Source organism: uncultured Methylophaga sp. (assembly GCF_947259025.1).
Taxonomy (GTDB): domain Bacteria; phylum Pseudomonadota; class Gammaproteobacteria; order Nitrosococcales; family Methylophagaceae; genus Methylophaga.
The window spans coordinates 115,344-173,014 of sequence record NZ_CAMYKO010000005.1; the positions used below are offsets into that span (position 1 = coordinate 115,344).

51 protein-coding genes and 1 riboswitch (2 of these 52 cut by a window edge) are annotated in these 57,671 nt (G+C 52.2%); of the genes, 30 read left to right on the forward strand and 21 right to left on the reverse strand.

The genetic code is table 11. The features are described 5' to 3' along the window. The 5 genes from purL to Q0X64_RS06535 all read left to right on the forward strand — a co-directional run. Positions 1 to 3,089: the 3' portion of a phosphoribosylformylglycinamidine synthase gene (purL, locus tag Q0X64_RS06515; RefSeq protein ID WP_297810200.1), read on the forward strand. 796 nt of this gene lie to the left of the window's left edge; only the last 3,089 of its 3,885 coding nucleotides appear in the window; its start codon lies off the left edge, out of view; its stop codon occupies positions 3,087 to 3,089. Beyond that, a complete protein-coding gene (locus Q0X64_RS06520; protein WP_297810203.1) occupies positions 3,047 to 5,218 on the forward strand; it encodes a GGDEF domain-containing protein in 2,172 nt (723 codons plus the stop codon). Before purL ends, Q0X64_RS06520 begins: the two co-directional genes overlap by 43 nt. Before the next feature lie 115 nt (positions 5,219 to 5,333). Further along, positions 5,334 to 5,759 carry a plastocyanin/azurin family copper-binding protein gene (locus Q0X64_RS06525; protein ID WP_297810206.1) on the forward strand — a complete coding sequence of 142 codons (426 nt, stop codon included), beginning with the start codon at positions 5,334 to 5,336 and terminating at the stop codon, positions 5,757 to 5,759. Between the two features lie 167 nt (positions 5,760 to 5,926). Beyond that, a complete protein-coding gene (locus Q0X64_RS06530; RefSeq protein WP_297810209.1) occupies positions 5,927 to 7,021 on the forward strand; it encodes an AI-2E family transporter in 1,095 nt (364 codons plus the stop codon). A 25-nt stretch (positions 7,022 to 7,046) separates the two neighbouring features. Then, the gene (locus tag Q0X64_RS06535; protein WP_297810212.1) at positions 7,047 to 7,517 is read left to right on the forward strand and encodes a hypothetical protein; all 471 of its coding nucleotides are present in this window, start codon (positions 7,047 to 7,049) and stop codon (positions 7,515 to 7,517) included. Positions 7,518 to 7,530: 13 nt separating this feature from the next. Here Q0X64_RS06535 and Q0X64_RS06540 read toward each other — a convergent pair whose 3' ends face one another. The 11 genes from Q0X64_RS06540 to Q0X64_RS06590 form a co-directional block, all read right to left on the reverse strand. Then, positions 7,531 to 8,613, reverse strand: a complete 1,083-nt coding sequence (locus Q0X64_RS06540; protein WP_297810215.1) for an endonuclease/exonuclease/phosphatase family protein — start codon at positions 8,611 to 8,613, stop codon at positions 7,531 to 7,533. A 115-nt stretch (positions 8,614 to 8,728) separates the two neighbouring features. Next, the gene (locus Q0X64_RS06545; protein WP_297810218.1) at positions 8,729 to 11,110 is read right to left on the reverse strand and encodes a hypothetical protein; all 2,382 of its coding nucleotides are present in this window, start codon (positions 11,108 to 11,110) and stop codon (positions 8,729 to 8,731) included. A gap of 203 nt (positions 11,111 to 11,313) precedes the next feature. Then, positions 11,314 to 11,829, reverse strand: coding sequence for a superoxide dismutase family protein (locus Q0X64_RS06550; protein WP_297810221.1), 516 nt, complete (start codon positions 11,827 to 11,829; stop codon positions 11,314 to 11,316). 96 nt (positions 11,830 to 11,925) lie between these two features. Continuing rightward, a complete protein-coding gene (locus tag Q0X64_RS06555; RefSeq protein ID WP_297810224.1) occupies positions 11,926 to 12,354 on the reverse strand; it encodes a DUF4174 domain-containing protein in 429 nt (142 codons plus the stop codon). Between the two features lie 99 nt (positions 12,355 to 12,453). After that, positions 12,454 to 12,909, reverse strand: a complete 456-nt coding sequence (locus Q0X64_RS06560) for a hypothetical protein (protein WP_297810227.1) — start codon at positions 12,907 to 12,909, stop codon at positions 12,454 to 12,456. 238 nt (positions 12,910 to 13,147) lie between these two features. Next, positions 13,148 to 13,726: a hypothetical protein gene (locus tag Q0X64_RS06565; protein ID WP_297810230.1), complete on the reverse strand. Its 579-nt coding sequence runs from the start codon at positions 13,724 to 13,726 to the stop codon at positions 13,148 to 13,150. A 114-nt stretch (positions 13,727 to 13,840) separates the two neighbouring features. After that, the gene (locus Q0X64_RS06570) at positions 13,841 to 14,449 is read right to left on the reverse strand and encodes a hypothetical protein (RefSeq protein ID WP_297810233.1); all 609 of its coding nucleotides are present in this window, start codon (positions 14,447 to 14,449) and stop codon (positions 13,841 to 13,843) included. A 251-nt stretch (positions 14,450 to 14,700) separates the two neighbouring features. Continuing rightward, entirely contained in the window at positions 14,701 to 15,144 is a 444-nt protein-coding gene (locus Q0X64_RS06575; protein ID WP_297810236.1) for a hypothetical protein, read from the reverse strand. 128 nt (positions 15,145 to 15,272) lie between these two features. After that, positions 15,273 to 16,328 (reverse strand): hypothetical protein, encoded by a 1,056-nt coding sequence (locus tag Q0X64_RS06580; protein WP_297810238.1) that lies wholly within the window; start codon positions 16,326 to 16,328, stop codon positions 15,273 to 15,275. Between the two features lie 121 nt (positions 16,329 to 16,449). Beyond that, the gene (locus tag Q0X64_RS06585) at positions 16,450 to 16,755 is read right to left on the reverse strand and encodes a hypothetical protein (RefSeq protein ID WP_297810241.1); all 306 of its coding nucleotides are present in this window, start codon (positions 16,753 to 16,755) and stop codon (positions 16,450 to 16,452) included. Positions 16,756 to 17,026: 271 nt separating this feature from the next. Beyond that, positions 17,027 to 17,581, reverse strand: coding sequence for a Smr/MutS family protein (locus Q0X64_RS06590; protein WP_297810244.1), 555 nt, complete (start codon positions 17,579 to 17,581; stop codon positions 17,027 to 17,029). 92 nt (positions 17,582 to 17,673) lie between these two features. Then, a riboswitch (TPP riboswitch) is annotated at positions 17,674 to 17,779 on the forward strand. Positions 17,780 to 17,906: 127 nt separating this feature from the next. On the opposite strand from Q0X64_RS06590, the gene thiC reads away from it, so the two are divergent. From thiC to thiE, 5 genes are all read left to right on the forward strand, one after another. Further along, positions 17,907 to 19,700, forward strand: coding sequence for a phosphomethylpyrimidine synthase ThiC (gene thiC / locus Q0X64_RS06595; protein ID WP_366517509.1), 1,794 nt, complete (start codon positions 17,907 to 17,909; stop codon positions 19,698 to 19,700). A 132-nt stretch (positions 19,701 to 19,832) separates the two neighbouring features. Next, positions 19,833 to 20,912 carry an FAD-dependent oxidoreductase gene (locus Q0X64_RS06600; protein ID WP_297810249.1) on the forward strand — a complete coding sequence of 360 codons (1,080 nt, stop codon included), beginning with the start codon at positions 19,833 to 19,835 and terminating at the stop codon, positions 20,910 to 20,912. Continuing rightward, positions 20,902 to 21,111, forward strand: a complete 210-nt coding sequence (gene thiS, locus Q0X64_RS06605; RefSeq protein WP_297810252.1) for a sulfur carrier protein ThiS — start codon at positions 20,902 to 20,904, stop codon at positions 21,109 to 21,111. The genes Q0X64_RS06600 and thiS overlap by 11 nt, the downstream gene beginning before the upstream one ends. 1 nt (position 21,112) lies before the next feature. Then, entirely contained in the window at positions 21,113 to 21,910 is a 798-nt protein-coding gene (locus tag Q0X64_RS06610) for a thiazole synthase (RefSeq protein ID WP_297810255.1), read from the forward strand. A 430-nt stretch (positions 21,911 to 22,340) separates the two neighbouring features. Further along, complete coding sequence (gene thiE, locus Q0X64_RS06615) at positions 22,341 to 23,795, forward strand: thiamine phosphate synthase (protein WP_297810259.1); 1,455 nt, start codon at positions 22,341 to 22,343, stop codon at positions 23,793 to 23,795. Positions 23,796 to 23,811: 16 nt separating this feature from the next. Here thiE and Q0X64_RS06620 read toward each other — a convergent pair whose 3' ends face one another. The 4 genes from Q0X64_RS06620 to Q0X64_RS06635 all read right to left on the reverse strand — a co-directional run bounded on the left by Q0X64_RS06620 (position 23,812) and on the right by Q0X64_RS06635 (position 27,837). Then, a complete protein-coding gene (locus Q0X64_RS06620; RefSeq protein ID WP_297810262.1) occupies positions 23,812 to 24,462 on the reverse strand; it encodes a hypothetical protein in 651 nt (216 codons plus the stop codon). A 61-nt stretch (positions 24,463 to 24,523) separates the two neighbouring features. Beyond that, complete coding sequence (locus Q0X64_RS06625) at positions 24,524 to 26,401, reverse strand: sodium:proton antiporter (protein WP_297810265.1); 1,878 nt, start codon at positions 26,399 to 26,401, stop codon at positions 24,524 to 24,526. Positions 26,402 to 26,473: 72 nt separating this feature from the next. Continuing rightward, complete coding sequence (locus Q0X64_RS06630; RefSeq protein WP_297810268.1) at positions 26,474 to 27,322, reverse strand: OmpA family protein; 849 nt, start codon at positions 27,320 to 27,322, stop codon at positions 26,474 to 26,476. Next, positions 27,322 to 27,837, reverse strand: coding sequence for an adenine phosphoribosyltransferase (locus Q0X64_RS06635; protein WP_297810271.1), 516 nt, complete (start codon positions 27,835 to 27,837; stop codon positions 27,322 to 27,324). The genes Q0X64_RS06630 and Q0X64_RS06635 overlap by 1 nt, the downstream gene beginning before the upstream one ends. Positions 27,838 to 27,973: 136 nt before the next feature. On the opposite strand from Q0X64_RS06635, the gene Q0X64_RS06640 reads away from it, so the two are divergent. The 8 genes from Q0X64_RS06640 to Q0X64_RS06675 all read left to right on the forward strand — a co-directional run bounded on the left by Q0X64_RS06640 (position 27,974) and on the right by Q0X64_RS06675 (position 38,077). After that, complete coding sequence (locus tag Q0X64_RS06640) at positions 27,974 to 28,576, forward strand: ABC-type transport auxiliary lipoprotein family protein (RefSeq protein ID WP_297810274.1); 603 nt, start codon at positions 27,974 to 27,976, stop codon at positions 28,574 to 28,576. A gap of 95 nt (positions 28,577 to 28,671) precedes the next feature. Further along, positions 28,672 to 31,257 carry a DNA gyrase subunit A gene (gyrA, locus tag Q0X64_RS06645; protein ID WP_297810276.1) on the forward strand — a complete coding sequence of 862 codons (2,586 nt, stop codon included), beginning with the start codon at positions 28,672 to 28,674 and terminating at the stop codon, positions 31,255 to 31,257. Beyond that, a complete protein-coding gene (gene serC, locus Q0X64_RS06650) occupies positions 31,257 to 32,339 on the forward strand; it encodes a 3-phosphoserine/phosphohydroxythreonine transaminase (protein ID WP_297812134.1) in 1,083 nt (360 codons plus the stop codon). Before gyrA ends, serC begins: the two co-directional genes overlap by 1 nt. Positions 32,340 to 32,348: 9 nt before the next feature. Continuing rightward, positions 32,349 to 33,443 carry a prephenate dehydratase gene (pheA, locus tag Q0X64_RS06655; protein ID WP_297810278.1) on the forward strand — a complete coding sequence of 365 codons (1,095 nt, stop codon included), beginning with the start codon at positions 32,349 to 32,351 and terminating at the stop codon, positions 33,441 to 33,443. Further along, the gene (ispH, locus tag Q0X64_RS06660) at positions 33,440 to 34,399 is read left to right on the forward strand and encodes a 4-hydroxy-3-methylbut-2-enyl diphosphate reductase (RefSeq protein ID WP_297810281.1); all 960 of its coding nucleotides are present in this window, start codon (positions 33,440 to 33,442) and stop codon (positions 34,397 to 34,399) included. The genes pheA and ispH overlap by 4 nt, the downstream gene beginning before the upstream one ends. 15 nt (positions 34,400 to 34,414) lie before the next feature. Continuing rightward, positions 34,415 to 35,827 (forward strand): ABC transporter permease, encoded by a 1,413-nt coding sequence (locus Q0X64_RS06665; protein ID WP_297810284.1) that lies wholly within the window; start codon positions 34,415 to 34,417, stop codon positions 35,825 to 35,827. Beyond that, a complete protein-coding gene (locus tag Q0X64_RS06670; protein ID WP_297810287.1) occupies positions 35,824 to 37,854 on the forward strand; it encodes an ABC transporter ATP-binding protein in 2,031 nt (676 codons plus the stop codon). The genes Q0X64_RS06665 and Q0X64_RS06670 overlap by 4 nt, the downstream gene beginning before the upstream one ends. Further along, positions 37,832 to 38,077: a DUF1244 domain-containing protein gene (locus Q0X64_RS06675; protein WP_297810289.1), complete on the forward strand. Its 246-nt coding sequence runs from the start codon at positions 37,832 to 37,834 to the stop codon at positions 38,075 to 38,077. Before Q0X64_RS06670 ends, Q0X64_RS06675 begins: the two co-directional genes overlap by 23 nt. A 248-nt stretch (positions 38,078 to 38,325) precedes the next feature. Here the strand turns inward: Q0X64_RS06675 and Q0X64_RS06680 are convergent, their stop codons facing one another. Both Q0X64_RS06680 and Q0X64_RS06685 read right to left on the reverse strand, forming a co-directional pair. Next, entirely contained in the window at positions 38,326 to 38,565 is a 240-nt protein-coding gene (locus Q0X64_RS06680) for a hypothetical protein (protein WP_297810292.1), read from the reverse strand. 4 nt (positions 38,566 to 38,569) lie between these two features. Then, a complete protein-coding gene (locus Q0X64_RS06685) occupies positions 38,570 to 39,181 on the reverse strand; it encodes a sigma-70 family RNA polymerase sigma factor (RefSeq protein WP_297810295.1) in 612 nt (203 codons plus the stop codon). Between the two features lie 96 nt (positions 39,182 to 39,277). Here Q0X64_RS06685 and Q0X64_RS06690 point away from each other — a divergent pair, with 96 nt between their 5' ends. From Q0X64_RS06690 to Q0X64_RS06735, 10 genes are all read left to right on the forward strand, one after another. Then, positions 39,278 to 39,601 (forward strand): low-complexity protein, encoded by a 324-nt coding sequence (locus tag Q0X64_RS06690; RefSeq protein WP_297810298.1) that lies wholly within the window; start codon positions 39,278 to 39,280, stop codon positions 39,599 to 39,601. Positions 39,602 to 39,672: 71 nt separating this feature from the next. Next, positions 39,673 to 40,314, forward strand: coding sequence for a DoxX family protein (locus tag Q0X64_RS06695; protein ID WP_297810300.1), 642 nt, complete (start codon positions 39,673 to 39,675; stop codon positions 40,312 to 40,314). Beyond that, on the forward strand, positions 40,304 to 41,266 hold the full coding sequence (gene msrP, locus Q0X64_RS06700) for a protein-methionine-sulfoxide reductase catalytic subunit MsrP (RefSeq protein ID WP_297810303.1): 963 nt from the start codon (positions 40,304 to 40,306) through the stop codon (positions 41,264 to 41,266). Before Q0X64_RS06695 ends, msrP begins: the two co-directional genes overlap by 11 nt. Before the next feature lie 40 nt (positions 41,267 to 41,306). After that, complete coding sequence (locus Q0X64_RS06705) at positions 41,307 to 41,882, forward strand: protein-methionine-sulfoxide reductase heme-binding subunit MsrQ (protein ID WP_366517487.1); 576 nt, start codon at positions 41,307 to 41,309, stop codon at positions 41,880 to 41,882. Positions 41,883 to 42,154: 272 nt separating this feature from the next. After that, on the forward strand, positions 42,155 to 44,809 hold the full coding sequence (gene aceE / locus Q0X64_RS06710) for a pyruvate dehydrogenase (acetyl-transferring), homodimeric type (RefSeq protein WP_297810306.1): 2,655 nt from the start codon (positions 42,155 to 42,157) through the stop codon (positions 44,807 to 44,809). Positions 44,810 to 44,812: 3 nt separating this feature from the next. Then, complete coding sequence (gene aceF, locus Q0X64_RS06715; RefSeq protein WP_297810309.1) at positions 44,813 to 46,153, forward strand: dihydrolipoyllysine-residue acetyltransferase; 1,341 nt, start codon at positions 44,813 to 44,815, stop codon at positions 46,151 to 46,153. After that, the gene (lpdA, locus tag Q0X64_RS06720) at positions 46,150 to 47,919 is read left to right on the forward strand and encodes a dihydrolipoyl dehydrogenase (RefSeq protein ID WP_297810311.1); all 1,770 of its coding nucleotides are present in this window, start codon (positions 46,150 to 46,152) and stop codon (positions 47,917 to 47,919) included. Before aceF ends, lpdA begins: the two co-directional genes overlap by 4 nt. A gap of 74 nt (positions 47,920 to 47,993) precedes the next feature. Then, positions 47,994 to 48,794: a Dam family site-specific DNA-(adenine-N6)-methyltransferase gene (locus tag Q0X64_RS06725; protein ID WP_297810314.1), complete on the forward strand. Its 801-nt coding sequence runs from the start codon at positions 47,994 to 47,996 to the stop codon at positions 48,792 to 48,794. Between the two features lie 108 nt (positions 48,795 to 48,902). Beyond that, positions 48,903 to 50,114, forward strand: coding sequence for an argininosuccinate synthase (locus Q0X64_RS06730; RefSeq protein WP_297810317.1), 1,212 nt, complete (start codon positions 48,903 to 48,905; stop codon positions 50,112 to 50,114). 22 nt (positions 50,115 to 50,136) lie between these two features. Beyond that, a complete protein-coding gene (locus tag Q0X64_RS06735) occupies positions 50,137 to 51,174 on the forward strand; it encodes a GGDEF domain-containing protein (RefSeq protein WP_297810320.1) in 1,038 nt (345 codons plus the stop codon). A gap of 44 nt (positions 51,175 to 51,218) precedes the next feature. On the opposite strand, the gene Q0X64_RS06740 is transcribed toward Q0X64_RS06735, so the two are convergent. Genes Q0X64_RS06740 through purB form a run of 4 tightly spaced genes read right to left on the reverse strand, consistent with a single transcriptional unit; the run spans position 51,219 to position 54,513 of the window. Beyond that, on the reverse strand, positions 51,219 to 51,845 hold the full coding sequence (locus Q0X64_RS06740; protein ID WP_297810323.1) for a nitroreductase family protein: 627 nt from the start codon (positions 51,843 to 51,845) through the stop codon (positions 51,219 to 51,221). A 12-nt stretch (positions 51,846 to 51,857) separates the two neighbouring features. Then, positions 51,858 to 52,646 carry a secretin N-terminal domain-containing protein gene (locus Q0X64_RS06745; protein WP_297810326.1) on the reverse strand — a complete coding sequence of 263 codons (789 nt, stop codon included), beginning with the start codon at positions 52,644 to 52,646 and terminating at the stop codon, positions 51,858 to 51,860. After that, positions 52,643 to 53,143: a hypothetical protein gene (locus tag Q0X64_RS06750; protein ID WP_297810329.1), complete on the reverse strand. Its 501-nt coding sequence runs from the start codon at positions 53,141 to 53,143 to the stop codon at positions 52,643 to 52,645. Before Q0X64_RS06750 ends, Q0X64_RS06745 begins: the two co-directional genes overlap by 4 nt. A 2-nt stretch (positions 53,144 to 53,145) precedes the next feature. After that, a complete protein-coding gene (purB, locus tag Q0X64_RS06755; protein WP_297810332.1) occupies positions 53,146 to 54,513 on the reverse strand; it encodes an adenylosuccinate lyase in 1,368 nt (455 codons plus the stop codon). Positions 54,514 to 54,632: 119 nt separating this feature from the next. On the opposite strand from purB, the gene acnB reads away from it, so the two are divergent. Beyond that, positions 54,633 to 57,164, forward strand: coding sequence for a bifunctional aconitate hydratase 2/2-methylisocitrate dehydratase (gene acnB / locus Q0X64_RS06760; RefSeq protein WP_297810335.1), 2,532 nt, complete (start codon positions 54,633 to 54,635; stop codon positions 57,162 to 57,164). Between the two features lie 67 nt (positions 57,165 to 57,231). Beyond that, on the forward strand, positions 57,232 to 57,671 hold the 5' portion of the coding sequence (locus tag Q0X64_RS06765) for an ABC transporter permease (protein WP_297810337.1). The gene runs 280 nt beyond the window's last position; the window shows 440 of its 720 coding nt (coding positions 1-440); it begins with the start codon at positions 57,232 to 57,234; the stop codon falls past the right edge of the window.

A 57,671-nucleotide genomic window follows, 5' to 3' on the forward strand; every position in this document is an offset into this window, starting at 1 on the left:
AAGGGCCGCGCAGCCATCGTTTCCAGGTAGAAATGGCAGACGGTCATTACCACTATGAAGGTGAAGTCCAGCACATCATCATGAAGGTGGAAACGCATAACCACCCGACCGCGATTTCTCCGTTCCCGGGGGCGGCCACCGGTTCCGGTGGTGAGATTCGTGATGAGGGGGCGACCGGTCGTGGCTCCAAACCCAAAGCAGGGCTGACCGGCTTTACCGTCTCCAACCTGGAAATTCCCGGTTTTGAACAACCCTGGGAAACGCCTTACGGCCGGCCTGCCCGCATGGCATCAGCACGCGACATCATGCTTGATGGTCCGCTGGGCGGCGCTGCCTTTAATAATGAGTTTGGCCGTCCCAACCTGTGTGGTTATTTCCGTACCTATGAAATGCAGGTGGAGTCGGATCAGGGCTTTGAAGTGCGGGGTTACCACAAGCCGATCATGGTTGCCGGTGGCATGGGCTCTATCCGTCCCCAGCATGTCAAAAAAGGCATTATGGATCCGGGCATGCAACTGATTGTTCTGGGTGGTCCGGCCATGCTTATCGGTCTGGGCGGGGGCGCTGCTTCCTCGGTAGCCTCCGGTACCAGTGATGAAGGGCTCGACTTTGCCTCTGTGCAGCGTGGTAACCCGGAAATGGAACGCCGCTGCCAGGAAGTCATCGACCGTTGCGTCGCGATGGATGATCAAAACCCGATTATTGCTATTCATGATGTTGGCGCCGGTGGTTTGTCGAATGCCTTCCCGGAACTGGTAGATGACAGCGGCCGTGGTGGACGCTTTGAACTGCGCCTTATCCCCAACGATGAATCCAGCATGTCACCGATGGAAATCTGGTGTAATGAGTCGCAGGAACGCTATGTGCTGGGCGTGCACCCCGACCGGGTGGAAGAGTTTCAGGCGATCTGTGAACGCGAACGCTGCCCCTGGGCGGTCGTGGGGGAAACCACTGAAGACGAACACCTGCTGCTGGGTGATGCGGATAATGAAACCCTGCCCATCGATATGCCGATGTCTCTGCTGTTGGGCAAGCCACCCAAGATGCTGCGCGATGTTAAGCGCGTCAACAAGCAGTATGCGGAACTCGATTTCAGCGGCATTTCTGCCGAACATGCGCTGGAACGCGTACTGAAGCTGCCCACAGTGGCCAGCAAAAACTTCCTGATTACCATCGGCGATCGCAGCATTACCGGTTTGGTTGCCCGTGACCAGATGGTTGGTCCCTGGCAGGTGCCAGTGGCGGACTGCGCGGTAACCCTGGCCGATCATCATGATTTGCAGGGTGAAGCCATGGCCATGGGCGAAAGAACGCCATTGGCCGTGATTAATGCCCCGGCGTCCGGCCGCATTGCAGTGGGTGAGGCTATCACTAATATTGCTGCTGCGAGCATCGAAAAACTGGGCGATATCAAACTGTCTGCCAACTGGATGGCTGCCTGTAATCACCCCGGTGAAGATGCCTTGCTTTATGACACCGTCAAAGCGGTGGGCATGGAACTGTGCCCGGACCTGGATATTGCCATTCCTGTGGGCAAAGACTCGCTGTCGATGAAAACCGTGTGGGATGACAATGGCGAGACCAAAACCGTCACCTCACCGCTGTCACTTGTGATCACCGCCTTTGCACCGGTCAGCGATGCCGCCAATACGGTCACACCGCAACTGCGTACCGACCTGGGCGATACCGACCTGATTTATATCGATTTGGGCCGTGGCAACAACCGCCTTGGTGCCTCGGCGCTGGCCCAGGTATTTAAACAAGTCGGCACTGATGGTGCTGATCTGGATGATGCGGCTGACCTGCGGCATTTCTTCGATGCCATCCAGCAACTGAAACAGCAACACAAACTGCTGGCCTACCACGACCGTGGTGACGGCGGTCTGATGGTGACGCTGGCGGAAATGGCCTTTGCCGGCCGTTGTGGTCTAGACATTGAACTCAACGGTCTGGGTGAGGCGCTGCCTTTGCTGTTCAATGAAGAGCTGGGCGCGGTGATCCAAGTACGTCATGATGACCTCGACGCTGTGATGCAATTGTTGTCCGACGCCGGTCTGGCACAGATGTCATTTGTCATCGGCAAGGTCAATGAAGCCCAGCAAATCCGGGTGACAGTAGATGGCGATAAAGTCATTGACCAGTCTCGTGTGACCTTGCAGCGTTTCTGGGCAGAAACCAGTTACCAGATGCAGGCACTGCGCGATAACCCGGAATGTGCTAAGCAGGAATTTGACAGCATTCTGGATGAAAACGATCCGGGCATGTTTGCCAAGCTCAGCTTCGATGCGGCTGAAAACATAGCGGCCCCGCTGATTGTCAGTGGCCAGCGGCCCAAAGTGGCTATCCTGCGAGAGCAGGGCGTCAATGGTCAGGTGGAAATGGCAGCCTCATTTGATCATGCCGGTTTCTGCGCCGTCGATGTGCATATGAGCGATGTTCTGGAAGGTCGCGTCAAACTGGCTGACTTTGTCGGTCTGGTTGCCTGTGGTGGTTTCTCCTACGGTGACGTGCTGGGTGCCGGTCGTGGCTGGGCCAGTACCATTTTGCATAACGATCGTGCCCGTCAGCAGTTTGCCGACTTCTTCCAGCGTCAGGATACTTTTGCTTTGGGGGTGTGTAACGGCTGTCAGATGCTGTCCCAGCTCAAAGAACTGATTCCCGGCAGTGATCACTGGCCACAGTTCTCCCGCAACCTGTCTGAGCAGTTTGAGGCGCGTTTCTCGCTGGTTGAAGTGTTGGAATCGCCTTCGATTCTGCTGCAGGGCATGGCAGGCTCCATCATGCCTATTGCAGTGGCCCATGGCGAAGGCCGGGCAGACTTTACCGAGACCGGTTCCGAATCAGAAGCGCTGGCTGCGATGCGCTATGTTGATCATTACGGTAAAGCAACAGAAACCTATCCCTTCAATCCTAACGGTTCAGCCAATGGCCTCACGGCACTGACCACAGACGATGGTCGGGTGACAATCATGATGCCGCATCCGGAACGGGTCACCCGTGCCGTTCAGCATTCATGGCATCCGGATAACTGGGGTAAAGAGGGGCCGTGGGCGCGGCTGTTCCAGAACGCCAGACGCTGGGTCGGCTGATCATGTTTGCGCTTCGCAGCCGGTTACTGCGGGGCGCATTGTTTTGTCTGTTGATCCTGCTAATCATCGGGTTCAACAGCAAAGCCTCAGCAGCGCCTGCCGTCGATCTTGCCGAGCTGCAGTGGCAGTATCACTGGGGGGATTTGCCGCGTGCCAATGGCAAGCCCGACTTCTCCTCAGCGCGCGACTGGCAGGCTATCGCGTATCCTGCCAACCCTTCCGGTCGTGATGAGCAGCAATATGCCTGGTTTCGAGCCACACTGCCTGAGGCACAGTTCCCTGAACCGGTGATATTTATCACCAGTATCAATCTCAATGTTGAAGCCTATCTGGATGACCAACTGATTTACCGTTTCGGTGACCCGGATAAGGGGCGTTTCCAGGGCTGGCCGTGGCATGCCATCCCGTTGCCTGAGGCGTTTGCCGGCAAGCAACTTCAGCTTCGTGTGTATTCCGACTATACCGACATCGGCCTCTGGGGCGAGGCGAAGGTGATGGATCGCTCCGATATGCTGTTGCATGTATTGAGCAGTGGCTTGCATGAACTGATAGTGGCGGCATTTTCTTTACTGGTGGCCTTTGTCACCCTGGTGTTTGCCCTGTTTCGCGGCACCCGCAAAGAGTTTTTCTACCTGGGGCTGTTTTCACTGGCAACAGCAGGCACGCTGATTGGTGAAAACCTGGCCATGCAGCTCGTTATAAACTCGCCACTGCTCAAGACTTATCTCGCTGCAGTCAGTTACTTCTCTATGCCGATATTCATGGCCATGCTGCTCTATCAGTGGGTTAATCATGTGACACGAAGCAGCTTACTCAAGCGGGTGGCGCAGTGTCATCTGACCTACCTGTTTGCGGCTGTGGCCTTGTCACTGAGTGGGCTGGTTAATCTGGCGATCTTTTTCCCGATATTCGACGTTTTGTTCATTGTATCGCTGGTCTTAATGATGTGGGTGACTGTCACTGCGTTGAAGCAGCTGGCAGGCTCACAGAAATTGGTGCTAGCAGCCTTTGCGGTTTATGCGGTCTTATTACTCATTGATATGCTGGTGGCGCACAGTTTTCTTCCCTGGGTGGACTTTCCCATTGCTATCGGCGGCCTGGTTTTCGCGCTGGTGCTGGTGGTGATATCCATCCGCAGCTATGTTTTGACCAATAAAGCCCTGGCCGAGCTGAACCTGAGCCTGGAGCAAAGGGTGAGTGAACGTACCGCGCGGTTGCAGGAATTCACCGTAGTTGAGCAGCAAAGACGCAAGGAACTGGAGCGCCAGAACCGCTTTAATACAGAACTGGAAAACTTCAATGTCGCCTTACAATCCTGCCAGACAGTTGCTGAAGCTACCGAACTGATGCAAAACCGCCTGGCAGAGGTGTTCACCCCGGCCAGCATCAGCATTAGTGTGGCGGGAGAGGCTGCCAATGCCTTGCCAGCCGGACAAATCCGTCTGCAGGAACTGGAAGGCGGAAGCACCGTTGTGGCTTCACTGTCGATTGATGGTCCGGATCCGGTACTGCCCGCTGGTTGGCTGGAAGACTTTGTGCAGCGAACAGCGGAACGTCTCAGTGTCACTATGGGTAATATCAAGCTGCGGGAGGATCTGCAGCGCTATTCATTTGAAGACTCGCTGACCGGATTACGCAACCGCCGCTTTTTTGATGACACGCTTACCCGCGATATCCTGCTGGCTTGGCGTGAAGGCAGCGATTTATCGCTGCTGATCTGTGATATTGATCATTTCAAACGCTTCAACGATGAATATGGTCATGAAGCCGGTGACGTTGCTTTGCAGGCGGTGGCCGAGACGCTGCAGCATCACTTTCGTGAAAGTGATGTGCCATGCCGCCTGGGGGGCGAGGAGTTCGTTGTCCTGCTGCGCGGCGCCGACGCAGAGGCCGCAAAAGACAAAGCCGAGACACTCAGAGCAGCCATTGAGCAGCAGGATATTCATTATCGGGGCAAAGCGCTGTCTCGGCTGACAATATCGGTGGGTGTGACGACATTGCAGTTGCCTCATACTGATGCTGATGATTTGTTACGTCAGGCCGACCAAGCGCTTTATATCGCTAAGCAGGCTGGGCGTAACCGGGTCGAGGAGTTTAGTGAGCAGCTTGAGTCCAATGTCAACATGTAATGATTTTTGTCCATGCATGCGAGCAAGCACTTGAGGGAAGGTCAGATTAAATTGCCTGCTGAACTACCGGGACAATTTCCTGTCTGACGCAGTGAACATCTGAAAAGGAGGTTACATGAAAACCATTAAATCGATTTTCACTGCCTTACTGCTCAGCGGTCTGCTGGCGGCAGGCTCAGCAATTGCGGCTGATCACACTGTGACTGCCCGAGCTCTGGCATTTGACCCCGTCGTGATCAAAATTGCCCCCGGGGATACTGTCTATTGGGACAACATGGCTACCCATAACGTCAACATGATGGAAGGCCTGATCCCGGAAGGCACCGAGGCATTTACCTCGGCAATGAGCGAAAACATCAACCGCACCTTCGATAAAGAGGGCATATATATCTACCAGTGCGATCCACACATCGGTGCTGGTATGGGGGGTGTCGTTATCGTCGGTGAACCCACCAACCTGGACGCGATTAAATCTCAGGACGTTAAAGGTGGTCTGGGCCGAGTAGTGGACGAGGCCATTGAGGCTGCAGAGGCCATGTAACCTCATCGACCCCCTCAAAAAACCGGCTGCCTGGCAGCCGGTTTTTTTATGTCTGGCATTTTCACAGCAGCAGGATGTTTCAGAAGTATCTTTGAATTACACTTGCCTGAGCAGAGTGTGACAGAATAGGCTGTTGGTATGTTAATGAGCGATAAAGGAATAGACCTTTGACCCTGCGGGCAATATTAGGTAATTGGGCAGAACGTTATTTTTCCGATGAAGAGGCAGTCATACTGCTGATTGTCCTGGTTCTCGGTCTGGCTGCCGTTATCTGGCTCGGCAGTATGCTGGCCCCGTTTTTCACCGCGCTGGTGCTGGCTTTTTTATTACAGGGCGTTATCAACTTACTGACCCGGCGGCATGTGCCGGAAAAGATAGCCATAACGGTGGTTTTTCTGGGTTTTATCAGTGCCATGCTGGCGCTGGCGTTTCTATTGATGCCGCTGCTGTGGAACCAGATGATTAATCTGGTGCAGGAAATCCCCAAAATGCTGTCCAGCGGTCAGCAATGGCTGGATGATCTGCAGGCGCGCTATCCTAACTTCATCACCCCCGATCAACTGGATAACTGGATATCGGCGATAACCCGCGAGTTCAATCTTTACGGGCAACGAGCTCTGTCTTTGTCGATTGCGTCGCTGGGCAATGTCATCGGCCTGATTGTTTACCTGGTACTGGTGCCCATCCTGATCTTTTTCATGCTTAAAGACCGCGAGAAGCTGGTTGGCTTTATGCTGTCCATGATGCCCGAAAAACGCGGTCTGATGAGCCGCATCTGGAATGAAATGGATGACCAGATTGCCAATTATGTTCGCGGCAAGGTGGTAGAAATTATCATCGTCGGTTGCGTCACATTCATTACCTTTTCTTTCTTTGGCCTGCCTTACTCCGCCTTGCTGGCGGTACTGGTGGGTTTTTCGGTACTGGTGCCATTCATCGGTGCTGCCGTCGCCACCTTGCCAGTAGCAGCGGTAGCGGGCTTCCACTTCGGTCTGACCGAACAGTTTGCCTATGTCGTGGTGGCTTATGGCGTCATCCAGGCTTTGGACGGCAATGTGCTGGTGCCGGTGTTGTTCTCCGAGGCGGTCAATCTGCACCCGGTATCGATTATCCTGGCAGTGTTGTTCTTTGGTGGTATCTGGGGCTTCTGGGGCATTTTCTTTGCCATTCCGCTTGCCACATTGCTCAAAGCTATGGTCACCGCCTGGCCGCGCAGCCTGCAGTCAAAGCAAAAACCCGAAATCACAGAAGCCGCATCCTGATAAACGCATCTCCAACGTATTAACTATGCTAGTTGTTCAGGTCGTACTCAAACAGTGGGATAAGGGCCAGCGTTCCGCTGAAGATGTCAGCGCCAGAGCTGCAATGCCAACGAGATACCCGGTGATATCGCCCGATGCACAGTATCTTTTTGATCACAAAGTGGTCATTGACCAGCACGGCGATAACATCATGAAAAACCGCCTTCGCTATGAGTCCACCGATGATAATAAATTCATTATCGATCGTTTCGGTTTTGACCTGAACAGTCAGGATGTTGTGCATTTTCCCCAGCCGGATTCCATGCTACCACCCAGTCATATTGCGAACCTCAGTCAAGGCTGGATTCAGTGTCACTACGAGTGGCGCTACAAGGTGTTTGAGGGTGGCCTTTATTACTGGCTCTATGAACAGCTCACTCTCAACGCCGCGTCGGTCGAGAATCTGATTGAAGATGTGTTCACAGGGTCTGAGCCGGCACAAGTTATTGCATTCTGAACGCCAGAGCTGCTTACTCACCGGGTTGCGGCACATCATGTTTGTTGACGTTTTCAGCGGCCGCTTTTTCTGAGGCCCAGGCTTCATCTTCCTGGTCCGTATCAATGCCGGATTGTTGATGCCTTTTTTGTTCGTTCAGAGTAAGGCAGGTGAATAGCGGAAAGTGATCCGAGCCGATAGATGGCAGGCGTCGAATATCGGTCACGGTGAAATGATCGCTGTGGAAAAGATGATCCAGCGGCCAGCGCAGGAAAGGAAAGCTCACATGGAAGGTATTGAACATGCCACGGCCAATACGTGGGTCAAGCAAGCCACTGAGTTTACGAAACAAGCGCGTCGTTACAGACCAGGCAACATCATTCAAATCGCCGGTTACAATCACCGCCTGTTCACTGTCCGCCACACTGCGTCCAACTACAATAAGCTCGGCATCACGCTCGGATGACTCTGTATTTTCAGTCGGGCTGGGCGGTGCCGGGTGAATAAAATGCACACGTACTTCATCACCTGATCGCAGTGTCACCAGGGCATGCATTGAGGGCACGCTGTCTTCAACCAGAAATTCTATCTCTGTTTCCGACAAGGGCAGACGTGAAAACACATGCATGCCGTACAAATTATCCAGCGGGCATTTGATGCTGTAAGGCATCGTCGGCTCCAGCTTGTTGAGCCTGTCTTCCCACCACTCATCAGACTCAAGCGTGACCAGAATATCTGGCTGGTTTTGTTCAACCAGGTCGAGTAGTTTTTCGGCCTGCCGGTTCGGTGTCAGCACGTTGGCAGTCAGGATGCTGATTTGCCGCTCAGGCGCACGATGTATGGTGCTTATTGTTTCTTTGGGCCATAGCCGGGTGTAGGGCAATACCCACCACAACTGCCAGGCTATGCAGAAACTGGTCAGCGCGATAAGCGCCCAGGCTGAGACGGTCTGCAGATCGCCGAATAGTAACTGGGTGAGCAATAGCACCATTGCCAGGCAGGCAATCTGCAAGCGAGGATAATCCAGTCCCCTAATTAGCCAGTGCGGATGCCGCCAGTAGGGTAGAAAGGTGGCAATCGTGATAAAGGCGGTGCAAACAATTAACACACTGAACATGCAGGCTCCTGGCATTGTGGCGACGTTATCCTAAAAAGTAACTCCCTGCTTATGCATCGTTCACAACAGGGCGGCAACTCAGCTTATGCTACCACTGCGTTGAACAGGGAAACTGTTAAAAGGGCAGAATAAACTGTCTGAGAAAAGTACTGACGCCGGAGCGGGCTCCACGTTGCGTATCAACATCGACAATGGCTTGTCCCCGGGCGGGGCTGACATAAGCACTGCTGATGTAAATATTGACCAGATCCAGTTCACTTTCGACATGAAAGGCTGCCTGGGTCTGCATGGCAATCAGGCGTTCAGGCGGCAAGCTGCCATCATTGCCCTGAGAGATTTCGGCTCGGCCCTTGGCCATCAGAATTAATTTGCCGGGACCGGTCGCCTGTGAGAACACAATCCCACCTAACAGCAATGATGAGATCCGCGGGCTGACCAAAGTGTTCAGCTTGATGTCATCAGAGAAGCCGACAAAGTTAGCATAGTGAAAAATCACAGATTCGCCGGGCTTGAGTTGCCATTCAAAAAACTCCAGTCCCTGCGTGGCTGTGAGGCTGACAGGCAGATCATCATCCCGCATGACGACCTTATTCATCGACAGGTTTCTGCTGAATATGCGTGAAAACAGGCTGGCAAAGGGCTGTGGCAGGGCATAGCGGGGTGGTTTGCCTCGGCACTGGAATCGGCGCGAAATATACAGCGTCTCAGCCTGGTCGGCGCTAATCAGATATTGCTGGCCGGTAGAATGAATGGCCGCCTCTGGCGTTTCACCTGGATCATCTGAGGGTCCCAGCGTGACCAACGCGCCGCTGTGCCGATGAAACGTCACCCGAGCAAATACATAGAGATAACTCTTGATACAGACCAGTATGAACAACATAATCGTGATTTGATGTATCGCCCTGGTGGTGTTCAAAATCCACCAGAGTGAGGCCTGCGCCTGTCGACTACTTTCCTGAATTCGTGACTGGCCCCGTTGGTAAAGCGAGTCAGCTGCAGCCAGCGATTTATCGGTCGCCGGATTCAAGACCTGCTGTTTAAAAGTTTGTGACAGATCTCGAACCAGACTGCGCAGATTTGACTCCACTTCCGAGCGATAACGCTGATAGGTTTTCTGTGCTGATTTCTGGCTTTCTTTGGCGGCGAGATTCACCAGCCAGCCAACAAGCGGTGCAGTGGAGTCGGGTTCACTGAATTTCAGGTCGGGTGGGACAACTTCAGCAAAGACATCACTGACCACATTTTCCAGCCGGGCCTGATCGACCTGCTCGTGCTTTTCCCGGATCTCTATCCGGGCACGCTCCACCGCGACATACCAGGCAAACTGCATCTCATCGGCTTTAACCGCAACGGATTGTAAGACGTTATCCAATAAATCATGTTCATTATCAAAAACTAAGACCTTGTCCTCATGCAATTGGTTGATTGCCAGCTTGGGTAAAGCGACTTCAGTTAAAAAAAGCACCGGGATGCCAATCAGCAGCATCGGTAGCCATAAAACAAAGGCATGACAAGCCGAGCGCAGTGTCTGAACCAGGCCCAATCTTTGTATCTGTCGCCAGTTCTCTACCGCACCCAGAACCAATAAGCGACCAAGCACGGTCGCCAGCATAAAAATAACAATAGGTAACAAAGCATTAAACAGGTTGTAACTGTCCTCGGCGAGGTAGTTAAACGATTGCAGAAACTGGCTGTTTAAAATGACGGGCAAACTGATGCTGAGTAAGAGCAGCACGATAAACAGTACAAAAGATCGGGTTCGTGTGTGGCCGTAAATAACAAACCAGAGAAAGGCAAGCTGTGCGAAAAAAGGCGAATTCAATTGCCAGTTGAGTGGCACGGGAGACTGTGCCAGCAGAGAGAGCAGGGCAAGCAGGTAGTTGTAGCCCGGCACAGCAAGAGCAAAGATCAATAAGCCCCATTGCCGTTTTCTGATGCCAAGCCAGATGCAGGGAAATATCAGCAGCATACCCAATAACCATAGCGGCGTGCTAATCAACTGCAGCGAACTCAACTGTGTTAGCTGCTCAACCAGAGCGTTGAAAGAAAATGCCGCTTTTTCTACCACCTTCATTGTGGGTGGGGTGGACATCTCAGGCGGCTTGGCAAGAATTGTTGCTTTGTGTTGTTCGTAGCGTTTGAGGCGCTCCCTGTATTCGCTGCAGGGTTTTCTTAACATCTCGCTTTTGCCGAGCGGCCCGTTACAGATACTGGCACGTTCAATACTCTCCATTCCGATACTGTGCCCCGGAACGCTAATGGTGGTGGGAAAATCAAGCACCACAAAGCGCTCAGTGTCAGTGCTGTACTGCGAAGGCGGACTGTCTTTATCGCCAAAGGTAAACAGCGTCATGCTTAGAATAAACGGCGTCAGACACAGTAAAAGCACAAACTGGCCAAAGCCAAACAACTGCCGTTCACTACTGCGCTCAGGCTGCGCCATTAGCCTGACGACTCTCAGCAGTAATGCCCTCAAATGCGGTAATTGTGACTTCATCCTGAAAAGCTGTCCCATGCCCGGCTGTTGATGATTAATTTAGCACAAGCAGGGCAGGAACCAACTTTCAGACAATAGCACTGACCTTTGCCTTGTTGAGTTGCACAGTGTGCTATGCAAAAAAAAGCAGCGTTGCTAACCAACGCTGCTTTCGAATGACATCACTGATGAGGGATCCCGATTTATCCCTCGAACCTTTTTGATTATTCAATAACACCACAGGCGAGACGAGGGCCGCCACCACCCAGCGGTTTGGGATCGTCCGAATAGTTATCGCCGTGCAGATGAATCATCAAGGAACGGTTACCCAGTTCTGCCAGCTTCAGTCTGGGTGATAGCACTGGTTGAGTGGCATTGCCGTTCTCATCGACAAACAGTGCGGGTAAATCACCTTTGTGTCCATCAAAGCTCCACGGCTCAGCATGGCGCTTGGCGTTGGCCGGATCATAGTGACTGCCGGCAGCACCGCCAGGAATGACTTCTCCGTCTTTTTTCTTGGGGCCGCAGGAGGCAATTTCGTGAACGTGGAAGCCATGGTTACCACTGGTCAGATTGCTTAGGTTTGGCGTGAACACCGTGCCATAAGCATGCTGGCTGATGGTGACGGTACCCGCGGGTTCTCCCGATTGCAGATTGGTCATGTTAACGGTGATGGTATCGCTGGCAACTGCGCTGGCTGAGAAAAACGCTGTCATCAGCATTATGAGTCGAATATTCATATTGCCTCCTCTCAAACTTATTCAGTTCAATAAACAAGACTCTTTGAAAGGCGCGGTGTTCCTGCAGGCCAGGGCTGAGCCGGGGAAGTTGAACGCTCAATTATGATCAGCTGTTTCCTGCATTTCCCTGATTCGCATAGGCATTTCATCAATCTCATCAAATATCTCATTGATGGGCAGAGCTTTGCCTCGCTGCTTTACGCCACCATCCTTGCCTATCAAGAGGACTTCTTCATTGGATGAAGTGAATTGGTGATGAAGCTGGGGGAGAAAACTGTCTGAAATCTGACCCATGTAATTACTTGTTAGCTGTTTGCCATCAATAATGAACCAGGCAATATCTCTATCTTTGACCTGTGACTCGGCGTTGTTGAAAATCTGCTGGTAATGTTCGACCCGATCAGAGAAAACCAGAATGACTCTGTTCTGCCATTGTAATTGCTCTAATGCATTTAATTCGGTGTGGTTAGTGGCAAACACATCGAGTGGCAACATGAAGGTCAGCAGAAAAGTCAGGAATTTCATATATCAGTCCGTCGTTATTGGGTCTTTCTATTACCGTGGGACAGTGTTTTGACTTCTTGAGGTTCAGGTTTGAGCGTTCGTAGGCTGCCCAGCCAGTTTTTACTCTGACCCCAAATATTTTCTGACCCTAGATAATCTGCGCATTTCGAAGGCCAGTACAATTCGATTAACTTTGTTGAAGTCAAACCAATAGACGATGCCATTGTTTTTATCGATCATGTATTCATGTTCAGATTTAGCATCCAAAGCTGATTCCACATCCATCCTTGAGTGTCCGACACGGATTCCATTTGCGTCTCTGTATTCTGGATCAAAAATAATAATCGTGTTAAATCGGCCAGTTTTATCTTGAATAGTGACCTGAAACCGGTCGAACGAGTATTTAACATTGTTGCTATTCACAGTCTTGTGTAAGGGTGCTCCGTGTCTTTCTATTAAATCAGGTAAGGTAGAAACGCCAACTTGAATCCCCTTGAAAGTAGAGTTGTACCTGACTACTTCTGCGGCAATAAACGGCGCTGACAGAGCCAAGACTGCAAATAGAATATATTTCATAATCTCAAATTATCCTTTTGAAGCCTGAAAGTCAGAATGTTGGGCTTCGTACCTCAGCCCAACCTACGAGCTCTGCGATAACTTTTGCATCTACATTTGCCTTGCAATAATTGCACTCAATAATCATGTAGAACCCTCATGAGGCTAACGCCGCGCACAGGAGCTGCTTGCCTGGAGTGAAGCGTAGGGTAGGCCGTCCCAGCCCGGCGGTCTTTTGCCGGGCGACTGCTGCGCCTTGTTATGTGCTGACTTGGCCATGAACCATCCCAAGGAACTCAAACTCTGCCTGTTTTAAGTGACCAAAAAGAACCTCTGCTGCATTATTTGCTTTTGTGGTAGGCCCTTTGCTATCAACTTCAAATTTATTCTCAGCGGAAATGCCGTGGCAAAGGGAAAGTAGATGCTTTACACCATCTGGCAAAACAGCACCGTGGCTTTTCATAAAATCGTGTAATTGACTTTCAATTTTAGAAAATGACAACGCGATGTCGTCACACGCATCGAACCAATCCATCTCGGGATGGGTCATTTGAGGATTAATATCTCTGACGAGGTAAACGAGTTTGGATGCCGCTTCAAATTCTTTTTCAAAGATAAATTCTGACTTCTTCAACCTGACGCGATGCCTTTCTGCCTCATTGGAAAGAGCGCTTTTAAATGCCTCCAGATCTTGGCCGTACTTCGCCTTTTCCTCTGCCAGAATCCTCGCAGCCCATACCTTCCCTAGCCATGAAGACAAGCCAAAAATAATTGCTCCCGCGCCACCTAATGAGAGCAGTACTGCTCCGCCAATTTCAAAGATTTCTCGAATAGCCAATTTCAGAGCGTCCTCATATAACGCCAAGGTAAGGGGTCAAAAAGCGAAGCTTTTGGAGTCCCGCGCAGCCCACGAAGTGGCGGAGTGAACTTGATCGCCTTGTTAGGCAGTAGCTTATTTAGGTAATGTGCGGTCATAGAAATCTACTCGCCCTAAAAATAGAATCTCCGATATTGGCGATTCTGACCATGGTTGTCCCATGGATTTTAACTCACAGTTTGCAGCGTTTACTCCTCGCCAGTATGCCTGAGTAACATTATGAATCGTGTCTTTATCACAGCTATGGTTGAGGCGAAGAAAATCAACCCAGCTTGAGTCATGGATTGAGTATGCATACTGACCCACAGTAAAAACTTTTTTGAGTACACGGTTACCAACATGCCCCATATGCCTTTCTTTGTACTTCTGCGCTTCAGACTCTGACCTTAATAAATAAATTGCATTTAGCCTGCTTGGGTAGTCAGGGAAGTAATGTTCTCGGTTTATCTCGAAATTATATTCGGCAGAATAATGGTGTGTGACACCGACTGAAAATGGTGAAACATCACCAGTGAATTTTGGATTTGGAATGAAAGGTAGATTGCTGTCTCCCCGGCCGATGCTACCAGCCGAGACAAAAGAGCCTACAGATAATTGGTGCTGAACGTGCCAACTAGACGGGTTAACCCAAACCCAAAAGTCCACTGTAGAGTCGCCAATGATTAGATTTTTTGGTTCATTCATATGCTGCCTAACGATCTAGGTAAGGGGCGCGAGGTACGGGTGTCCCAACGGAAGCCGCGCATTTTGGGGATGGAGTGAGTTTGACCTTATTGTTATGTTTTTTCATTTCACTTTGTCTGAGTCTAAATATGCTTTTGAGTTTAATATTTTTAGATCATCAGAAACTAGTGATATGTAATAAGTATCGTTGTCAATGTACTTCATATAGCAGAGAGATTCTTCAGAAAAAGCTTGGAGATTTGCTTTCAGCTCTACTTCCTCTTGGGCAACAAATAAGGTAATTTTTTTACCTTCAAAAGACCTGCATATGCATTATTAGATATTTTACCGGCTTCTAGTAAAGGAACAGGAAACCAACCTTCGCTAGTGGATGTTGATTTTTTAGGTGTAGAACCAACGACTTGTTGGGGAAGAAATAGACCACTTGAAGTACACCAATGCTTTGACCATGGAGGGCCTAATTCATCGAAAAAAACTTTACTTCCAAACTCATTTTGATAATAGAAAACCGGTTCTCTACAAACTGGACAACGAGAGTTTGGCGTGTTGTAACTATTATTACTGATTCTGAGAGCAGGTATACCTCTCGGGTGAGAGGTGAATAAATCATCTTGGGCAGTGTAACGAAATCTTATGCCGCCATATCCACCGAAACCACCATTACAATTTGGGTGATGATTCTTTGCATTACACATTGGCTTTCCTAAACATAATGCTTTTGTTCAACGATGCCCTTGTAGCGCAGCGAAAAGGGCATCTGGTGGAGAGCCTCCCGGCCCGAAACAACCAGCAACAACTGGTTAGAGTTGGTGAACCATTGCTCTCAGTCTTCCGGATCGTCATACTGCGGTTTATCATCAGGCAAATCATATTCTAGGTTCAGTCTACGACCACTGTATTCCAAGCTATTCTGAACCTCATTGGCGAGAGACTGAGTTTCACCGTTGATTGTTATCTCCCGCTGGTCGCCTAATAAAGAGTTGATATCCTTTGCGATGCCCACTGCAGATGTTCTCAGAAGCTCATTGATCTCGGAGGTATCGATCCCTTCGGCTCTCAGTCGCTCTGAAAAATTCATGACTTTGTCGAGGGAATCAAGCTTCTGGGGTATTGCTGAAATACGCCCTTCCTTGGTGTAGCTGCGATATAGATACGTCACTGAAGATCTCAGAAAGTCTACGATGAGACCAATTACACGTGAGTCACCAAAAACTTTTGACCACAAGCTTCCCGACTCAGCCTTCTGCAGCCGGAGGGGTGCCTCGCTAACGTCTACACCAATGATTTGGGCAATGACCTCATAGAGGCGATGAATAGCTAAAAGTCTCTGCGCAAAATCATCCAGAGGCATCATCTCTGGAAGGTAGATCGTCAACTCTCTTTCACTCACAGAGGCTTGCTCTTGATCATCTAGGTTTCGGTGGGCGAGTCTCAATGCGAGTTGAAATCCATCCAACATCTCAGACAACGACCTTGCTTCAACAATCAGAGGTCCAGCAGATTGGGCAGTATAGGTTTTTATATATTCTTCATAATGATCGGAAAAAGTTTCAATTCTCGATGATATTTGGTCTATGAGACCTAAATCATCAATTTTCAACTCGGTCGATTTTTGTAATTGTCTTTGAAACTCTTCCATTGACGAAAAGAAAGATCGTGGACTGATGGGCTGAACTTTATTGCGAAGTTGAGCAAGATGCGTACGCATTTTATTACCTGCATCCGCTCCTTTACCCCCGCTCTCACCTATTTTGGCCAAAAGATCTGACAAGCCAGGAAACGATTCGTTAATTATGCGTATACCGTCACGAAATTCCGCCGCTTCGTCGTAAGCAGTCAAAATGACTTCAATTTCTCGTTTGAGCTGAAATGACAACATTTAGCAGTAATTTCCTTCTTCTCTAACGCCTTGCTAAGGGGCAACCGAAACGCAGTGTAGGTTGTCCCGCGGAGGCCGCGATTTTGCGGCCGGAGTGTACTTGAGCAACTTGTTATGTGTTTTATATGGCATATACGTAGAACCCGAAGCTAAGGGACAAACATAGCAAGACAGGAACTAAAATCCCCCTTACAACTTTAAGCGGGATTTCAGGTACTGGATGCCGATACTTATGCCGGTGGCCAAATACCGTTGTGTGAGTTCTTAAGCCATAAGGTGCGAACACCATGAAATATCCCATAGAGCCTACTGCGATAGAAAACCCGAGCCAGCCGAAAAAACTTGAAACCGAAACCTCTTCAATAAATAGCATCATGGCGATAAAAATCACCACGATAAATGTTGTTGCTAAGCTAATATTCATCATGTGTTTTTAGACATAACAGTTTGTTAATGAGGCCGCTGGCCTCATAATAATTATTAGCGGGCGGCCTTTTAATTTTTCAGATAGAGACGTTATAACTCTTTTATCTAACTGAAATATATAAAAAGAGACATTTTATAAATTTGGGGTGGAAATAAATCGGGCCGATGACACGAAATTGTGCCGTTATCGCTGGGGTGTAATCAGGGAGTGCTTGTGATTCCATCCAACTTTCATCCATATCAATTCCATCTAATATGCGGCAAGGTCTACGTTACTCGCTATGCAGTCGCCTCAGTAAAACATACAGCGCCCCAGTTCCGCCATCTTCCACCGTGGCACTGCAGAATGCCAGCACGATATCGCTTTGCCGCAGCCAGAAGTTCAGTTTGCTTTTCAAAACCGGCTTGTTGTCTTTCGAGCCCCAGCCTTTGCCGTGAATTATCCTGACGCAGCGGATTTGTTGCTGCTGGCAGACTTCCAGAAATTGTGACAGAGCAGGTTCAGCTTTGGCCAGCGTCATACCGTGCAGATCCAGTTCGGCTTCCAGGTGCACCCGGCCACTGCGTAACTTTGAAAACAGGCGGTGCTGTATGCCTGGGCCGCGGTATTCCAGGTATTCCTCGTTGCCGACGCTGTCCGGGGCAAACATATCGGAGAAGGCCTGGCCATTTGGATCATCGTCATCTATCCGGTGATGGCGGGCTTTGGGTTGGGGTTTGGGGGGAGCAGGCGGCAGATCCTGGCGACGAATCGGGGTAGCGTCTCGCATTTGCTCACGAAACAGCGCGATATCGTCGTCTTTCTGGTCTTTTTGCTTGTCTGCCATGAGCCCGGTAAAACCTGATTCTGGGTGGGAGTAACTCTCTTTATTGTGCCAGATGAGGCTTGTGTAAAAAACGCTTTTTGATTTACCATGCGGGTCACTTGTCGGGGTGCCCGAGCGGAATTTTCCGTGAAGGCTGAGATGAAACCCGTTGAACCTGAAGAAGTTAAGACTTCCGTAGGAAACAAGCAGGATACCTGCAACAGCCTCAGTGTAGCTGTAATCTGTATCCATTCCTTGTTCGCATTCGCGCAACGCTCTCATCTTCCCCGACTTCGGTTTTCAAACAGGGGGAAGTGACGTGTCCACTCAAGCTACAAACAAAGTAATCAACCTCAAAGATCGCACCGGTATTACCACTGAGCCATTGCCGGGCAGCGAGAAATTTTATCTGCAGGGCAGTCGTGATGATCTGCTGGTGCCGTTTCGTCGTATCAACCTGACTGATACGCCCAACGCTGACCCAAGCCTACCGGGAACTCCCAATGAACCCGTTGTGGTCTATGACACTTCAGGGCTGTACACCGATCCAAATTCCAAAATCGATATCGAAGCCGGTCTGCCTTTGATCCGCCAGAAATGGATTGAAGAGCGGGCAGATTGCGAGCAGCTTGATGCTTTCAGTTCACATTACACCCGTGAGCAGGATGCCCAGGATTTTGATATCCCGCTGTTCGAACATCGCCGTCTGCCGCTTAAGTCAAAACCGGGCCAGAATGTCACCCAGATTCACTATGCCCGTAAAGGCATCATCACCCCGGAAATGGAATACATCGCTATTCGCGAGAGTATGGGCCGCGAAGCACTGGCTCAGCGTGGTGAGCTGCCGGAAGATATGGAGCACTACATCACCGCCGAATATGTGCGTAAGGAAGTCGCCGAAGGTCGTGCGATTATTCCTGCCAACATTAATCACCCTGAATCTGAGCCGATGATTATCGGTCGTAACTTCCTGGTGAAAATCAACGCCAATATCGGTAACTCTGCCACCACTTCATCCATTGAGGAAGAAGTCGAGAAAATGGTCTGGAGTACCCGTTGGGGTGGTGACACCATTATGGATCTGTCTACCGGTAAACATATTCACCAGACCCGTGAATGGATCATCCGTAACTCACCGGTACCGGTGGGTACCGTGCCGCTGTACCAGGCGCTGGAAAAAGTGAACGGCGTTGCCGAAGACCTGAACTGGGAAGTCTATCGTGACACCCTGATTGAGCAGGCTGAGCAGGGCGTGGATTACTTCACCATTCATGCCGGTGTGCGTCTGGCACATATCCCGCTGACCGTGAACCGTACTACCGGTATCGTCTCACGTGGTGGTTCTATCATGGCAGCCTGGTGTCTGGCGCATCACGAAGAAAGCTTTCTCTATACCCACTTCGAAGATATCTGCGAAATCATGAAAGCTTACGATATCTCGTTCTCGCTGGGTGATGGTCTGCGTCCGGGCTCACAGGCGGATGCCAACGATGAAGCCCAGTTTGCCGAGCTGAAAACCCTGGGCGAACTGACCAAGATTGCCTGGAAGCACGATGTTCAGGTGATGATCGAAGGCCCGGGTCACGTGCCGATGCACAAGATCAAGGAAAACATGGACTTGCAGCTGGAATTGTGTGATGAAGCACCGTTCTATACATTAGGCCCGCTGGTCACCGATATTGCACCGGGTTATGACCATATTACTTCCGGTATCGGTGCGGCGATGATTGGCTGGTACGGCACTGCCATGCTCTGCTACGTGACACCGAAAGAGCATCTGGGCCTGCCCAACAAAGATGACGTGAAAACCGGCATTATTACCTACAAGATTGCTGCCCACGCGGCCGATCTGGGTAAAGGTCATCCGGGGGCACAGATCCGTGATGATGCGATTTCCAAGGCGCGTTTCGAGTTCCGTTGGGAAGATCAGTTCAATATCGGTTTCGATCCGGATACCGCGCGCCAGTATCACGATGAAACGCTGCCACAGCCTAAAGCCAAAGTGGCACATTTCTGCTCTATGTGTGGGCCGAAGTTCTGCTCGATGAAGATTTCTCATGATGTTAAAGAAGCCTTCGCTGAGAAGTCTCAGGAGTTCAAAGAGGCGGGCAGCAAGATTTATCACGAAGTGAAATCTTGAGAATTGGATTTGTCCTTTGACCCCATTCCAGCCTTCCCCCGCATCGGGGGGAAGGTGCATTTTCTTGTTTTCTCCCCCAGTGGTAGAGAGCCGGGGTAAGGGGCAACTAAGCTTAATGACAAGATCACATACATGAGTCGTTATCTGATAATCGGCAGTGGCCTGATTGGTCGTCTGACAGCCTGGCGTTTGCTGGAGGACGGTCATCATGTGTCTATTTTGTCCAGAGATGACAAACAGGGCACCGACAGTGCCGGTTTCGTGGCGGCGTCTATGGTGGCAGCCGCGACCGAAGCTATCAGTGCCGAGCCGATGGTGAAAACGGTGGGGCTGCGCTCCTATGCGTTGTGGCCGCAGTGGCTGAGGCAGTTACCAGAGCCGGTGTTTTACCGTGATCATGGCACGCTGGTGGTCGCACATGCCGGTGATGAGTCGGAAATGGCGCGTTATCAGCGCCGGGCTTCACATATGCTTGAGGATTCGGACTTTCGCTTGCTGGAAGGTGATGCTTTGAGCGAGCGCGAACCGGAGCTTGCTGATAACTTCCGTCAGGCCATGTGGTTCGAGCAGGAGTCCTGTCTGGATAATCGTCAGCTCTATCGTCAACTCGGTGAGCTTTTACAGGCGCACTGTGACTGGCAGCAGACCGGCGATATTGCTGAACTCAATCAGGCTGAAATTGATCGCCTGTGCCAGCAATATCTGCGCTGCCGTGCTGATCAGTTTGACGAAGTGATTGATTGCCGCGGCAATGGTGGCAAAGCGAATCTGAGTGATTTACGCAGTGTGAGAGGCGAGGTCATCCGGGTTCAGGCACCTGAGGTCAACTTCAAGCATGCTGTACGTTTGCTGCATCCGCGTTATCCGTTTTACCTGGCTCCGCGGCCCGGTAATGAATATGTTTTGGGCGCGACGGTGATTGAGAGCGATGATCGTTCTGCGGTAACGGTGCGCAGCGGTCTTGAGTTGATGTCGGCCCTTTACAGCTTGCATAAAGGCTTTGCTGAGGCGCGAATCATTGAAATGACGGCCCATTGTCGTCCCGGACTGCCGGATAATATGCCCACCATCAGGCGGACCGACTGGGGCTATATCGTAAACGGCTTTTACCGGCACGGTTATTTATTCGGCCCGGCTGTGGTCGAAGACCTGACACAATTGCTGGCAGGCAAACCGGAGCAGGTACATTTCGGAGTGTTATATGAACTCTAAACAACAGATTCAATTCAATGGCACATCGCTGGAAGTTGACCAGCAGCACACCGTCAGTTCGCTGCTTGAAGCACAGGCGGTGGCAGGCCGTTTTATCGTGGTCATTAACGATGAAGTCGTGCCTAAGGCAAGCTGGGATAGCCGCGCTATTGCAGCCGGTGACGCGGTCGAAATCATGTCACCCATCAGCGGAGGTTGAGATGAAACAGGCATCAAACTGGACGGTTTACGGTCAGGAACTGGGGAGCCGTCTGTTTATCGGCACGGCCCTATATCCATCTCCCAAAGTGATGGTTGATGCTATTCGCGCTTCACGCGCTGAAGTCATCACCGTGTCTTTGCGCCGTCAGGCTGCCAACCAGTCAAACAGCGGCGAGCAGTTCTGGCAGATGATCGAGGATCTGAACTGTCATCTTTTGCCCAACACGGCGGGCTGTTACAGCGTGAAAGAAGCGGTCAAGACTGCCCATATGGCGCGTGAACTGTTTCAGACCGACTGGGTTAAACTCGAGGTCATGGGGGACAGCTACAATCTGCAGCCTGATCCCTTTGCGCTGGTGGAGGCCACCAAAATCCTGATTGAGGATGGCTTCAAAGTCTTTCCCTATACCACCGATGACTTGGTGTTATGCCAAAAGCTGGCTGAACTGGGCTGTGAAGTCTTAATGCCCTGGGGGGCGCCGATTGGCACGGGGCAGGGGCTGCTTAACCCGTATGCTCTGAAAACCCTGCGAGAACGTCTGCCGGAGCTGACTCTGCTGGTCGATGCCGGTATCGGTAAACCTTCCGATGCAGTGCAGGCAATGGAACTGGGCTTTGACGGCATTTTGCTTAATACCGCCGTCGCTGAAGCGCTGGAACCACAAACCATGGCCTATGCCTTTGCCGATGCAATCAATGCCGGGCGGCTGGCCTTTGAAGCCGGGGTCATGCCTAAAAGGGATAATGCCAAACCCAGCACACCAACACTGGAGCAGCCGATCTGGCAACAGGGGTAGGGACGTTTGGCCGTTGTCATTATGAGATGGTGGTGATGACTCATCGAATAACGCTATTGCGATGGTTTGCAAACACTAATGGGATAATGTCATTGCGAGGAGTGCGAGACGACGCAATCCAGTCCCAAGTTTAAGTTTCGGGCCTGGATCGCTTCGGCCTGTGGCCTCGCGATGACGGTTTACGTAGCTTAAGCTGGGTAGTTTGAATTGTTGGCAGGGCTTTTAATCAACGAATACCTCCATTCCGGGGAGCGTAAGATTACTCATGGAATACCGTCATTGCGAGGAGTTTACGACGAAGCAATCCAGTCCCTGATCGCACTAAGAAGACAAACCTAACTAGCTAAAACCGAGCTACTTCAAGGTAGCAACTCAACCCCAGCATTCGCAAAAACGCTAAAACCGACTATCAATAAGCAGACAGATAACAATGACAACACAAACCCGACCCGCCGTCTTACTAATCGGCGGCCTTGATCCGCAAGGCTGTGCCGGCATCGCTGCCGATATTGCTACGGTCCAGCATCATGATTGCCATGCTTTGCCATTGATAACGGCCATGACCGAACAGCGTTCAACAGGGCTGACCGATCTGGGGGCGGTGAATCCGCAAAAACTTTTGGCGCAGTTTGCAGATTGTCAGCGCGACTTTGAGGTACGCGCCGTCAAGATTGGTTTAATCCCCAGCCTGTCGGTGGCGGAGGCAGTGATTCAGATCCTGGCTCAACTGCCAGGTGTGCCTGTGGTGTTGGACCCGGTGCTGGCTAGCAGCAGCGGTGGTGTCGGTGTCAGTGATGAGGTGCAACAATATCTGCTGGCTGAACTGCTGCCAGCGATCACTTTGTTGACGCCCAATCTCAAAGAACTACGCTTGCTCAGTGGTGATCATCAAAGCATTGAACTGGCAGCAAACCATTTACGTCAGACAGGACTGAATGCCTGCCTGGTCAAAGGCGGACATAGCGATGGCGATTACGCCAGTGATTACTTCCAGTTTGATGAGGGTGGCTTTTATTGCTATCAGAACAGACTGGAGGCTGATGTTCGCGGCACCGGCTGTGTTTTAGCCTCTGCGACTGCCGCCCATCTGGCTTCGGGACAGGATATCCGCGACGCCGTGGTGCTGGCCAAAGCCTATGTTCACCGCGGTATCCGGCAATCTCGCTCGGCTGGCCCTTATGCCGTGATGGAACATAGCAGAGAGTCACTGACGCTGGAGGATATGCCGCGCCTGTGCTATAAGCAAGAGTTGATTGGTAAGCAATTTGAATTTCCAGCCTGTCCGCCGCGACTGGGGATCTATCCGGTAGTTGATAGCCATAACTGGGTCGAAAAGCTGGTGAATGAGGGCATTGAAACCATTCAGCTTCGCGTCAAGGAGCAGTCAGCTGAGCACACCCGTGAGCAGATTAATGCCTCGACCGGGAGCCTCAATGGCCGGGCGGTCAACTTTTTTGTTAATGATCACTGGCAACTGGCGATTGAGGCGGGTGCTTACGGTGTTCACTTGGGCCAGGAAGACCTGCACGATGCCAATTTGGCAGCGATTGCCGAAGCCGGACTCAGGTTGGGGATCTCAACGCATTCCTACTGGGAGCTTGCCAGAGCGCTGGCGGTGAACCCGAGCTATATCGCGCTGGGCCCGATTTATGAGACCACCAGTAAACAGATGCCTTTTTCACCACAGGGGCTCGAGCGTCTGCAGCAGTGGGTGAATATGCTGCAGCCCCAATACCCGGTGGTGGCGATAGGGGGGATCAATCAGCAGCGTGCTGCCGAGTTGAAACCGACCGGCGTTGGATCAGTAGCGATGATTACGGCGATTACCCTGGCAGACGATTATCGTCGCGTGACCCGGGAATTATTGAGTTTGTGGCAAAGTTGATCGTAAAAAAGCGAGTTTATTGAGCCGGGTTCAGTGTTTCAAATTCCCCCCACTGGGGCTCCAATTCAGGCTGTGGGGTATGGCGATAGCGTTGCTGGCGGAACTCAGCCGCCGACTCATTACTGCTGACCAGTTGTTCATCGGCAATCACTTCATCCAGGCTGGGCTGCTGGGCCGTTAACTGGCTGACCTGGGTTTTCAGCTTTTCATTTTCTTTGACCAGTTGCTCAACCTGCTTGATTAGCTTCTGGTTATCCTGTTGCAGACCGCTAATCTGTTTCTGCAAGGCCATAATTTCACTGAGCATATTATCCGGCTTGGTGCCGGCAGGCGCTGTGTCAGGCTGGCTACTGGCAAGACTCTCGCTATTAGCCGATGCGTCAGCCGCCTCATCAACAGCCGGTAATTCAATGCTGTCAGTATCTGTATCAGCCGTACCCATGCTGTCAGCCTCAGCATCGGTCTCAGACGCTGCTGAGCTCTCAATCTGAGTTTGCTCCTCATCGACGGGCTCTGGTTCGGGCATCATGAAAAACGCCACGATCAGGGCAATCAACACAATCCCGAGGCCGATCGCGATTTTAATCAACAGCGAGGTGGAAAGCCCTTTGCTCTCGTTCTCACTCTCGGCAGATTCTTCCTGTCGTTCTTCAGTGTTTTCAGCCATGACCTGGTCTTTTCATTACATTCTGCTCTCTATATCGGCCTCGCAGCGCAGAGCTTTACAGCTATGAGGGCAGGCGGTTTTCGTCCAGGTTGCCGTTGGCAGTCGTGGGCGCCTCTGCCTGTGCCGGGTCACTGTCATCCTGTACCAGCGCCACGATAGTCCAGCCGGTTTCCGGTTTGAGCGTGGCAGCCGCAGTAAAGAAGAACAAGCGCTTTTTAGCATTGAAGGCAAACAGCGGCGTCACCCGACGGCCATGCTGTTGCAGATAGTCTTCGAAGCCGAAATTTTCGGTCAGCTTGGTTTGTTTAATCTTGGCTCCGCGAGATACCAGGCTGGCGAGTTTGCTGTAGGTGATTTCACTGCCGAAGAGCACATGGGAATCATGGCTGATCGCTTTACGTGATTTGGCTTCACTGCGCTGTTTGTCTTTTTCTTTTTCGGTGGACAGAAAGTAGACATGGTTGCTGCCAAACTCTGTTTTGTAACGCAGTCCGGCCAGCGCGTTCAGCTCGCTCTGCGGCGTCAATGCCAGCACCTGACCCAGGCCAATCAAGTCCAGATGGCGGTCAGCATGCTCAGACACGGCATTACCGAAGTAGGTGTCGAGACCACCCATGCGGGCTTCTTTCACATTGGTCCAACTACCATCAGTGAGACGGGTACGGTAGCCGTTGTCATTGAGTGCTTTGGCAACGACTCGGGCCACCGAATTGGCACCAATAATGAGAAAGCCGCTGTCATCCGGTTCGGCCACGCCTAGTTTGTTGGCGATAAATTTGGCCGTCGAGCCCTGAACCAGCACCGTGCCGATAATGATGGCAAAAGCCAGTGGGACCAGCAGTTCGGCGTTTTCCATGCCGATATCCTGCAAACGCAAGGCGAACAGGGCGGTGACCGCCGCAGCGACGATACCACGCGGCCCAATCCAGCTGATCATGGCTTTTTCCTGCCAGCTTAAATCGGAGCCGATGGTACTGAGAAAGACTTTAACCGGGCGAGCGATAAACTGGATAAACAGAAACAGCATCACGGCACCCAGACCCAGTTGCTGGAAGGATTCAAAGTTAAGACGGGCAGCCAGCAGGATAAACAGACCGGAAATCAGCAGGATACTGAGATCTTCTTTAAAGTTAAGAATGTCATAGACCGGCACGTTTTTCATATTGGCCAGCCAGATCCCCAAAACGGTCACGGTCAGCAGACCCGACTCTTCCGATAATTCATTGGAAATGGCGAAGGTACCGAACACCACAGCCAGCGCCGCCACATTGTGCAGGTATTCGGGAAGCCAGTGTTTGCGCAGCACGATACCGAACAGGTAACCGGCACCGGCACCGATAATCAGACCCACCGCCAGGGTTTTGCCAAACATATAAACAGTGTGGCCGACTGAAGCATGGCCCTGAAGCTGCATCGAGACCAGCACCTCAAATACCAGTACCGCGAGGATAGCGCCCAGTGGATCAATAACAATGCCTTCCCAGCGCAGCACATTGGAGATTTTGACATTGGGACGCACGGTTCTGAGCATCGGCACAATCACGGTCGGGCCGGTGACCACCATAATCGCACCAAACAGAATCGACAGCCCCCAGGAGAAGTCCAGCAACAGATGGGTGGCAACGGCAATTGAAGCCCAGGTAATCAAGACCCCGACGGTAAGAATATTACGCACCACCTTCTGTAGCCCGCGTATATCCTCAAATTTTAGGGTCAGGCTGCCCTCAAACAGAATCACGGCAACCGCCAGTGACACCATCGGGAATAGCAGATCGCCAAACAGGGCTTCGGGGTTAAGCCAGCCGGTCAGTGGCCCCAGCACAATACCTGCAATCAGCAGAAAAACGATAGCAGGCAGTTTGATCCACCAGGCAAACCATTGACACAAAATGGCGACAATGCCGATAGCAGAGAGGGCAACAACAGCTTCTTGATTCATTCTTTTCCAGAGCTCGGGTGAGCGTTAGCAACAATCGCTAATGGTGACATTAAATCCAGTTGGCGGGAAGAGTCAGCGTATCAGCGTGATTTCTGCGCGGCGGTTACGGGCCCGGCCTTCAACGGTCTTGTTGCTGGCAGCAGGTTTGTATGCCACGTGGGATTCGACCCGAATCATAGACGCCGCGATATCGTGTTGCTGGATCAGATAGTTTTTAACAGCATTGGCACGGGCATCAGACAGCGGCTCATTAAGGCTGCGGCGGCCATGGCTGTCAGTATGGCTGCTGATTCGGATTTGCCGAATGCTGTCATCAAGCTTGGCGTAGCTTGCCAGACGGTTGAGTGCCCGTTGGGCAGCGGCATCGAGGCTGGACTGTTCCAACTGGAAAAAGACAGTAAGTTGATTGACCTGATCAAAGGTATCGGGGTGGAGATTGCTCAGGCACTGGCGGAAAGCGGGCAGCGAGTCGTTGAGTTTGACGGTGGACAGCATCACGCTGATCGCTTCCTGGTAGGCCTGTGAATGGTATTCGATCAAGGGGAAGCGGCCTTCCTGCAAATAATTTAAAGCTTCCTGTGCCAGCACCCCTTCCAGATTAAAGCGTTGCTGACCGTTTTCGGTGGCTTTGGATGTCAGTTCCAGTTGCTCATTGGAATTTTGCCAGGGCGCGGCTGCCACCTGAAAGCTGACATGATTCTGCCGGGCGGGCAGACTCTCGGTATTGAAGATCATTTGTAAGCGACCACCATTACCCCGGTAGAACCCGGCTTCGCCGAATCCGGGGATCGTCTGCATCAAAGAACATTCCAGCGGTGATTCCACCACTTGCCAACGGGTATCGGTGACCGGCGCCTGGAACTGCTCTGCCATGGCAGGGGCAAAGAGTACACAGGAAAAAATTAATATAAGCAGTTTCATCAGTAAGTTATCAGGCTGTGTATCGGGTAATCCCGGAGTTTCTGGCGGCCTTCGAGAAAGCCCAGTTCCATTACAAAGGCACAGGCGACGACCTGGCCGCCCAGTTTTTCCACCAGTTCACAACTGGCTTTGGCAGTGCCGCCGGTAGCCAGGACATCATCAATCAACAGAATTTTGTCGCCGGGCTGAATGGCATCGATATGCGCTTCCAGTGAAGCATTACCGTATTCCAGGTCATAGTCCACTTTCTGCACGTCATAGGGCAGCTTGCCCGGTTTGCGTAAAGGAATAAAGCCCACGCCCAGTTCCCAGGCTGCCAGCGTGCCGAAGATAAAGCCCCGCGCTTCCATACCGGCCACCGCGTTAATTCTGCTGTGGGAGAAGGGGGCGATCAGAGCATCAATGCATTCACGCAATGTGCCCGGATCCTGCACCAGCGGCGTGATGTCTTTGAAAACAATACCGGGTTCAGGGAAGTCCGCGATATCTCTGATTTTGTTTTTCAGGCTGTTCATGGTTTGTGGTGTTTCCTCATGGCCGTTTATTATATCGGCACAAATGCATCAGGTTTTAGCTTGTTGCTGAACAATCATTCAAGGAGTTGCTTTGAGAGCTGTTGTTACCCCCATTAAATGTTTGCTTGTGTTGGTGATGATGTTGACGCTCAGCGCCTGTTTTAGCTGGGGCGGTGGTGACGAAGTGGATGCCAACGCCGAACCACGCTACTACGTGGTTGATGTCGACCGCGGCAGTGTAGCGCAGAGTTTTGCCCGTGACCGGGTGCTGTTGCTCAAACCAGTGCGTGTGGTGCCGCATTTCCGCGATAAAACCATTGTGTATCGTGTGAACGAAAGTGAATATCAGAGCCAGCCGCCGCACCAGTTATTCACCGAACCCTCAGAGATGTTTACTGCGCAGCTACGCCGCTGGTTGCAGAAAAGCGGCCTGTTCAGCCAGGTGGTTGTCGATGAGACTGCCGAGGCTGATTATGTGCTGGAAGCCGCCGTCACCGCGCTTTATGGTGAGAAACGGCCCGAGTATTCTCCCCAGGCTATTGTGGAGATGCAGTTCTTTATGAGTTCGGCTGATGAGCAGCAAAACATGTTGTTCCAGACCGGCTTAAGGGTTGATGCGGATATCGAAAAAACCACGCCGGGTAATGTGGTTACCGGGTGGCGGCAAGGGCTTGATCAGCTTCTGACGACTTTGGAGCAGGATTTTAGCGATTATTTTGCCAAAGTCGGTGCTAGGTAGCACTTAGAGATTCGCGTGCAGGAAATCGCCTTTAGTGGTAGGATTAATGCTTTGGTGGAAATGCCCACCTGGTATTAATTTCGGACGACTAATCAATGAGTGAAATTGCCTTAGAACTGGATTCGATAGGTATCGAAGCCGAGATGAAGCAATCGTACCTCGATTACGCCATGAGCGTTATCGTAGGTCGTGCGCTGCCGGATGTACGTGATGGTCTGAAACCGGTTCACCGCCGTGTTTTGTATGCCATGCGGGAATTGGGTAACAGTTGGAACAGCCCTTATAAAAAGTCTGCACGTATCGTCGGTGACGTCATCGGTAAATATCACCCGCATGGTGATACCGCGGTCTACGACACCATGGTGCGGATGGCCCAGCCGTTTTCGATGCGCTACATGCTGGTCGATGGCCAGGGTAACTTCGGTTCGGTCGATGGTGACTCACCGGCAGCCATGCGTTATACCGAAGTGCGCATGGCCAAGATCACCCACGAAATGCTGGCTGATCTGGAAAAAGAAACCGTCGATTTCATTCCCAACTACGATGAGTCGGAAAGCGAACCGGCGGTACTGCCGACCAAGATCCCGGCTTTGCTGGTTAACGGCTCATCCGGTATCGCCGTGGGCATGGCGACCAATATTCCACCGCACAACCTGACCGAAGTGCTCAATGCCGCAGTGGCGATGATTGATAATCCCGATATCAACGTCAGTGAACTGATGGAGCATATTCCGGGGCCGGATTTCCCCACTTCCGCCATTATCAACGGTGCCCGCGGTATTGCCGAGGCCTACCAGACCGGTCGTGGCCGCGTCCACATCCGTGCCCGCGCCGATGTCGAAACCAATGAAGCCACCGGTCAGCAGAGCATTGTGGTTAATGAACTGCCTTACCAGGTCAACAAAGCCCGCCTGCTGGAAAAAATCGCTGAGCTGGTCAAAGACAAAAAGATTGAAGGTATTTCCGCCCTGCGTGATGAGTCCGATAAGGAAGGCATGCGCATGGTTATCGTGCTTAAGCGCGGTGAAGTCCCCGAAGTCATCCTTAACAATCTCTACCAGCAAACCCAGATGCAGACCGTGTTCGGCATCAATATGGTGGCGATTGTTGATGGTCAGCCGCGCACACTGAATCTGAAAGAAGTGCTGCAGGCCTTTATCCGTCACCGCCGTGAAGTGGTGACCCGCCGCTCAATTTATGACCTGCGTAAAGCCCGTGACCGTGCCCATATCCTCGAAGGTCTGGCAACGGCACTGGCCAATATTGATGAAGTTATTGAACTGATCAAATCTTCGCCTAATCCGGCTGAAGCCAAGCAGGCGCTGGTCTCCAAAGGCTGGGCCTCGGGCCTGATCCAGGAAATGCTGGGCGCGGCCGGTGCCGAAGCCTCGCGTCCGGAAGGTCTGCCGGAAGAACTGGGTCTGGTCGATGGGCTGTATTACCTGTCACCGGCACAGGCGCAGGCTATTCTGGATATGCGTCTGCACCGCCTGACCGGGCTGGAGCAGGACAAGATCCTCGACGAATACCGTGAAGTACTGGCTTTGATTGCCGAACTGCTGGCGATTCTGAGTGATCCGGATAATCTGATGGCGGTGATTCGCGATGAGCTGATTGCCATTATCGAAGAGTACGGTGATGAGCGTCGCACTGAGATCCTGGCCAATCACCTGGATCTGACGCTGGAAGATCTGATCAACGAAGAAGAAATGGTGGTGACTCTGTCACACACCGGCTATGCCAAAACCACGCAGCTGGATACCTATCAGGCACAGAAACGTGGCGGTAAAGGCAAGGCCGCGACAGCGATGAAAGATGAAGACTTTGTCGAACATCTGTTTGTTGCCAATACCCACGATACGCTGCTGTGTTTCTCCAGTGCCGGTAAGGTTTACTGGAAAAAAGTGTATGAACTGCCTCAGGGTGGCCGTACCGCCCGCGGTAAGCCGATTGTCAATCTGCTGCCACTGGAAGAGGGCGAGCGCATCAACGCGGTGCTGCCGATTCGTGAATACGAAGCCGACAAGTTTATCTTTATGGCGACCGCTTCCGGCACCGTCAAGAAAACCCCGCTGGTCGATTACTCCCGTCCGCGTGCCAACGGCATTATCGCCGTCGATCTGAAAGACGATGATCAACTGGTTGATGTGGCCGTCACTGATGGCACCTCAGATGTCATGCTATTCAGTTCGGCCGGTAAAGTCATTCGCTTCCCAGAGACTGATGTCCGCTCAATGGGCCGTGTTTCCCGCGGCGTGCGTGGTATGCGCATTGCTGATGATGAGAAAATCATTGCCCTGATTATTGCCCAGGAAGAGGGCGCGATTCTGACCGCGACCGAACACGGTTACGGCAAACGTACTGACCTGGCGGAATACCGGGTTCAGGGCCGGGGCGGTCAGGGTATTATCTCGATTCAGACTTCCGACCGTAATGGCAGCGTCGTTGGTGCCGTGCAAGTCTGTGATGATGATCAGATCATGTTAATTACCAATGGCGGCACGCTGGTGCGTACCCCGGTCAAAGATGTCTCTCTGGTGGGACGTAACACCCAGGGTGTGCGTCTTATCAACCTCAGCAAACAAGAAAAGCTGGTGGGTGTTGAGCGCGTGATCGAAGATGAAGACGATGCCGAACTGCCGGTTGGTGATGACGACGCAGAAACAGCCACAGAAGAGTAATTTTGAGAGCGTATAACTTTAGTGCCGGCCCGGCTATGTTGCCCGAGGCCGTGATGAAACAGGCGCAGCTGGAAATGCTGGACTGGCATGGCTCGGGCATGTCAGTGATGGAAATGAGTCACCGGGGCCCGGAATACACCTCGATTGCGCAAAAGGCAGAAGCCGATCTGCGTGAGTTGCTGGCCGTGCCGGATGACTATGCCGTGTTGTTCCTGCAGGGCGGGGCGTCTCTGCAGTTTCCGATGATTCCGATGAATCTGCTGCGCGGCAAGACCAGGGCCGATTACTTCAATACCGGTGCCTGGTCAGCCAAAGCCATTGCCGAAGCCAAGCGCTTTTGTGAAGTCAATGTTGCCGTAGATTCCAGTGATAAGCATTTCACTACGGTGGCTGACAGGGCTGACTGGCAGTTATCCGATGATGCTGCTTATGTGCATTACACGCCTAATGAAACCATCCATGGCCTGGAATTTCATGATGTACCGGATGTTGGCGACATACCCTTGGTCGCGGATATGTCCTCCACGATTCTGTCGCGACCGATTGATGTCAATCAGTTCGATCTGATTTACGCCGGTGCCCAGAAAAATATCGGTCCGGCCGGTTTATGCATCGTTATTATCCGCAAGGAGCTGATGGGGAATGTGATGCCGGGCACACCCAAAATGCTCGATTATCAGACCCATGCCGATAATGGCTCCATGTTCAATACGCCGGCCACTTACAGCTGGTACCTGGCAGGGCTGGTGTTCGAGTGGATCAAACAGCAGGGCGGCCTGGAAGCGATGGCCGAGATCAACAAGCGCAAGGCCGACAAGCTTTACCAGGCCATCGACAGCAGTCCGTTTTATGCCAATCCGGTTGATCCCAATTATCGTTCCTGGATGAATGTGCCATTCACGCTGGCTGATGCCAGTCTGGAGAAAACCTTCCTGGAACAGGCGGCCAAGCAACAGTTGCTGACCTTGAAAGGCCACCGCGATGTCGGCGGTATGCGCGCCAGCATCTATAACGCCATGCCCGAAGCCGGAGTTGATACACTGATTGCTTTCATGCAAGAGTTTGAGCGTCAATACGGATAAGCGCTGCCAATGAGTGATAAAGAGCAAAAGGCCCTGGAACAGATTCGTCAGCAGATTGATGATATCGATCTGAAAGTCCAAGATTTGCTGAATCAGCGCACGGCGATGGCACAGGAAGTGGCGCGAATCAAAATTGAAAATGGCGGCCATGCCGATTTTTATCGTCCAGATCGTGAAGCCATGGTGCTGCGTAATGTGATGGAGCGTAATCAGGGGCCGCTGTCTGCCGAGGAGATGGCGCGGCTGTTCCGTGAAATCATGTCAGCCTGCCTGGCTGCAGAGAAAACCCTGCAGGTGGCTTACCTGGGTCCGGAAGGTTCTTTCACCCAGGCGGCAGCACAGAAACATTTCGGTGGCAGTGTTGAACTGCACTCGATGAGCACCATTGCTGATGTCTTTCATGCAGTCGAAACCGGTCACGCCTGTTACGGTGTGGTGCCGGTGGAAAACTCCACTGAGGGCATGGTCTCGCATACGCTGGATCGCTTCATCGCTTCGCCGCTGAAAATCAATGGCGAAGTCACCCTGCGCATTCATCATTACCTGCTCAGCAAGGAAAAAGATCTCAAGGCTATCCGCAGGGTTTATGCTCACCCGCAGGCTTTGGCACAATGCCGTCAGTGGCTGACCGAAGAACTGGCCGAGGCGGAACTGATTCCGCTTAACAGCAATGCCGAAGCGGCGCGTAAAGTCGCCAGCGAGCCGGCGGGTACAGCGGCGATTGCGGCCAACCGCGCGGCGGAGATTTATGGCCTGTCGGTGCTGGCCAACAATATTGAAGATGAAGTCGACAATACCACGCGTTTCCTGGTGATTGGCTCACAGGAAGTCGGGGCCACAGGGGGCGATAAAACTGCATTGCTGGTGTCGACCAAAAACAAACCGGGGGCTTTGCAGTCTCTGCTGACGCCGCTGGCCGAGAGTGGCATTAGCATGACCCGCATTGAGTCACGGCCTTCGCGCAAAGGCATCTGGGAATACGTATTCTTTATCGACATTGAGGGTCATATCAGCGAAGCTGATGTTGCCGGGGCATTGAAACGGCTGGAACAGGAATCCTCCATGTTCAGAATTCTGGGGTCTTACCCCAAGGCTGTGTTATGACAAAAGAATTGATTCTGGCCAACCCGCGCGGTTTCTGCGCCGGCGTGGACAGGGCCATCGACATCGTGGAGCGGGCACTGGAACTGTTCGGTGCGCCGATTTATGTACGTCATGAAGTGGTACACAACAGGTTTGTGGTCGATGATTTGCGTGACAAGGGCGCAGTGTTTGTCGAAGAACTGCACGAAGTGCCGGATAACAGCACTGTCATTTTCAGCGCCCATGGCGTATCCAAACAGGTGCAGCAGGAAGGTAAACATCGTGGCCTGAAAGTGTTTGACGCCACCTGTCCGCTGGTGACCAAAGTCCATATGGAAGTCTCGCGCTACGAAAAGCAGGGCATGGAATGCATTCTGATTGGTCATGAAGGCCATCCGGAAGTGGAGGGCACCATGGGCCAGTACACCTCTGAGGAGGGGGGCATGTATCTGGTGGAATCACCGGAGGATGTGGCCAGACTGAAAGTTAAAAACCCGCAGCAACTGGCCTTTGTCACCCAGACCACGCTGTCGGTCGATGATACCTCGGTGGTGATTGATGCGCTGCGCGAGCATTTCCCGGATATCCAGGGACCCAGCAAAGATGATATCTGCTATGCCACCCAGAACCGCCAGGATGCCGTAAAAAAACTGGCGTCAGAATGCGACCTGGTATTGGTCGTGGGTTCGGTTAACAGCTCTAACTCCAACCGTTTGCGGGAGTTGTCGGAAAAGCTCGGCACCACGGCTTATCTGCTGGATAATGCGCAACAACTGGAGTCGACCTGGCTACAGGACAAACACCGTGTCGGTTTGACTGCCGGCGCCTCGGCACCGGAAATCCTGGTTGAACAGGTTGTCGATAAGCTGGCTGAGTTCGGCGTTACCGCGGTCAGAGAAGACGAGGGATTACGAGAAAACATCGAGTTTTCACTGCCAAGAGAACTAAAAATCGATGTGACCAGTCTGAGAAAATAAAAAATAAGGCCGCACATGCCCTTTTTGCCCGTATTTCTTTGGACAGACATTCTGATTTTTCTGCTGCTGGCTGTAGTGGCCGGTGCCGTGGTCTATATCAGAAAGCGGCCTCATCTCAGTGCTCCCTGGAACAGTGTCATCCAACGCAAACGCGGCATGATGGCGATCATGATACTGGCCTGTTATGTCGTCATTGGCCTGCTTGATTCCCTGCATTATCGGCCCGTACTGGAGTCTGATGGCAATGGCGATCAAGTCCACTACGCCACAGAAGTTATCAGCGTTTTTGATCGTCTGGCCCAGCCTCTGCGTCAGCAGGTTGAAAAAACCTATTCCGCGCCGTTTGCCCATCAGCTTTACGTCAAAGAAATGCAGACCGATGCCGATGGCACGCTAGTCTACGATTACCCCCGCCTCAAGCACGGTGCCAGCCACTTGGATCATCCTGCGCTCAAACTGGATGACATTCAGCAAACAGTCTTAAAAGCCAGCCTGCTCAGTATCTTGCTGGTGTTTATTGTTTACCTGTGTCACTGCATCCTGGCGCGTTGGCGCCGGAAAAGTACTTTACTCACCGAGGCCGGACGCATTATTCGCGGTCGTTCTGACTATCCGCTGTCGACGTTTTACCTGATGTTACTGCTGCTGACTTTGACGGCATTCAACCTGATTGCGCTGAGTGGCGATTATCATGTGTTCGGTACCGATAAAGTCGGTAACGATGTGCTCTACCAGGCACTGAAGAGTGTGCGCACCGGGCTGGTGATCGGGACTTTGACCACCTTGGTCATGTTGCCACTGGCGATCCTGCTGGGCATTGCAGCCGGTTATTTCCGTGGCTGGATCGACGATATCATCCAGTATATCTACACCACCTTGAATTCGATTCCGGGTGTGTTGCTGATCGCCGCTGCCGTGCTGATCCTGCAGGTTTACATGAATAATAACCCGGATCAGTTTGAAACCATTGCTGAGCGGGCCGATATGCGCTTGCTGTTTCTCTGCATTATTCTTGGCGTCACCAGTTGGACCGGCTTGTGCCGAATCCTGCGCGCTGAAACTTTGAAGCTGCGTGAAGCCGAATATGTGCTTGCCGCAAGGGCGTTGGGCGCCAGTAATTTCAGTATTCTGCACCGCCACATTCTGCCTAATCTGATGCATCTGGTGATGATTGCCGTAGTGCTCGACTTCAGTGGTCTTGTTTTGGCAGAAGCTGTGCTGTCTTATGTCGGCGTTGGCGTCGATCCCTCCATGATCAGTTGGGGCAATATGATTAACAGTGCGCGGCTGGAAATGGCCCGCGACCCGGTGGTCTGGTGGTCTTTGACCGCGGCCTTTATCTCCATGTTTATTCTGGTGCTGGCCGCCAATCTGTTTGCCGATGTGGTTCGTGATGCCTTCGACCCAAGAATGCAGGGGGCGCAATGAGCGACAGCCTGTTACAGGTCAACAATCTTAAAACCTGGTTTGGCAATGGCGAAATGCCTTATCGGGCGGTAGACGGTATCGGTTTCAGCATCCGCCGCGGTCAGACCTTTGCCTTGCTGGGGGAATCCGGTTGCGGTAAATCGATGACGGCTTTATCACTGTTGCGGCTTAATCCCCATCCTGCCAGCCGTATCGTCAGTGGTGAAGTGTTATTGGATGGCGAAAATTTACTGCCACTGTCGGAAGCCGAGATGGAGGCAATTCGCGGTCGTCGCATCTCAATGATTTTCCAGGAACCGCAAAGTTCACTTAATCCGGTACTGACCGTTGGTCAGCAGATAGCTGAAGTGCTCAAATGGCATTTCAATATGGACGCCCAGGCGATGCAGCAGCGCTCGCTTGAGCTGCTGAAATCTGTGGGCATACCTGATCCGACCCAACGCATCAAAGAATATCCCCACCAGTTGTCCGGCGGTATGAAACAGCGGGTGATGATTGCGATTGCGTTGGCTGGTGAACCGGAGCTATTGATTGCCGATGAACCGACCACCGCTTTGGATGTGACGATTCAGGCGCAGATCCTGGATCTGCTGAAGGATATTCAGCAAAAAACCGGCATGGCCATTTTGCTGATCACCCACGATCTGGGCGTAGTGGCACAAATGGCCGATCACGTGGCGGTGATGTATGCCGGCCAGATCGTGGAGACCGCCAGTCGCGAGCAGTTTTTCAATGACACCCGCCACCCCTACACGCGAAAACTGTTTGAAGCGCTGCCATCGGATCAGAAACGTGAACAGAAACTGACAGTGATCAAAGGCAGCGTGCCGCCACTGAACCAGGATTTTAATTGCTGTCGTTTTGCCGATCGCTGTGATTTTGCCTGGCAGCATTGCCATGATGTCGAGCCACGCTGGCTGGAGCCTGATAACCACGGAGTCCGCTGCCATCTTTTTGATCCCGATGTCGATGCCGAGCATATTAAGAGCGAAATCCGTGTGACCAGCTCCCGTTTATCGGATGTGGTGCCGGCCGATAACGCCTTGCTTGATGTCAAACAGCTCAAAGTGCATTTTCCGATTAAGAAAGGCATTTTGCAGCGCACGGTGGGACATGTGAAAGCGGTCGATAACATCAGCCTGTCGCTGCGTCCGGCGGAAACGCTGGCTTTGGTGGGCGAGTCCGGCTGCGGTAAAACCACGGTTGGGAAGGGCATTTTACAACTGGTGCCGGTCACTGAAGGTCAGGTGAAATATGCCGGCAAGCAGATGACCCGGATGTCAGAGCATGAACTCAAAGAAGCGCGGGCTTCGATGCAGATCATTTTCCAGGATCCGTTCTCGTCAATGAACCCGCGTATGACCATTACCCAGGTCATCGAAGAGGGCATGCTGGGCTCTTCAATCAAGAATCCGGCTGACAAACAACACAAAGTCGATGAGTTGCTGGAGCGGGTCGGCTTGAGGCCGGATATCAAACATCGTTATCCGCATGAGTTTTCCGGCGGCCAGCGCCAGCGGATTTGTATTGCCCGCGCTCTGGCGGCGGAACCGGAAGTGATTATCTGTGATGAGCCCACCAGTGCCCTGGATGTGTCGGTGCAGGCACAGATCCTCAACCTGCTGCGCGACATCCAGCATGAGTTCGGTTTGTCCTACCTGTTTATTACCCACAACATTGCGGTGGTAGACTACCTGGCCCACCGGGTTGCGGTGATGTATCTGGGCAGGGTGGTGGAAGAAGGCCGCCGGGATGAAGTACTGAATAATCCCAAACACCCCTACACACAGGCGCTGCTGGCCGCAGTACCGCGGATTGAGAGCGACAGTGAGCAACAAGCCATCAGACTGGAAGGCGAGTTGCCATCACCGGCCAATCCGCCACAGGGCTGTCATTTTCATCAACGCTGTCCGCATGTGATGCCCCGATGCCGGGAACAATATCCGGACCTGACCCAGCTCAGCCGCAGTCATACCGTTAAATGCTATTTATACGAGGAAGATTATGGATCAACAGACTCAAATTGAACTGGAAGCAGCCGCATTTCGTCGCCTGCTGGAACATCTGCAAGACAACACCGATGTGCAGAATATCGATTTGATGAATCTGGCCGGCTTTTGCCGTAATTGCCTTTCCAAATGGTACCTGGCCGCGGCTGAAGATAAAGGTATTGAGATGGATTACGACCAGGCGCGTGAATATGTCTACGGCATGCCTTACAGCGAATGGAAGGACAAATACCAGAAGTAATCCGCTGATTAGATTGATTGCTTTATTAACCACAGAGGCACAGAGGACACAGAGTCAACAAAAGCTATCCGCAGATGATGGTGATTTTCACTGAACAAAGCTAAAAAGACTGCAACGACAAGACGCCTCATTTCATTAGGTGCTACTCGGAGTAATCTGCGACTATCTGTGTAATCTGCGGATTAATACTCTTTGTGCCTCTGTGGTTATATTTTCACTAAAATCCCATGAAAGCTGCGGATAAAAACTCAAGAATCGGTCTTTGATATAGTGCGCAGTTTTTCCGCCAGGGCCTGAGTATCAGTATCGTGCTGTTCGCGCGGGCGCAGTGTAGAGACAGTGCTGATGGTTTGTTTGATTTGTTGCATATAACGACGACAGCAACTGCAGATCACCAAATGCAAAAACAAGCCAATCCGCTTGCGCAGCGGCAGATCGCCATCAAGGTAGTTGCTGGCTTCTTCAGCGATATCTTTACATTCAAACATCGTTCTAGCTTTCCTGATACTTTTCTATACTGTGGTGCAATGCCGTCCGCGCCCGATGCAACAGGACTCGTGCATTAGACGCAGAGATATCCAGAATGTTACAGATTTCTGTCATCTCCAGACCTTCCATATCAGACATGGTCAATACAGCCCGCTGATGCGGCGGCAATTTCTGATAGGTTTTTTCAATCACGTCACGTAACTGATCGTTCTGCAGCAAAGCTTCAGGCGTATCCATATTCCACTGCAGGACATCATCAATACGGTGGCCACGATGGTCGAATTTATAGTCGGGTTCAGCTTGCCAGCCGTCATCAAGTGATAATTGTCGGCTTTCCCGGCGCAGGCGAGTTTTGGCACCGTTACTGGTGATTTGCAAAAGCCAGGTTTTCAAAGTGGCGCGGCCTTCAAAACGCGGCAATGCTTTTATCGCCGAAATCCAGGCCTCCTGGACCACCTCATCGGCAAAGGCTTCACCAATAATGGCCCGCGCTACTGACAGCATAATGCTGTGGTACTGAGTAACAACATAGTCAAAGGCAGCAGCATCGCCCGCGATCAGCGCTGCAATCAGCTTTTCCTGGTCCATTTGCTGGGGCGGTGCATTTTTTTTCATTCCGTTTGTAACAATCACCGATCACAAAAGTCTATGGTAGCAAGACTGGCTGATGAATAGCTGGTTGTTTTTGTTCTGACATAGAAGGATATAACCATGAGTAACAAGAAAACATCAATCGCAATTGCCGCCAGTGCTGCCATGACGGCAGGTCTGGCTCTGTCACCAAGCATTGCCAGCGCAGAAAACCCGTTTGCTGCTCAGGAACTGTCTAACGGTTACATGCAACTGGCTGAACACCATGCAGAAGAAGGTAAGTGTGGTGAAGCCAAATGTGGCGGCGACAAGAAAACTGAAGAAGGCAAATGTGGTGAAGCCAAATGCGGCGCCGATAAGAAAGCCGAAGAAGGCAAATGCGGCGGCGATAAAAAAATGGATGAAGGTAAATGCGGCGAAGCCAAATGTGGTGGTAACAAATAAGTTATCAGCCCGCCTTTATGGACCGAATAAGGGCTCGCAAGAGCCCTTATTCACTTTAAGGAAAACATATCATGTGGCTAACAAAACTGGGCTGCGGCCTGCACAAGCTGCTGAATAGCACCCGACAAGTCGACTTTCTGGCACCGCTGCTGCTGAGATTGTATCTGGCACCGGTTTTCTGGGTGGCTGCCAACAACAAATGGAATCCGTTTGATGCTGACAGCTCGCTGGAAAACACCATCGCCTGGTTCGCCAATCCGGATTGGGGGCTGGGCCTGCCGTTTCCGGAAGTGATGGCCTACCTGGCCTGGGGGGCCGAGTATGTCGGCGCCATCGCTCTGATTCTGGGGCTTGCTGTGCGCTGGACAGCGATACCACTGATGGTCACGATGGTCGTGGCTGCAGTGTCGGTACACTGGCAAAACGGCTGGCAGGCCATCCATGACAAGATGAGTCCGTTTGCTTCAGACAATGTAGATGGCGCTATTGAAAGACTGGATGCGGCCCGTTCCATTTTGCAGGAACACGGTCACTACGACTGGCTGACCGAGACCGGCAACTTCGTGGTGCTCAACAACGGAATTGAATTTGCGGCAACTTATTTTGTCATGTTGTTGGTGCTGTTTTTTATCGGGGCCGGAAAGTATCTGAGCCTGGATTACTGGATTGTCAGCCAATGCCAACACAACAGAGGTGATTCAAATGTTGATTAGACGCAGGAAACCCTGGGATCTGCCGGAGTCGGAAGTCACCGATTACAAGGTCTACAAAAACCGTCGCCAGTTCCTCAATACTTCGATCACTGCCGGACTGGCCCTGGCCGCTGCGCCATCTATCGGTCTGGGTAAGCCGGTCGATGAACTGCAGGTTTACAAGGATCTCAAACCCAGTCCGTTTTCTACTGATGAAGAGAAAACCACCTTTGAGGCCATCACTACCTACAATAATTTTTATGAGTTCGGTACCGGCAAGGAGGATCCTTCGCTCTATGCCACCGAGTTTCCGGATGAGTCGCAAATCTGGAAGGTGGAAATCGACGGTGAATGCGACAACCCCGGTGTCTACGAATACGATGATCTGGTCAAGCCGTTCACGATGGAAGAGCGCATCTACCGGATGCGTTGTGTCGAAGGCTGGTCAATGGTGATCCCCTGGATTGGCTTCCCGCTGGCCGAGCTGTTAAAACGCGCCAAACCCAACTCCAAAGCTAAATACGTGGAGTTCACCACGCTTTATGATCCTGAGCAGATGCCCGGCCAAAACCGCGATGTGCTGGAGTGGCCTTATGTTGAGGGGCTTCGCATGGATGAAGCGATGAACCCGCTGACTATGATTTCGGTGGGGCTCTACGGTAAAGAATTGCTGGGGCAGAACGGTGCGCCATTGCGGCTGGTCGTGCCCTGGAAATATGGTTTCAAGAGTATTAAGTCGGTGGTGCGGATCCGCTTCGTTGAAGAGATGCCTCAAACGGCATGGATGAAAGCCAATGCCAATGAGTATGGCTTTTACTCCAACGTGAACCCCAATGTGAATCACCCGCGCTGGAGTCAGCGCCGTGAACGTCGCATCGGTGAGTTTCTCAAGCGCGATACTTTGATGTTTAACGGATATGGTGACTACGTTGCTGAGCTCTATTCAGGCATGGACCTCAAACGCTATTTCTAACGACAATAAGGGCAGTTTTATCAGGCTTAGCCACCTCAAGGTGCTGGTATTTCTGATCTGCCTTTATCCGTTGTTTTACATGACCTGGGGGTTTTTCACCCACCAACTGGGTGCCAACCCGATTGAGGCTGTGACCCGTGATAGTGGTCTGTGGGGGCTGCGCTTCCTGTTGATTACGCTGTGCGTGACCCCGTTGCGCTGGCTGACCGGCATTAACCAGTTGGTACGCTTCCGCCGTATGCTGGGCTTATTCGCCTTTTTCTATGCCACCGTGCATATGCTGCTTTACCTGGGCCTGGATCAGTTTTTCAACTGGTATGAAATCTGGCTCGATATTATCAAACGGCCGTTTATTACCGTGGGGTTCATCAACTTTATAGCCCTGTTGCCGCTGGTATTCACCTCCACCAACAAAATGGTCAAACGCCTCGGTGGCCGTCGCTGGAAAAAGCTGCACAAGCTGACTTATTTTGTTGCCGCTGCCGCCTGTATTCACTTCCTGATGCTGATCAAGGCGGATATCCGTGAACCGGTGATTTATATCATCATTCTTACCGGTTTGCTGGGCGTGCGTCTGCTGCATCATCTGCGGCAGAAAAAGCTCAGCGCCCAGTAAATCCTCACGCTACTTATCATCGCTGTTGCTGACGCCAGTCTGCTAGTTTGGCGATAGCGATTGTGTGTGAATTCCTATACCCTGAGATTTTCGCAAACTTTGCTCATGCACCGTCATCGATGACGGTGATCTAAGCACCGGTCAGACAAGAAATTTCTCGCTGTAATGGCCGCTAAGCGGCGCTTCAGACGGCTGTTGGAAAGATGAAATCTGGCAAAAGCTGTTACAATGTTGCGCTGTTATTCATCGCGTTATGATTTAAGAAGGTATTTATGACTGATTTTGTCGATCACGATCCACAGGAAACTCAGGAATGGCTTGACGCGCTCGAGTCTGTGATTGAGGCCGGTGGTGAAGAAAAAGCGCACTTTATCATTGAAAAACTCATTGATATGGCACGCCGTACCGGGATTAACCTGCCGTACAGCGCCAACACTGCCTACGTCAACACGATTCCGGTTGATCAGCAAGAACGCATCCCTGGTGATCAGGCGATGGAACACAGACTCAGATCGTATATTCGCTGGAATGCGATGGCGATGGTGGTTAAAGCCAATATGAAACCCGGCTCGGTCGGCGGTCATATTGCCAGCTTCTCTTCTGCCGCCACCCTTTACGATGTCGGCTTCAATCATTTTTATAAAGGCGATAACTACGGTAACGGCGCCGATATGGTGTTCTTCCAGGGCCACTCGGCACCCGGTATTTACGCCCGCTCTTTCCTTGAGGGCCGGCTGAGCGAAGAACAGCTGGAAAACTTCCGTTTCGAATCTGACGGCAAAGGGCTGTCATCCTACCCTCACCCCTGGTTGATGCCGGATTACTGGCAGTTCCCGACCGTATCAATGGGGCTGGGCCCGATCCTGGCGATTTACCAGGCGCGCTTCATGAAATACATGCAGCACCGTGAGATTGTGGCCACTGAAGGCCGTCATGTCTGGGCTTACCTGGGTGACGGTGAAATGGACGAACCGGAATCATTGGGTGCGATTACCCTGGCCGGTCGTGAAAAACTCGACAACCTGATATACGTTGTTAACTGTAACTTGCAGCGTCTCGACGGCCCGGTTCGCGGTAACGGCAAGATCATCCAGGAACTGGAAGGCCTGTTCCGTGGCGCCGGCTGGAACGTGGTCAAAGTCATCTGGGGTAGCGGCTGGGATCAGTTGCTGGCACGTGACACCAAAGGCCTGCTGCTCAAGCGCATGGAAGAAGTGGTCGACGGTGAATACCAGAACTACAAGGCCAAAGACGGCGCCTATGTGCGTAAACACTTCTTTGGTAAATATCCGGAACTGCTGGATATGGTGTCCGATATGACCGACGAGGATATCTGGCACCTGTCCCGTGGAGGTCACGATCCCCGCAAGATCTACGCGGCTTACAAGCGCGCGGTGGAACACACTGGTCAGCCGACCGTGATCCTGGCGAAAACCGTGAAAGGTTATGGCATGGGTGAAGCCGGTGAAGGTCAGAACACCACTCACCAGCAGAAGAAACTGGAACTGGAGCAGATGAAACGCTTCCGTGACCGTTTCAATATCCCGGTTTCTGATGAAGATATTGATGAAATTCCGTTCATCAAGCTCAAGGACGACAGTCCCGAGAAACAATATTTGATGCAACGCCGTGAAGAGCTGGGCGGTCCGCTGCCCAAGCGCAATAATGAAGCGCCGGCATTGGAAATCCCTGAACTGAAAGCGTTTGACGCGGTGCTGAAATCCAGTGGTGACCGTGAGTTGTCTACCACGATGGCATTTGTCCGTATTCTGACCGCGTTGATCCGCGACAAGAAGATCGGCAAAAACATTGTACCAATCGTGCCGGACGAAGCCCGTACCTTCGGTATGGAAGGCCTGTTCCGTAGCGTCGGTATCTACTCGTCTTCTGGTCAGCGTTACGAGCCGGAAGATTCCGGTAAGGTCATGTGGTACCGCGAAGATACCAAGGGCCAGATCCTGGAAGAGGGCATTAACGAAGCCGGCTCCATGGCCGAGTGGATATCTGCTGCGACCGCCTACAGCAACTATGGCGTCAACATGGTGCCGTTCTACATCTATTACTCGATGTTCGGTGTTCAGCGTGTCGGCGACCTGTGGTGGCTGGCCGGTGATATTCAGGCCCGTGGCTTCCTGATTGGCGGTACCGCCGGTCGGACTACGCTGAACGGCGAAGGTCTGCAGCATCAGGATGGTCACAACCTGCTGATGGCGAATACCATTCCTAACTGTGTCAGTTATGACCCGACTTATGCGTATGAAGTCGCCGTCATTGTGCATGACGGTATGAAACGCATGTACGAACAGCAGGAGAACGTGTTCTATTACCTGACCGCGATGAACGAAAACTACCAGCATCCTGCACTGCCGGAAGGCGCTGAGGAAGGCATTATCAAGGGCATGTACAAACTCAGACAGGGCGGCAAGCACAAGCTGAAAGCCCAGCTGCTGGGTAGTGGCACGATTCTGCGTGAAGTGGAAGCCGCTGCTGAGATGCTGGAAAAAGACTGGAAAGTGGCCTCTACCGTGTGGAGCGCGACCAGTATTAACGAGTTGACCCGTGACGGTCAGGAAGTGGATCGCTTCAACCGTCTTAATCCGGGTGCTGACAAGAAACAAAGCTATGTGGCGCAATGCCTGGAAAAAGAGCCGGGCGTGGTGGTTGCCGCAACCGACTACATCCGCATTTATGCCGAGCAGATTCGTCCGTGGATCAAAGCGCCATACACGGTGCTGGGTACTGATGGCTTTGGCCGCAGTGATACCCGCGAGAAGCTGCGTAGTTTCTTTGAAGTCGACCGCTACCATGTTGTCGTCGCGACCTTGAGCACATTGGCCGAGCAGGGTGAAATCAAACCTGACGTTGTCGCCGATGCGATCAAGAAATACGACATCAATGCGGAAGCAATCAACCCGGTTAAGGCTTAAACAATGGCAGATTTGATTGAAATTAAAGTACCCGATATTGGTGACTTCGACGAGGTTGAGATCATTGAGGTGCTGGTTGCCGAGGGTGACAGCATTGATGACCAGCAGGAAGTCATCACCGTAGAGTCCGACAAGGCGATGATGGAGATCCCCGCTGACAGCGGTGGTGTGGTCAAAGAGCTGAAAGTCAAAGTCGGCGATAAAGTCAGTGAAGGCACTGTGATCGCGCTGGTTGAGGCTGAAGGTGGCGCCGCTCCCGCAGCTGAAGAAAAGCCCGCTGAAGAGCCGGCTCCGGCAGCGAAAGCGAAACCCGAAGCGCCCAAGCAGGAAGAAAAACCGGCCCCCGCGCCGGCAGCGCCTGCATCACAGCCAGCACCGGCAGAGCAGCAGGAGCTGACCGAATCGATTCCTTATGCGCCTGATACCAAATCCGGTATCCGCCGTGCGCATGCCTCACCGTCGATTCGCCGTTTTGCCCGTGAACTGGGCGTAGTGCTGTCGTCTGTGACCGGTACCGGCCCCAAAGGCCGTATTACCCGTGAAGACGTGCAGGGCTATGTTAAGAACGCGCTGCAGCAACCGGCAGCCGCACCGGCCCAGGCTGGCAGCGGTATTCCTTCTGTACCGACGGTTAACTTTGAACAGTTCGGCGATATCGAAACCGAAGAGCTGTCACGCATCAAGAAGATCTCCGGCAAGCATTTGCATGCCTGCTGGCTGAATATTCCGCATGTGACGCAGTTTGATGAAGCTGATATCACCGAGCTGGAAAAATTCCGCAAAGAAAACAAACAGATGGCTAAAGACAAGGGCGTTAACCTGACGCCGCTGGTCTTTATTATGAAAGCTGTGGTGGCCTGTCTGAAAGAATATCCGGAATTCAATGCGTCGCTGAGCGAAGACAAAGAAAGCCTGATCTACAAGCAGTACTACAACATCGGTGTGGCGGTTGATACGCCCAACGGTTTGATGGTGCCGGTGATCAAGGATGTCGATAAGAAAGGCTTCCTGGAACTGGCCGGTGAGCTGGGTGAAATCAGCCAGCGTGCCCGTGACGGTGCTTTGAGTGCCAAGGACATGCAGGGCGGGACTTTCTCAATTTCCAGTCTGGGCGGTATCGGTGGTCAGTATTTCACCCCGATTGTGAATGCGCCGGAAGTCGCCATTCTGGGCGTCAGCCGTCACAGTATGAAGCCGGTTTGGAACGGTGAAGAGTTCGAACCTCGCCTGATGCTGCCATTATCCATCTCCTACGATCACCGCGTGATTGACGGCGCCGCCGGTGCCCGTTTCACCGTGATGCTGAGCCAGATGTTGTCTGATATCAGGAAGGTGCTGCTATGAGTTTGATCGAGGTTAAAGTCCCCGATATCGGCGATTTTGATGCCGTAGAAATTATTGATGTGCTGGTCAGCGAAGGCGAAGAGGTCAGCGAAAACCAGGACATTATTACCCTGGAATCTGACAAGGCGGCGATGGAAATCCCGACCACGGTCAGTGGTAAAGTGGCCGAGTTGAAAGTCTCGGTCGGCGATAAAGTCAGTGAAGGCGATGTGATTCTGACCGTAGAAGCGGCTGAAGCCTCTGATACTGCGGAAGATGACAAAGCAGAGACCGCTGAAGCGCCGAAAGAAGAAAGTAAACCTGCTCCAGCGCCAACGCCAGCGTCTGCACCGGCCGGTGATGCTGATATGCACGCTGAAGTGCTGGTGCTGGGTTCCGGTCCCGGTGGATACACCGCGGCTTTCCGTGCCGCTGATCTGGGCAAAAAAGTTATCATGGTTGAGCGCCACGAACGTATCGGCGGTGTCTGTCTGAATGTCGGCTGTATTCCGTCCAAAGCCTTGCTGCATACCGCACAAATCATCAACGAAGCTGATGAAATGGGCGGTCACGGTATCAAGTTCGGCAAGCCTCAGATTGATATCCGCGAACTGGCGACCTGGAAAGAGAGTGTCGTCAAACAACTGACCGGTGGTCTGCAGGGCCTGGCCAAGCAGCGTAAAGTCGATGTGGTTAACGGCACCGGCAGCTTTACCAGCCCCAACACGCTGAAAGTCGAAGGTAAGGATGGCGACAAAACCATTTCCTTTGATAACTGTATTATTGCCGCGGGTTCACGTGTGACCACGATCCCGGTGTTCCCGCACGATGATCCACGAATGATGGATTCTACCGACGCACTGGAACTGGAAGATATTCCCAAACGCCTGCTGGTGATTGGCGGTGGTATTATCGGCATGGAAATGGCCACCGTCTACGATGCGCTGGGTTCAAAAATCACGGTCGTCGAAATGCAGGACAGCCTGATCCCGGGTGCGGACAAAGATATCGTTAAACCGCTGCTGAAACGGGTGCAGGATAAATACGAAAATATTTACCTGAGCACCAAGGTGGCGAACATTGAGCCACTGAAAAAAGGCCTGAAGGTCACATTTGAAGGCAAAGATGCGCCAGAAACAGATACTTTTGACAAGATCCTGGTGGCAGTCGGTCGTACCCCCAACGGCAAACTGATCGATGCCGAAGCTGCCGGTGTTGCCGTCGATGACTGGGGCTTTATTGCCACTGATGGCCAGATGCGCACTAATGTGCCGCATATCTTCGCTATCGGCGATATTGTCGGTCAGCCGATGCTGGCGCACAAAGCGACCCACGAAGGCAAAGTCGCCGCTGAAGTCATTGCCGGTCAGAAATCGGTATTTGAACCGATGACCATTCCGTCCGTGGCTTATACCGATCCGGAAGTGGCGTGGATGGGCATGAGCGAAGACGAGGCCAAGAAAGAAGGTATTGACTACGTGAAAGGTGCCTTCCCCTGGGCTGCCAGTGGCCGTAGCCTGAGTCTGGGCCGTGATGATGGTCTCACCAAGGCGCTGTTTGAAAAAGACAGTGGTCGCCTGATTGGCGCCGGAATCGTCGGCCCTAATGCAGGTGAATTGATTGCTGAAGCGGCACTGGCACTGGAAATGGGCGCTGATGCCGAGGATATCGGCCTCACCATCCATCCGCACCCGACCTTGTCGGAAACCCTGTGTTTCGCTGCGGAAATGGCCGAAGGCAGCATCACTGACCTGATGCCGCCACGCAAGACACTGCATTCCAAGTAATGCCAGTCAGAATCGAAGCGGGGCATGCTGCACAGCTGTGAGCATGCCCCGTTTTTATGTAACACTGTCACGCCATGGCCGTAAAACCCGAACAGTCCCACAATCTTAAACCGCCGCTCAAATGGGCCGGCGGCAAGCGCTGGTTGATTCAGTATTTAAACAAGTACTGGCGCCACCATCGTGACAAACGCTTGGTAGAGCCTTTCTGCGGCGGTCTGTCGGTAGCGCTGGGCCTGAATCCCGACAAAGCCTTGCTTAATGATCTGAATCCGGCTTTGATCAACTTTTACCAGCACCTCAAAGCCGGGCTGGTGATTGATATTGAGATGGTCAATAACGAGCAGGTTTATTACAAAAGCCGGGACACCTTTAACCGCCTTAATGGTAATCCCGAAGCCCGGCTGATGGCGGCGCAGCTGTTTTATTATCTCAACCGCACCGGTTATAACGGCCTGTGCCGTTTCAATAAGAAGGGTGGCTATAACGTGCCATTCGGGCGTTATAAAACCATCAACTACCAGGATGATTTCAGTCACTACCAGCCGGTGTTATCACACTGGCAGTTCAGCAATGTCGATTTTGAACAGCTTGATGTCGCTGATGATGATTTTATTTACGCTGATCCGCCCTATGACACGCCGTTTCGTCAGTATTCCCAGCAGGGTTTTGACTGGGAAGACCAGGTGCGCCTGGCCGAATGGTTGAGTCGTCATCCCGGTCCGGTGGTGTTGTCCAACCAGGCCACTGACCGGATCAAAAAACTTTACCGAGAACTCGGTTTTCGTCTGCGATACCTTGATGCGCCGCGCCTGATCAGTTGCAAGGGCAATGAGCGTCAAGCCGTCAAAGAAGTGCTTGCGCTGCGCGGACTTTGATACAATATCGCCTCAATTTTTTATTCAAGAAACGCTTCGCGCTGCCGTTAAACTCCACAATGGACTTAACCGCTTTGCGGGCCCGGATAACAGGAATTTTATTTGCCCATGTCTAAGATTAATAAAGTCGTACTGGCCTACTCAGGCGGCCTCGATACTTCAGTCATTCTAAAGTGGTTGCAGGATAAATATGACGCCGAGGTAGTCACTTTTACTGCCGATCTGGGACAGGGCGAAGAAGTTGAGCCGGCCCGTGCCAAGGCCAAAGCCCTGGGCATTAAAGAAATCTTTATTGAAGATCTGCGCGAAGAGTTTGCCCGTGACTATGTGTTCCCTATGTTCCGTGCCAACGCTATCTACGAAGGCGAATATCTGCTGGGCACGTCCATCGCCCGTCCACTGATTGCCAAGCGTCTGGTTGAAATTGCCCGGGAAACCGGTGCTGAAGCCGTCGCTCACGGTGCGACCGGAAAAGGTAATGATCAGGTTCGGTTTGAACTGGGCGCTTATGCCCTGAATCCTGGCATTAAAGTGATTGCGCCATGGCGTGAGTGGGATCTGCTGTCTCGTCAGAAACTGCTGGATTATGCCGAAAAACACGGCATTCCGGTGGAAATGAAACAGGGCAAGAAGTCGCCATACTCGATGGACGCCAACCTGCTGCATATTTCCTATGAAGGCGGCATTCTGGAAGATCCGTGGGCAGAAGCTGAAGAGTCGATGTGGCGCTGGTCGGTCTCGCCCGAGGCCGCGCCGGATGAACCCACTTATATTGAACTCACATATGAGCACGGTGATATCGTCGCCATTAACGGCGAACGTATGAGCCCGGCGCAGGTGATGACTTACCTGAACAAGGTCGCCGGTGATAACGGCATTGGCCGTCTGGATATCGTTGAAAACCGTTACGTGGGTATGAAATCCCGCGGCTGCTATGAAACCCCGGCCGGTACCGTGATGCTTAAAGCCCACCGTGCGATCGAATCGTTGACTCTGGATCGTGAAGCTGCTCACCTGAAAGACGAGCTGATGCCGCGCTACGCCAAGATCATCTACAACGGCTACTGGTGGGCACCGGAACGCGTCATGTTGCAGGCAATGATTGATGAATCACAGAAAACCGTGAACGGTCAGGTTAGGCTCAAACTCTATAAGGGTAATGTGATTGTCGTCGGACGTGCCTCTGAAAGCGATAGCCTGTTTGATGAATCCATTGCGACCTTTGAAGATGATGCCGGTGCTTATGATCAGAAAGATGCCGAAGGCTTTATCAAGCTGAACGCGCTGCGTTTGAAAATTGCCGGCAGTAAAAAACGCTAATGCGATGCTAAGGAAACTGTAAATGGACTACGACGAATTATCGGATAAAGCCGCCGAATACATGCGGCTGGCATTGCCTCTGATGCGCAAGCATGGCGTGCCGATGACACCCGATAATTACATGGTCTGGTATGAGCATGTGTCAGGTAAGAACGCACAGCTGTCGGAGAAGCTCAATGCCATGCTCTCCGGTGACCCGCGTTTAAGCGAAGCACAGTGTAAAGCGTTGCATGAACAGTTTTTCAACCTGGAAAAAGATCGCAAGGAAGTGATCGAGCTGCGTCTGGAACTGGCTCGGCTAATAAAAGAAGTCATCAACTTTGTCAGCAGCAGTGTTGCTCATAATGACAAAGTGAATCAGCATCTTGATACCCTGCTCAGCCGTGTTGATAGGGAGATGACACCCCAGCAGATCCATGAAATTGTTGATGAAATCCTCAATGAAACCCGGATAGCGATCAACAATGGAGAACTGCTGACTGAACGTCTCAACACTGCCATGGTGGAAGTCAACAAGCTCAAGCAGGAACTGGAACAGACCAAGCGTGAAGCGAAAACCGATACCCTGACCGGACTGGCCAATCGCAAGGCTTTTGATGACTTGGTAAGTAAAGTAACCGATGATGCCGACAGCAGTGGCCTAGATGTCTGCCTGCTATTCTGCGATCTGGATAATTTCAAGGATATTAACGACAACCATGGCCATCTGGTGGGTGACCAGGTGCTGAAAGTGATTGCCAACGCTTTGCGCGACTGTGTCAAAGGTCGGGATCTGGTCGCCCGTTACGGCGGCGAGGAGTTCTCGATTATTCTGCTTAATACCAGTTTGCAGAATGCTAAGACCGTCGCTGATAATATTCGTCAGGAAGTGGCTGCCAAACGCATTCAGCGTAAAGATACGCAACAGTCCCTGGGGCAAATCACTATCTCCTTCGGTGTCGCCCGCTATGTAGCAACAGAAGGCGTGGAGAGCTTTATGCAGCGGGCTGACCGTGCCCTTTATATGTCCAAACGGAAAGGGCGCAACTGCGTATCAGAAGCGCCCCCGCCGACTATATAAGCTTAAAGATCGCCAACACTGTGGCGACAGGTCTTCAAGAACACTTAGTTACTTTTCTGCTGGCTTTTAGGAAAGCTGTCTTCAAATAACACCTCTTCCAGCGCTAACTGGCCGGCACGGGGTCGTGCTTCCTGTTTGGCTTTACCAATGGTGATCATCATCACGATGATATGGTCATGAGGCAGGTCGATGATCCGGGCTACCTTGTCAAAATCAAAACCGTCCATCGGGCAGGAATCATAGCCCATTTCTCTCGCCAGCAGCATGATACTGGTGGCGGCAATCCCGGCAGAGCGAAAGCATTCATCACGCATGCCCTGATGATGGTTGGTGTAGAAATTCTCTATCGCAGGCAGCATGAAATCCTGCACTTCCTTGGGGGCATTGCGCCAATAGCGCTGTGGGTCCTTTTCCCAGGCGTTGAGATCGGCACAAAGCACCAGCAGCATGGAGGCTTCAGTGACTTGCGTTTGTCCCCAGGCCGCTTCCTGGATCAGCGCGCGCTTTTCCTCATCCACGACGTTGACGAAGCGCCAGTGTTGCAGATTAAAAGCAGTGGGCGACAGGATCACATGTTCCATCAGATCCTGGACTTCCGCCTCGCTCATCTGATGATCAGGGTCATAGTGCTTCACTGACCGTCGACTGACGATCGCTTCTTTTACGTTCATAAAGGCTCTTGATTAATTAGATAATTCGACTTTCAGATAGAGGATCTGAGACTGTCCGCTGTGGCTGCGATAGGTGCTCACGCCATCCTGCTGTATCATCGCTTTGTCTGAGATACGGCCGATTTCCAGCCATTCACCGACTTGGCCGCTGACAGTGGTAATGAGGTCGCTGGCGTTGATATCCCCATCAACTCGAGACAGCTTACTGAAGAAAGGGTGAATTTCAACCCTGACCCTGCCGTCGGGCAATAATTGTGGTAATGCCTGAAAGCCATTCTCAGTGGAGATATAGCGGGTTTCTTCGGCTACAGCAACACCACGCGGCCCCCGGAAGATTAACTGCTGTTGTTCCGGCATCGACTCACCCAGGCTGATAGAGACTGGGTAGCCGGCCACAGTCCGGGCCCGGTATTGCTGATTGAGATCATTGTGGTCGCGGGTAGACCAGCGGTTGATGCTGACCGCAGCGTCGATATCATCATCCACCCCAATCTCGACCCGGTTTTCACCGCCACGTTGCTGCTTGAGTTCGTGGCTGCTGCGACGCACGCTGATCATTAGACCTTGTTGCGGCTTGTCGAGCTGGTCCACCAGTTGCTGCACATTAGCCAGGGTGGCACGGTCAGACTTCAGGATCAGGGTATCGTTATAAGCGCGTATGGTAGCGGTGTCAGGGACAAACGCTTCAATCTCTGGCAACAGTTCGCTGGCCAGACGGTGCTTGAGCGTGATGCTGTGAATGCTGTCAGCCAGTGCCCATGACGACAGCAGCAGGGTGATGAGCATGAGGGCCGATTTCATAGGTGTAAACGCCTTGTATTGCGGTCCGGTTTGCTCAGATTCCAGATTTCTTCAAATTCCTGCTGCATGTCTTTGACCTCCGCAGGTGCATGTTTTTCTATCCGGCCCCGATAGCGCTCTGCATTGGGACAAAACAGATAGGCGGTGCCATCAACCAGTATGAATTGCTGGCGCAGATCGTGATGCTTACGGTCAGCAATATGAATGCTGATACTACTGGTTAGTCTCTGTGCCAGCGGCAGGATCTGGTGGCTATTAACCACGTTTTTCTGGGTATCAATCACCACTATTCGGACTTGTGTTCGCCGGCTGTGACGGCAGAAGGCGCTGATGGCTTCAATTACCTCACTGTTGTCGAGCAGGACCGGGTCGATCAGCGGGCCAAAAAAACAGATTTCACGGCGTGCATTTTTAATCAGCTCGAAAGCCAGCCGGGCCGCTTGTTCCCGACTGTCAAAGCGAATCAGATTGTCTTCAGTCGCACGCTCGCTGGTCATGGTTATCCATTTCTGGCCTGTTCGGCCGCATTACCCAGGTAAGTGGCAGGAGTCATCGCCTTGAGGCTGGCTTTGGCTTCTTCCGGCAAATCCAGGCCATTAATAAAGTCCTGCATGATTTCCCTGTTAACACGTTGACCACGCGTCAGCTCTTTGAGTTTCTCGTAGGGGTTCTCAATGCCATAGCGACGCATCACAGTCTGAATTGGTTCGGCCAGCAATTCCCAGTTGGCATCCAGATCAGCCGCCATGACTTCCGGTGCCGGTTCCAGCTTGCTGATACCTTTCAATGCCGAGCTGTAAGAGAGTACCGAGTGGGCAAAACCGACACCCAGATTACGCAGCACGGTAGAGTCGGTCAGATCCCGCTGCCAGCGTGAAATGGGCAGTTTCAAAGCCAGGTGATCGAACACCGCATTGGCAATGCCTAAGTTACCTTCGGCATTTTCGAAATCGATAGGATTCACCTTGTGGGGCATGGTCGATGAACCGATTTCGCCCTTGACGGTTTTCTGTTTGAAGTATCCGATAGAGATATAGCTCCAGACATCGCGGCAGAAATCGATCAGCACGGTGTTAAATCGAATCATCGCCTGGAACAGTTCGGCGACATAATCATGCGGCTCGATCTGAGTGGTGTACTGGTTCCAGCGCAGACCCAGGCCAGTGACAAAGGCATGTGCCATCATTGGCCAGTCCACTTCCGGGTAGGCAGCATAGTGGGCATTGTAGTTACCCACCGCGCCGTTCATCTTGCCGTAGAGCAATACCGCAGCGACATGGGTGCGTTGCAGTTCCAGCCGCTGAACCACATTGGCCAGTTCCTTGCCCAGCGTAGTAGGCGAGGCCGGCTGACCGTGAGTGCGTGACATCATCGGTGTGTCGACATGCTGCTGGGCCAGTTTGCGAATGGCAGCAATGACAGTATCCATTTCCGGCAGGATCACCTGTTCGCGGGCATTTTTCAGCATAATGCCGTAGGCCGTGTTATTGATGTCTTCCGAGGTGCAGGCAAAGTGCACAAACTCGCTGACCGCGTCCAGTTCGGCATTGTCCTTGAATTTCTGTTTGATGAAGTATTCCACGGCTTTAACGTCGTGGTTGGTGGTGCGCTCAATCTCTTTAATACGGGCGGCATCGTCCACAGAGAAATTGGCAATCATGTCGTTGATGAAAGCTTCTGCCGTCTCGCTGAGTTTAGGCACTTCTTCAATCTCAGCGTTGTTACCCAGCAGGTGCAACCAGCGCAGTTCGACTTCGACACGGGCACGCAACAGGCCATATTCACTGAAAAAAGGGCGCAATGCTTCGGTCTTGCCAGCATAGCGACCATCAACCGGGGAAATCGCCGTTAAAGCGGTTAAATCCATGAATACTCCGATGAAACTTAGTTAGAAAATTGTGCGAAATTATATCAGAGTTCGCCGTGCCCCGACGCTTTAAGGTAAAATGCCAGTGTTTGGATTTAAGACTTTTAAGGTGAATATCTGTGCTGACTGAATATCAATCACATGTCGAAGAACGTGCCCAGCAGGGGCTGCCACCGTTACCACTGGATGCGGAACAGGTTTCAAGCCTGATCGAATCGCTGAAAGCGGGTGATGACAACAGCGAAGAACTGCTGGACCTGCTGATCCACCGGGTACCACCGGGTGTCGATCAGTCGGCCTTTGTCAAAGCCGGTTTCCTGACCGACATCGCCAAGGGCAATACGAAATGCGATTTGATTAGCCCGGTCCGGGCCACCGAATTGCTCGGCACCATGATGGGCGGGTATAACGTGCAGTCTCTGATCGAACTGCTGGATATCGAAGAGACCGCCGCCGAAGCCGAAAAAGCCCTGTGCAAAACCCTGATGGTTTACGATGCTTATCACGATGTTGTAGAAAAAGCCGACACCAATGAATACGCCAAGCGGGTGCTGCAATCCTGGGCCGAGGCTGAGTGGTTTACCACGCGCCCCAAGCTGGAAGACAAGATTACCCTGACCGTGTTCAAAGTTGCCGGTGAAACCAACACCGACGACCTGTCGCCGGCTACTGAAGCCTGGAGCCGTCCCGATATTCCGCTGCATGCCAAAGCCATGCTGCAGAGCAAAATGGACGACCCCATCGGTGATATCGAAAAGCTCAAAGAAAAAGGCTATCCACTGGCCTTTGTTGGCGATGTTGTGGGCACCGGTTCATCACGTAAGTCAGCTATCAATTCCGTGCTCTGGCATATGGGGCACGACGTTGCTTATGTGCCTAATAAGCGCCAGGGCGGCGTGATTCTGGCCAACAATATTGCGCCGATTTTCTTTAACACCGCTGAAGATTCCGGTGCCATGCCCATCGAATGTGATGTGCAGAAAATGGAAACCGGTGATGTCATCACCATCTATCCCTACGAAGGCAAAATCGTTAATCAGGACGGTGAAACGGTCAGCGAGTTTAAAATTCGTCCGACCACGCTGGCTGACGAAGTCCGTGCCGGTGGCCGGATTCCACTGATTATCGGCCGTGGTCTGACTGACAAGGCGCGGGAAACCCTGGGCATGGCACCCAGCGATGTGTTTGTGCGTCCGGGCAAACCGGAAGATAGCGGCAAAGGCTTTACCCTGGCCCAGAAAATGGTCGGCCGTGCCTGTGGTGTTGAGGGTGTGCGACCCAACACCTACTGTGAACCGATTGTCACCACCGTGGGGTCACAGGACACCACCGGTGCCATGACCCGTGATGAATTGAAAGAACTCGCCTGTCTCGGTTTCTCGGCCGATCTGGTGATGCAGTCTTTCTGCCATACCGCGGCTTACCCGAAGCCGGTCGATATCAAGCTGCAACACGATCTGCCAGACTTTATCAGTACCCGTGGCGGCGTCTCGCTGCGTCCGGGGGATGGCATTATTCACTCCTGGCTGAACCGTATGATCCTGCCCGACACCGTCGGTACCGGTGGTGACTCACACACCCGTTTCCCTATTGGTATCAGCTTCCCGGCAGGTTCCGGCCTGGTGGCCTTCGGCGCCGCTTTGGGTGTCATGCCCATTGATATGCCGGAATCGGTTCTGGTTCGTTTTAAGGGTGAAATGCAACCGGGTGTGACGCTGCGTGACCTGGTCAATGCCATTCCATATGCGGCAATTCAGCAGGGCCTGCTGACCGTCGAGAAGAAAGGCAAGAAAAATATCTTCAATGGCCGCGTGCTGGAAATCGAAGGGCTGCCCGATCTCAAAGTCGAGCAGGCATTTGAACTCTCCGATGCCTCGGCTGAGCGTAGTGCAAACGGCTGTACCGTGCGCTTGAACCAGGAACCGATTATCGAATTCCTTAACTCCAATATCGCTTTGATGGAATGGATGATTGCCGAGGGCTATGAAGATGCCCGCACGCTGCAGCGTCGTATTGACTCGATGAAACAGTGGCTGGATAAACCCGAGCTGCTGGAGCCCGATGCCGATGCCGAATATGCCGCGGTGATTGATATTGATCTGAACGAGATCAAAGAGCCTTTACTTGCCTGCCCCAACGATCCCGACGATATTAAACCGCTGTCTGAACTGCAGGGTGAACAAATTGATGAGGTCTTCATTGGCTCCTGCATGACCAATATTGGTCACTATCGTGCCGCCAGCAAGGTGCTGGAAAACATGAAGAGCCTGCCGGTCAAACTGTGGATTGCACCACCGACCAAAATGGACAAGCATCAGCTGACCGAAGAGGGCGTTTACAGCACCTTCGGCCGCGTCGGTGCGCGCACCGAAACGCCGGGTTGTTCATTATGTATGGGTAACCAGGCAAGGGTGGCTGATGGTGCCACCGTGGTATCCACCTCGACTCGTAACTTCCCCAACCGTCTGGGTAATAATGCTGATGTCTATCTGGCCTCAGCGGAGTTATCGGCGGTCGTGGCCAGTATGGGTAAACTGCCCACCGTGGCGGAATACCTGGAAGCGGTGGCCGGCATCAAGCCGATGGCGGCGGAAATTTATCGTTACCTTAACTTTAACGAATTGGAAGAATACCGCCAGGCGGCGAGTTAATTCCTCTGCCTGATTCAACAGAAAGGCTGTTTTCCTGACGGGAGAACAGCCTTTTTTATGTCTGCCCATGAATGAATCAATACAAGCGATCGCACCGCTGAATCTGGCCCTGGCTTTTGTCCCGGTGCTGCTGGTGATTGCCATCCTCTGGAAATGGTCCTTGCAGGCTGGCAATGCGGTCTATGCGATCCTGAGAATGCTTATCCAATTGCTGCTGGTTGGTTATATTCTGACCACCATCTTTGCCGCCGAGCAGGCCTGGATAGTGGTGGCGGTGATGCTGATCATGGTGATTGCGGCCAGCTGGATTGCATTAGGCACAGTCAAGCCGATGAGAAGCAAACTCTATCTGCAGGGCTTTATCAGTATTGCCCTGGGTGGCGGCCTGACTTTGCTGCTGGTGACTCAGCTGGTCATTAGTCTCGACCCCTGGTTTGAGCCACGCTATATGATTCCCCTGGCCGGGATGATTTTTGCCAACTCGATGAACAGTATCAGTCTGGCAGC

Excerpts from the sequence above, each read along its gene's own strand:
- Q0X64_RS06745 (WP_297810326.1), bottom strand. The coding sequence starts at position 52,646 with ATGAAATCGGCCCTCATGCTCATCACCCTGCTGCTGTCGTCATGGGCA.
- Q0X64_RS06610 (WP_297810255.1), top strand. The coding sequence starts at position 21,113 with ATGAAACAGGCATCAAACTGGACGGTTTACGGTCAGGAACTGGGGAGC.
- Q0X64_RS06575 (WP_297810236.1), bottom strand. The coding sequence starts at position 15,144 with ATGTGTAATGCAAAGAATCATCACCCAAATTGTAATGGTGGTTTCGGT.
- Q0X64_RS06640 (WP_297810274.1), top strand. The coding sequence starts at position 27,974 with ATGATGTTGACGCTCAGCGCCTGTTTTAGCTGGGGCGGTGGTGACGAA.
- purB (WP_297810332.1), bottom strand. The coding sequence starts at position 54,513 with ATGGATTTAACCGCTTTAACGGCGATTTCCCCGGTTGATGGTCGCTAT.
- Q0X64_RS06670 (WP_297810287.1), top strand. The coding sequence starts at position 35,824 with ATGAGCGACAGCCTGTTACAGGTCAACAATCTTAAAACCTGGTTTGGC.
- Q0X64_RS06695 (WP_297810300.1), top strand. The coding sequence starts at position 39,673 with ATGTGGCTAACAAAACTGGGCTGCGGCCTGCACAAGCTGCTGAATAGC.
- Q0X64_RS06550 (WP_297810221.1), bottom strand. The coding sequence starts at position 11,829 with ATGAATATTCGACTCATAATGCTGATGACAGCGTTTTTCTCAGCCAGC.
- gyrA (WP_297810276.1), top strand. The coding sequence starts at position 28,672 with ATGAGTGAAATTGCCTTAGAACTGGATTCGATAGGTATCGAAGCCGAG.
- ispH (WP_297810281.1), top strand. The coding sequence starts at position 33,440 with ATGACAAAAGAATTGATTCTGGCCAACCCGCGCGGTTTCTGCGCCGGC.
- pheA (WP_297810278.1), top strand. The coding sequence starts at position 32,349 with ATGAGTGATAAAGAGCAAAAGGCCCTGGAACAGATTCGTCAGCAGATT.
- Q0X64_RS06735 (WP_297810320.1), top strand. The coding sequence starts at position 50,137 with ATGGACTACGACGAATTATCGGATAAAGCCGCCGAATACATGCGGCTG.
- aceF (WP_297810309.1), top strand. The coding sequence starts at position 44,813 with ATGGCAGATTTGATTGAAATTAAAGTACCCGATATTGGTGACTTCGAC.
- Q0X64_RS06630 (WP_297810268.1), bottom strand. The coding sequence starts at position 27,322 with ATGAAACTGCTTATATTAATTTTTTCCTGTGTACTCTTTGCCCCTGCC.
- aceE (WP_297810306.1), top strand. The coding sequence starts at position 42,155 with ATGACTGATTTTGTCGATCACGATCCACAGGAAACTCAGGAATGGCTT.
- Q0X64_RS06540 (WP_297810215.1), bottom strand. The coding sequence starts at position 8,613 with ATGTTCAGTGTGTTAATTGTTTGCACCGCCTTTATCACGATTGCCACC.
- Q0X64_RS06625 (WP_297810265.1), bottom strand. The coding sequence starts at position 26,401 with ATGAATCAAGAAGCTGTTGTTGCCCTCTCTGCTATCGGCATTGTCGCC.
- Q0X64_RS06580 (WP_297810238.1), bottom strand. The coding sequence starts at position 16,328 with ATGTTGTCATTTCAGCTCAAACGAGAAATTGAAGTCATTTTGACTGCT.
- Q0X64_RS06560 (WP_297810227.1), bottom strand. The coding sequence starts at position 12,909 with ATGAAATATATTCTATTTGCAGTCTTGGCTCTGTCAGCGCCGTTTATT.
- Q0X64_RS06535 (WP_297810212.1), top strand. The coding sequence starts at position 7,047 with ATGCTAGTTGTTCAGGTCGTACTCAAACAGTGGGATAAGGGCCAGCGT.
- Q0X64_RS06725 (WP_297810314.1), top strand. The coding sequence starts at position 47,994 with ATGGCCGTAAAACCCGAACAGTCCCACAATCTTAAACCGCCGCTCAAA.
- Q0X64_RS06665 (WP_297810284.1), top strand. The coding sequence starts at position 34,415 with ATGCCCTTTTTGCCCGTATTTCTTTGGACAGACATTCTGATTTTTCTG.
- thiE (WP_297810259.1), top strand. The coding sequence starts at position 22,341 with ATGACAACACAAACCCGACCCGCCGTCTTACTAATCGGCGGCCTTGAT.
- Q0X64_RS06675 (WP_297810289.1), top strand. The coding sequence starts at position 37,832 with ATGGATCAACAGACTCAAATTGAACTGGAAGCAGCCGCATTTCGTCGC.
- Q0X64_RS06600 (WP_297810249.1), top strand. The coding sequence starts at position 19,833 with ATGAGTCGTTATCTGATAATCGGCAGTGGCCTGATTGGTCGTCTGACA.
- Q0X64_RS06685 (WP_297810295.1), bottom strand. The coding sequence starts at position 39,181 with ATGAAAAAAAATGCACCGCCCCAGCAAATGGACCAGGAAAAGCTGATT.
- lpdA (WP_297810311.1), top strand. The coding sequence starts at position 46,150 with ATGAGTTTGATCGAGGTTAAAGTCCCCGATATCGGCGATTTTGATGCC.
- thiS (WP_297810252.1), top strand. The coding sequence starts at position 20,902 with ATGAACTCTAAACAACAGATTCAATTCAATGGCACATCGCTGGAAGTT.
- Q0X64_RS06680 (WP_297810292.1), bottom strand. The coding sequence starts at position 38,565 with ATGTTTGAATGTAAAGATATCGCTGAAGAAGCCAGCAACTACCTTGAT.
- Q0X64_RS06545 (WP_297810218.1), bottom strand. The coding sequence starts at position 11,110 with ATGAAGTCACAATTACCGCATTTGAGGGCATTACTGCTGAGAGTCGTC.
- Q0X64_RS06740 (WP_297810323.1), bottom strand. The coding sequence starts at position 51,845 with ATGAACGTAAAAGAAGCGATCGTCAGTCGACGGTCAGTGAAGCACTAT.
- Q0X64_RS06585 (WP_297810241.1), bottom strand. The coding sequence starts at position 16,755 with ATGATGAATATTAGCTTAGCAACAACATTTATCGTGGTGATTTTTATC.
- Q0X64_RS06555 (WP_297810224.1), bottom strand. The coding sequence starts at position 12,354 with ATGAAATTCCTGACTTTTCTGCTGACCTTCATGTTGCCACTCGATGTG.
- Q0X64_RS06690 (WP_297810298.1), top strand. The coding sequence starts at position 39,278 with ATGAGTAACAAGAAAACATCAATCGCAATTGCCGCCAGTGCTGCCATG.
- Q0X64_RS06525 (WP_297810206.1), top strand. The coding sequence starts at position 5,334 with ATGAAAACCATTAAATCGATTTTCACTGCCTTACTGCTCAGCGGTCTG.
- Q0X64_RS06570 (WP_297810233.1), bottom strand. The coding sequence starts at position 14,449 with ATGAATGAACCAAAAAATCTAATCATTGGCGACTCTACAGTGGACTTT.
- Q0X64_RS06635 (WP_297810271.1), bottom strand. The coding sequence starts at position 27,837 with ATGAACAGCCTGAAAAACAAAATCAGAGATATCGCGGACTTCCCTGAA.
- Q0X64_RS06730 (WP_297810317.1), top strand. The coding sequence starts at position 48,903 with ATGTCTAAGATTAATAAAGTCGTACTGGCCTACTCAGGCGGCCTCGAT.
- msrP (WP_297810303.1), top strand. The coding sequence starts at position 40,304 with ATGTTGATTAGACGCAGGAAACCCTGGGATCTGCCGGAGTCGGAAGTC.
- Q0X64_RS06620 (WP_297810262.1), bottom strand. The coding sequence starts at position 24,462 with ATGGCTGAAAACACTGAAGAACGACAGGAAGAATCTGCCGAGAGTGAG.
- Q0X64_RS06590 (WP_297810244.1), bottom strand. The coding sequence starts at position 17,581 with ATGGCAGACAAGCAAAAAGACCAGAAAGACGACGATATCGCGCTGTTT.
- Q0X64_RS06750 (WP_297810329.1), bottom strand. The coding sequence starts at position 53,143 with ATGACCAGCGAGCGTGCGACTGAAGACAATCTGATTCGCTTTGACAGT.